24 protein-coding genes (2 of these 24 cut by a window edge) are annotated in these 57,671 nt (G+C 44.5%); 5 read left to right on the forward strand and 19 right to left on the reverse strand.

Features of this window, described 5'->3' with window-relative positions:
• Positions 1-170, forward strand: the 3' portion of a protein-coding gene (dnaA, locus tag V7K53_RS26785; protein WP_335200537.1) for a chromosomal replication initiator protein DnaA. It extends 1,213 nt beyond the left edge of the window; only the last 170 of its 1,383 coding nucleotides appear in the window; its start codon lies beyond the left edge, outside the window; it ends in the stop codon at positions 168-170.
• A 760-nt stretch (positions 171-930) separates the two neighbouring features.
• Here dnaA and V7K53_RS26790 read toward each other — a convergent pair.
• The 15 genes from V7K53_RS26790 to V7K53_RS26860 form a co-directional block, all read right to left on the reverse strand.
• The gene (locus tag V7K53_RS26790; protein ID WP_335200538.1) at positions 931-6,399 is read right to left on the reverse strand and encodes a trifunctional serine/threonine-protein kinase/ATP-binding protein/sensor histidine kinase; all 5,469 of its coding nucleotides are present in this window, start codon (positions 6,397-6,399) and stop codon (positions 931-933) included.
• 332 nt (positions 6,400-6,731) lie between these two features.
• Complete coding sequence (locus V7K53_RS26795; protein WP_335200539.1) at positions 6,732-6,866, reverse strand: hypothetical protein; 135 nt, start codon at positions 6,864-6,866, stop codon at positions 6,732-6,734.
• Positions 6,867-7,105: 239 nt separating this feature from the next.
• Positions 7,106-8,425, reverse strand: coding sequence for an ATP-binding cassette domain-containing protein (locus V7K53_RS26800; protein WP_335200540.1), 1,320 nt, complete (start codon positions 8,423-8,425; stop codon positions 7,106-7,108).
• Positions 8,426-8,457: 32 nt separating this feature from the next.
• The gene (gene devC / locus V7K53_RS26805; RefSeq protein ID WP_335200541.1) at positions 8,458-9,651 is read right to left on the reverse strand and encodes an ABC transporter permease DevC; all 1,194 of its coding nucleotides are present in this window, start codon (positions 9,649-9,651) and stop codon (positions 8,458-8,460) included.
• Positions 9,641-10,801, reverse strand: a complete 1,161-nt coding sequence (gene devC, locus V7K53_RS26810) for an ABC transporter permease DevC (protein ID WP_335200542.1) — start codon at positions 10,799-10,801, stop codon at positions 9,641-9,643. The genes devC (V7K53_RS26805) and devC (V7K53_RS26810) overlap by 11 nt, the downstream gene beginning before the upstream one ends.
• 106 nt (positions 10,802-10,907) lie before the next feature.
• Positions 10,908-12,062 (reverse strand): HlyD family efflux transporter periplasmic adaptor subunit, encoded by a 1,155-nt coding sequence (locus V7K53_RS26815; protein ID WP_335200543.1) that lies wholly within the window; start codon positions 12,060-12,062, stop codon positions 10,908-10,910.
• Positions 12,063-12,184: 122 nt separating this feature from the next.
• On the reverse strand, positions 12,185-13,603 hold the full coding sequence (locus V7K53_RS26820) for a lipase family protein (protein ID WP_335200544.1): 1,419 nt from the start codon (positions 13,601-13,603) through the stop codon (positions 12,185-12,187).
• 302 nt (positions 13,604-13,905) lie between these two features.
• Positions 13,906-16,827, reverse strand: coding sequence for an AMP-binding protein (locus V7K53_RS26825; protein WP_335200545.1), 2,922 nt, complete (start codon positions 16,825-16,827; stop codon positions 13,906-13,908).
• Positions 16,828-16,889: 62 nt separating this feature from the next.
• Positions 16,890-19,169, reverse strand: coding sequence for a type I polyketide synthase (locus V7K53_RS26830; RefSeq protein ID WP_335200546.1), 2,280 nt, complete (start codon positions 19,167-19,169; stop codon positions 16,890-16,892).
• Between the two features lie 155 nt (positions 19,170-19,324).
• The gene (locus V7K53_RS26835) at positions 19,325-19,606 is read right to left on the reverse strand and encodes a phosphopantetheine-binding protein (protein WP_335200547.1); all 282 of its coding nucleotides are present in this window, start codon (positions 19,604-19,606) and stop codon (positions 19,325-19,327) included.
• A gap of 39 nt (positions 19,607-19,645) precedes the next feature.
• Positions 19,646-20,389, reverse strand: a complete 744-nt coding sequence (locus V7K53_RS26840; RefSeq protein WP_335200548.1) for a polyketide synthase — start codon at positions 20,387-20,389, stop codon at positions 19,646-19,648.
• Positions 20,382-21,182: an enoyl-CoA hydratase/isomerase family protein gene (locus V7K53_RS26845; protein WP_335200549.1), complete on the reverse strand. Its 801-nt coding sequence runs from the start codon at positions 21,180-21,182 to the stop codon at positions 20,382-20,384. The genes V7K53_RS26840 and V7K53_RS26845 overlap by 8 nt, the downstream gene beginning before the upstream one ends.
• The gene (locus V7K53_RS26850) at positions 21,173-22,393 is read right to left on the reverse strand and encodes a hydroxymethylglutaryl-CoA synthase family protein (RefSeq protein ID WP_335200550.1); all 1,221 of its coding nucleotides are present in this window, start codon (positions 22,391-22,393) and stop codon (positions 21,173-21,175) included. The genes V7K53_RS26845 and V7K53_RS26850 overlap by 10 nt, the downstream gene beginning before the upstream one ends.
• A gap of 57 nt (positions 22,394-22,450) precedes the next feature.
• Positions 22,451-25,267: a type I polyketide synthase gene (locus V7K53_RS26855; RefSeq protein WP_335200551.1), complete on the reverse strand. Its 2,817-nt coding sequence runs from the start codon at positions 25,265-25,267 to the stop codon at positions 22,451-22,453.
• Positions 25,264-31,773 (reverse strand): beta-ketoacyl synthase N-terminal-like domain-containing protein, encoded by a 6,510-nt coding sequence (locus V7K53_RS26860; protein ID WP_335200552.1) that lies wholly within the window; start codon positions 31,771-31,773, stop codon positions 25,264-25,266. Before V7K53_RS26860 ends, V7K53_RS26855 begins: the two co-directional genes overlap by 4 nt.
• Before the next feature lie 403 nt (positions 31,774-32,176).
• On the opposite strand from V7K53_RS26860, the gene V7K53_RS26865 reads away from it, so the two are divergent.
• The 4 genes from V7K53_RS26865 (at position 32,177) to V7K53_RS26880 (ending at position 49,225) form a co-directional block, all read left to right on the forward strand.
• A complete protein-coding gene (locus tag V7K53_RS26865; protein WP_335200553.1) occupies positions 32,177-33,634 on the forward strand; it encodes a GAF domain-containing SpoIIE family protein phosphatase in 1,458 nt (485 codons plus the stop codon).
• A gap of 36 nt (positions 33,635-33,670) precedes the next feature.
• On the forward strand, positions 33,671-34,102 hold the full coding sequence (locus tag V7K53_RS26870) for an ATP-binding protein (RefSeq protein WP_335200554.1): 432 nt from the start codon (positions 33,671-33,673) through the stop codon (positions 34,100-34,102).
• Positions 34,103-34,622: 520 nt separating this feature from the next.
• Positions 34,623-44,402 carry an SDR family NAD(P)-dependent oxidoreductase gene (locus V7K53_RS26875; protein WP_335200555.1) on the forward strand — a complete coding sequence of 3,260 codons (9,780 nt, stop codon included), beginning with the start codon at positions 34,623-34,625 and terminating at the stop codon, positions 44,400-44,402.
• Positions 44,399-49,225, forward strand: a complete 4,827-nt coding sequence (locus V7K53_RS26880) for a thioester reductase domain-containing protein (RefSeq protein WP_335200556.1) — start codon at positions 44,399-44,401, stop codon at positions 49,223-49,225. Before V7K53_RS26875 ends, V7K53_RS26880 begins: the two co-directional genes overlap by 4 nt.
• Positions 49,226-49,419: 194 nt before the next feature.
• Here V7K53_RS26880 and V7K53_RS26885 read toward each other — a convergent pair whose 3' ends face one another.
• The 4 genes from V7K53_RS26885 to V7K53_RS26900 all read right to left on the reverse strand — a co-directional run.
• A complete protein-coding gene (locus V7K53_RS26885; RefSeq protein WP_335200557.1) occupies positions 49,420-49,929 on the reverse strand; it encodes a HEAT repeat domain-containing protein in 510 nt (169 codons plus the stop codon).
• 165 nt (positions 49,930-50,094) lie between these two features.
• Entirely contained in the window at positions 50,095-52,323 is a 2,229-nt protein-coding gene (locus tag V7K53_RS26890; RefSeq protein ID WP_335200558.1) for a CHASE2 domain-containing protein, read from the reverse strand.
• 77 nt (positions 52,324-52,400) lie between these two features.
• On the reverse strand, positions 52,401-53,138 hold the full coding sequence (locus tag V7K53_RS26895) for a DUF928 domain-containing protein (RefSeq protein ID WP_335200559.1): 738 nt from the start codon (positions 53,136-53,138) through the stop codon (positions 52,401-52,403).
• A gap of 244 nt (positions 53,139-53,382) precedes the next feature.
• Positions 53,383-57,671, reverse strand: partial view of a CHAT domain-containing protein gene (locus V7K53_RS26900; protein ID WP_335200560.1) — the 3' portion only. It continues 670 nt past the right edge of the window; only the last 4,289 of its 4,959 coding nucleotides appear in the window; its start codon lies off the right edge, out of view; it ends in the stop codon at positions 53,383-53,385.

The raw sequence follows: 57,671 nt of genomic DNA on the forward strand, positions 1-57,671 counted from the left end.
TAAGTTTGCCGAGAATAGGCGAGGAGTTTGGTGGTAAAGACCATACAACGGTAATCTATAGTTGCGATAAAATTAATCAACTCCAGGAGAGCGATCGCACTTTAGCACAAACAATCCGCCAACTGAGCGATCGCATCAATATGACTAGCCGTTCTCAAAAACCATCCTGAAAATATATTTTAAGTTTTCCACAAGCAGCAGTCTGAATTATGAGCTTTGATGGCTGAAGAATTAGTCAAGAATATTAAGTAACGTCTAAAAATTGATTAAATTTAACTGAGATTGTGCAAAAAACTGGGGAAAACTTGATATTCTACAGTGAAAATTTAATTGAGTATAATTACCTTGTGGAAAATTAGCTAGGTTTTTCCACAAGTTTTCCACAAGGTAAACTTGCCTAACTATGATTGCAATAGAAATTGTGGAGTTTTCTAGTAATCCGTTAAGTTTGCTGAGTTTGTAGTGAGTGCCGAGAATCTGGGAATTCCTGCAATTGTTCGATGAGATTCATACCCTTTATCTATCCATTTTTCTCCATCCTCCATAAATCATTATTATTTTTCTCTCGTTGTATGAAACCACCCTGCCTCTCACGGATGGGAGAGGGGCTGGGGGTGAGGGCAAAACGTTGTCACTAAGTGGGTTTAGCGTTCAGTTGACACCAATAGACCTCTTGCAAAAATATGTTTTTGCACTCTTAGGGAAAAGGGTAAAGGTTAAAGGGAAAGGATTTTGAGTTTCTTTATCCTTTTCCCCCGCCCCTTATCCCCAGAGGGGGCCCCACCTTCCCCTTTACCCCGACAAATGCCAAGAAGTCTAATGAGCAATACTGTGCCCCTACCGCCCGATCTATTTACCTGAAAATAGCTGTAGTGGTAAATATGTAGTGAAAACTGATATTTACCACTACCTAGCAATGTTCTTGCTAACTTACTGGCAAACTGGAATACAGATTTGAAACTCCGCTCCCTCGCCGGGTTCTGAAGTGCAAGAGAGTGAACCACCATGTTTTTCGGTAACGATTTGGTAGCTAATCGACAAGCCCATACCTGTTCCTTTACCCACAGGTTTTGTGGTGAAGAAAGGATCGAACAGGCGACGGCGAACAGGCTCTGGTATACTCATCCCATTGTCTGCAATCCGAATTTCGACTTGATGAGCATCAATTTGTGCAGTGTGAATAGTAATGGTTGGAGTTGTAATTTGTCCTTGATTGTCCGTTAATGACTCTTCCAAAGCATCGATCGCATTACTTAACACATTCATAAATACTTGATTTAGCTGCCCTGCATAGCATTCCACTTGGGGCAAATTACCGTAGTGTTTAATAAGCTCAATACCGGGACGATCTGACTTGGCTTTGAGGCGATGTTGAAGAATCATTATAGTACTATCAATGCCCTCATGAATATTAACAGCTTTAATTTCGGCTTCGTCCATACGTGAGAAAGTTCGCAGAGAAGCGACAATTTGCCGAATTCGGTCTGCCCCAACCCACATAGAAGATAGTAACTTCGGCAGGTCTTCTAGTACGAATTCTAGATCGATCGCCTCTGCTTCTTCCTGAATCTCTGGATGGGGAGATGGGTAATGTTTCTGGTAGAGTTCCAGCAGTCTTAGTACATCTTGGGTGTAACTGTTGGCATGGGTCAGATTGCCAAAGATAAAATTGACTGGATTGTTGATTTCGTGGGCAACGCCAGCTACCAGTTGCCCCAAGCTCGACATTTTCTCGGTCTGCACAAGTTGAGCCTGGGTTTGTTGTAGTTTATACAGAGATTTTTCGATTTGTTCGGCTTTTTCTCGCTCTCGCGTTTCGGATGCTTGCAAAGCTTCATTTTTAGTTTCGAGTTCTTGTGATTTAGCTTCCAGTTGTTCCGAGTAAGCTTGCAGGTTGGTGTAAAGACGGGCGTTGTCGATCGCAATCGAAATTTGTGCTATCAACAAACTCAGCACATTTACCCGTTCTGGGGTAAAAGCACCAGAAATGAGATTATTTTCCAGGTAAATAATACCAGTAAACTTGCCAGAGTGAATCAGCGGCAAACACAAAATTGACTTGGATTGGTAAGTGGTGATATGAGCATCAGCCGCAAAACGCGAGTCTTTAACAGCATTGTCTAAAACCAGATTGTTTCTGGTTCTTTCGACATAATTTAATAAGGCAACCGGGAGTAAGGGTGAATTAGTTTTATCCTCTGTGTTAACAACAACGCTAACCTCCTTACCTATAACTATTCCCGTCGCTTCTAACATCCATTGATTCTCGTGCTTGGTAATAAAGTAACCTTGTTGAGCGCCAGCATTCTCAATGACAATCTTCATCAATTTTTCGAGCAGCTGAGTTAGCACCATTTCTTCTGACAGCACTTGTGCAGCTTTCATCACTGTCATGAAGTCGAGAATATGAGCGCCTCCAGTGGTCGTAGAGCTTGTTTGAAGAGTGTGCAGGTAATTCGTTTCTATTTTTTCTGAATTTGATCGCAAAATTAATTGCGGATAGCGTGCTTCTAAATCTTTGACTTTAGCAACAGCACCCCAATGACTATAGGCGTAGTAAGCATTGGTCATATATGTTTGGGCGATCGCTTCTTTACCCCATGACAAAAAGAATTTGGCAGCGAGTTCGTGGGCGAGTGCTTCTTCATTGATATACTCGTTTTCTTTAGCGAGTGCGATCGCTTTTTCATACATCTCGATCGCTTCGATTTTTTCGCCTAAAACCCGATGCCGTTCTGCCTCTAACAAATAGAATTTGTGTAAATGATTCATTGGGGCATAATCCGCCCATTTTTGCATTTTTTCTTGATTAACTTGGACGCGATCGAGGATGGCTTTTTGCTCTGACTCTAAGCGATCGCGATAGACCGCTAGCCGTACTAAAGAATCATAAAAATTGAATAGAGGAACAAGGGGCATTCCTACCATTACATCTAAATACTTCTGGGCTATAGCGAGATTCTCAATCGCTTCCGAGTAATTTTCAAACCAATAACAAAGCAAAAATTTGTTCAAATATATGTAGCCAAGTCCCCCATTGTCGTTTGCTTGCTGGTGCAGTGGCAACCTTATATGTTCATCGCAGGCTTCACCCTTGAGCAGGCAGGGATTTTCATTTTTTCCCAGCAGATTTAAGGTAGCCTGCCAATAGATTTCTATATAATAAAGCGCTGTTTCTTGCTTGGTTTTATGAATAGCATCTCTGCTTCTTGCTATCTCTTTTTCAAGGACAGTTAGTTCTTTACCGCTAAAGTAAGCTAAACAGGAGTACTGGAATAGACTATATCCTGCATATTCTAAATCTCCTGTCTCCATTCCGCTAGAGTGACCTGACAACAAAGGCTCTAAGGTTTCTCTCAGATGCTCTTTCCAATGTCGGATAAATAGATTTACGATAAAAACTGTCTTGGCTTTGATTTCTTGAGCATTTAACTTTGACACTAGATTTAAAGCCAACTGACCAAATTTATAACCTGAATCAATATCTCCCACAATGGCACAAAGAAGAAAACCATAATTGGCATAAGCAAAAGGAGAAACGGCAGCATTACCATATTCGACGGATAATTGTACTTGTTTGCACACCGTCAAGGGCAAAAGTGCAGGAGCAACAATATATGCAGGAGCAAAGATACTTGACAAAAGTCTAATGGCTGCTAATTTATAGCGATCGCTCATTTGAGGTAGTTCAATTAAATCCTCAATTCGCGTTCCACTCAAAATTGCCGCAGTATCCGCCAATCCTTGCCCAATATCTGACGCGTTCGGTTCTTCAGGAAACTCCACCCCTAACAGCTTTAAAACTTGCAGTGCTGTGTTAACCGCTTCTAGTAGTCTGTTCTGCGCCATATAAGCTTGCATCTGGACTTCATACACTTTAATTTTGTCCAGTAGCGTCACAGCACAGTTTTGGACGATCTCAAACAATCTCTGCATTTCTGCAAAATCACCGCTCAAAAAAGCTGCCTCTGCCGCTTCTGAGTGTAGTGCTAATGTTAGGTCATATTCACACTTCCAGCTTTCTTCTGCTAACAGTCCCAAACCAACTTGCAAATATTTGATGGCGGAATCGTGAGCTGTGGCTGCTTTTGCTCTTTTACCTGCGATGAGGTTTAGTTCTGCAAGTTGATATTTTTCTGTTTCAGAGATCAGTAAATCAGTACCATAATTGAGTTGATTAACTAAAGCAAATATATTTTCTTTGCGTTCTTCTGGCGTCGTATTTTGCAGCAGTAATTGACCAATTTTCAGATGCGTTGCTTTCTTGCGATCGTCGGGAATCAGAGAATACGCCGCTTGCTGTACTCTGTCATGTAAAAACTTGTAATCAACCTTGACATCAGTTAAATTAATTCCGTCAGATTCTTCTTGACTAAACACTAAGGGAATTTTGTAATCCTGATTTAATGGCAGAATTAACCCAGCTTGTAGGGCTGACCACAATTGCGCCGCAGTGGTAAAAGAAGATACTTCGTTGACGATCGCTAATACATCTAAGTTAAAAGTATTACCAACACAAGCAGCCAGTTTAAGAACTTGTTGCGTTTCTAATGATAGTTTGCGAATATTTCTCGCTGTCAGTTCAACAACATTCAGGTCGGTAATGCCGATCGCTTGAATATGTTGGATATTCCATTGCCATACTCCTGAATGGAAGTCGTATGTTAGTAAGTCTTCTTGGTGTAGGGTTTTCAGCAGTTGTGTTAAGAAGAAAGGGTTCCCCCCGGTTTTGTGGAATAGTAATTCTGCTAGTGGCTGACTGTGTTCTATGTGATTCAATGTATCGCCAATTAACGCTTCCACATCCGTTAACTGCAATGATGACAAAACGATGTTATTCACCACCGCACCAGAAGATTGAATTTTGGATAAACTCATCATCAATGGATGGGTGGGCGACACTTCATTATCACGGTATGCCCCGATTAGCAACAAATATTTGCGCTCAGTATCCGTCATCAATAGCTCAATTAAGTTCAGTGATGCCGAATCTGCCCACTGCAAGTCATCCAGAAAGACAACTAAGGGATGGTCTTGGTTCGTGAATACCCCAATGAATTGCCCAAAAACGCGATTGAAACGGTTTTGAGATTCTGTCGCTCCCAATTGTGTTACAGGTGGCTGAGTACCAATAATGAGTTCGACTTCGGGGATCACATCAATAATGACTTGCCCATTTTCTCCCAACGCAGTTAACAATTTCTCTTTCCACCCTTGGATTTGGGCAACGCTTTCGGTGAGTAATTGCTGACTCAAAGATTGGAACGCCTGAATCAACGACGTGTATGGAATATTGCGCTTGAATTGATCGAATTTGCCTGCAATGAAATAACCCCTTGCCCCCACAATCGGTTTATGAACTTCATTGACGACACTCGTCTTGCCAATACCCGAATAACCAGAGACGAGCATGAGTTCGCTGCTACCACCTGCCACACGCTCAAATGCAGTCATTAATGTTGTTACTTCTGCTTCGCGTCCGTAGAGTTGTTGTCCAATCAAAAAATGCCCAGATTTGTCCTGTCTCCCTGGTACGAAGTTTTCAATCTTGCCAATCACTTGAAGTTGAAACAAGCATTCCTCTAAATCCGCTTTCAGTCCCCAAGCGCTTTGATACCGATCCTCTGCTGTTTTCGCTAACAGTTTCAAAATAATTGCACTAATCGCCTCTGGCACATCTTCCAGAACACGGCACACGGTTTCGCTACAGGGTGCGACTGGCATTTTGGCGATGTGACAGTGGATCAGCTCCATCGGGTCAGCAGCATAAAATGGCAGCGTGCCAGTTAGCATTTCATACAAGGTGACACCCAACGAATAAAAGTCGGTGCGATAGTCGCACACCCGATTCATTCTGCCTGTTTGCTCAGGCGACATATAGGCAAGTGTACCTTCAAGCAAATTAGGATTGCTCAAGGTGTGATTTTCTCGATCGAGGCGGGAGGAGATACTGAAGTCAATCAGTTTGATTTCCCCTGATTCGGGATTAATTAAAATATTGTGCGGCTTAATATCTTTATGTATAATTTTTTGGGCGTGTAGCTCTCCTAAAGTCTGTGCCAAATTAATCGCCACCTTGAGAAAAGTAATCAAGGTAGTTTTTTGTGTTGCAATCATTTCTTTGAGCAAGCACCCTGGAATATCTTCTAATACCAAAGCCAAACCATGCTGATAATTTTTTAACTCGTATGCTTTAACAATGCCAGGAATTCGCAGGGACTCAATGATTTGATATTCGTGGCGCAGTCGAGCAATATCTTCCAGGGGTGGATGTTCGCACTGAAGAGTCTTGATCGCCACAGAGACATTATCGGTTTCTCGCCGTCCACGATAAATGACGGTTTTACTACCGGAGTGAAGGGTTTCGAGGAGTTGATAACCAGATAAAGTAGCTGTCATTGTTTTCTCTTGCAATATAAGCATTCTTAATATGCCCATGCAAGTTTAGCTTTGTAACATCTGAGACAAAAAGAAGCATATTTTTACGATATTTTACATAAATATTTTGGAGCAAAAGTGTATATTATTACTTGATTTTCACGGTATTTTGCATGTTTTTGACCTGTAATGAAGTAATGCTTATCTTATCGCAGCCGCAAGTAAAGATATGACATCACGAATCAAAGCCAACGCCTATTCTCTCTTCAAATTGGATAATTTAGCATCGCTGCCATTTTTTGCAACTTTCTGCCTATCTCTTCTATTGTGTAAAAGAATGTGAAAAACCGCAGTCATTCATCCATTGAATAATCTGCTTGCTGAACTTCTTTTAGCTGGTTCAATTCTTCCGTTGCATTAGCGATGCCTTCTCTTCGAGACGCTTCGCGAGAATGATTGCTGCTATGACTGCATAAAACGTTTGGCACTCTGTACAACTTCGATCGTTGCTTCTACTAATCTGGCTCAAGCTGTTATACCAATTCAATTAATGATTGCAACACATCCTTGGGTAAAGACGCGATGAATCGCGTCTCTACAAATGGTCTATTTGTCGCATCCTTTTTTCAAATTGGTATTATCTCCAATGCCGTCTGATTGCACTAGCAATCTTGTTAGCATCACTGACTAGACTAGTGATGTAAAATCCTTTTATTTCCCGATAACTCTATTGTTGTAACACCGAGAGAGTACCTTCTAGAATCACACTGAGCGGTGCAGTTAGTTCGCGAAGTAGACGTTCATCATTGGCATCAAAGGGGCTACCTCCTAATTTATTAGTCAACACAACCACTGCAAACACTTGGTTTTTGCTATTGAACATAGGTAAGCAAAGGACATTACAAGTATGATATCCAGTTGCTCGATCGATTTCTCTATAGAACTGAGGATTTTGCTGAACATCAGTTATATTTACACTCTCACCAGTTGTGGCAACATAACCACTAATACTAGCATTCATCGGCAGGAAAATTTCCACAGCTTCTTCATTTTCACTCCGGGAAACCTTAGACCAAAGCTGATTTTTTTCCCGATCGACTACAAAGATAGTTGCTCGATCCGCACCCATAATTTGAGCAATTTTCCAGGCTAAAGCCCTAATAACTTCCTCAATATTTGCTTTTAGCATTTGCTCGCTGAGAATATTCATTGCTTGCAAAACTTGTTCAAATTCTTCTTTGAGCTTCTGAAGCAAACTCAAAAACTGAGGGATTGTTAATTCTTCGAGCGTGCGGCTCAATTCCTCTTTCTTCGCTTTCACTAACGAGGTTGTTGTACTCTCAATGTCTAGAATTGCTTGCTCTGTAGGCGAGGCTAAACGACCATCTTCTAAATGAACGATGCGATCGGCAATATCTAAAATTCGGTTGTCATGGGTTACGAGCAAAATCGTACAATTCTGCTGCTTTGCCAGTTTTTGCATTAGTTCCACCACATCTCGACCACTGGCTTTGTCTAGCGCTGCTGTTGGTTCATCTGCCAAAATGAGTTGGGGTCGGTTTACCAAAGCCCGTGCGATCGCCACTCGTTGTTTTTGTCCGCCCGATAACTGGTGTGGATAAGAATGAATGCGGTTTTGCAATCCCACTTGCTCTAATATTGCTTGCGATCGCTCTTGTGCTTCTTCCATTGCGATCGCATCATTCAGCACCAAAGACATTTGGACATTTTGGTTTGCGGTTAGGGAGCCTAACAAATTATGAGCTTGGAAAATAAACCCGATCTGCTTGCGGACATTTTCCAGTAACCGATTACTCACCCCGCTTAACTCGTGTCCTAGTACTTGAAGGCTACCTTCCTGAACAGAACGCAATCCCCCAATTAAAGTCAGTAGTGTTGTTTTCCCAGACCCAGAGGGGCCGGACATAATCACAATTTCTCCAGGATAAATCTTCAGGGAAATATCAAATAATATTTGTTTGCGTAATTGACCCTTTCCATAATAATGATTGATGTTTTTGATTTGAATAATTGGTTGGGTAGACATCAGTTTAAATCAACATCTATTCAAAATTTTTATTAATAAATATCAGCAGGATCTATTTTTTGCAGCTTTCTGGTTGCTAATAGTCCGGAAATAACACACATTAAAACCGTTAAACATAGCACAAAGCTGATAACGTTAAAATTCATTTCTAATTGCAGCCCTGTAGCCGTAGTAATTAACTGATAAAAAATAAAGCTTAAGCAAAAACCTGGAAAAAAACCAAAAAAGGAAAGAATGATAGATTGGAGAAAAACAATACTGACAAGATAAAAATTAGAATGGCCAATGGCTTTCAAAGTGCCATATTGAGGTAGATTCTCTGCAACATTACTATAGATAATGTTGTAAACTACGACAATACCAACCACAAAACCGATGATTGTTCCTAGTCCAAAAATAGCACCAATTCCAGATGATTGCGTCCAATAATCTAGTTCTTTGGCAATAAAATGTTGTTTTGTGTAAACAACTATATCAGATGGTAAAGATTGATTCAAAAACTTTTCTAGGCGATCGCTATTCGTTCCTGGAGTCACTTTGATTAGACCAATATCAACGTCGTTGAGCGATGAACGAAGCTTGGAATCAATGCCAGAAGGTCTAGTTGCAAAAATTCTCAGAAAATTAAGATCGCTCATAATTAAATTACCATCAGTTACAAAGTCAGCACCCAGTTCAAAAGTTCCAATTACTTTGACTTGGACACCTGAAAGCTCAGTTGTCAAACCCGCTTGCATAGAACCATAATCTTTGCGAGACTTGCTATCGGCCAATAGAGTGTTGGGCATTTTCAGGGCAAGTTCAGCCGCTTGGATCTCAGGTAAGAGAAAAACAGGATCGTCTAGATTACATGCAAACACTCGGATAGACCTTTCCTCAGCAGTTCCATAACGTCTCCAACTACCGAGAGTCATATAAAGTGGATAAGCTGCTGCAACGCCTTCAAATTGTCTAACTTGATATAATCGACTTCGATTAAAAGTTTCGTCAATAACGGTAACATAGCGTCGCTGACTGAGCATGATTAAATCAGCATTGAATACCTGAATAAACGCAACGTTACTATTCAACATTGCATTCTGAAATCCGAGTTGGGAAAACATGAGAAAAACCGCAAATGCGATCGCGGCTAATGCTGTGAAAAACTGCGATCGTTGCTGGAGCAGGTTACGCCAGGCAAGGGAAAGCTTAAATAAGGCAACTCGAACCCTTTTTCTAGAAAACATCGGCGGGATCTGCAACTAACACTTTGCGAGCAACAACAAATCCAGATGCTCCACATGTCAAAATCGTCAGAACAAATACCAATAACATCCGACTAATAGTCATAGCGACCGGTAGTCTTGTGGCAAGAAAAATGGCATGGTACATCCCCAAAGCCAGAAGGCAACCAGGAATAAACCCCAGCGTCGCCAGCACGAGCGCTTCTTGGATAACGACCGTCAACAAACGCAAATTAGTATATCCAATGGCTTTTAAGGTTGCATACTCATGCAAGCGTTCATTGACATCAGAACTCAGGACTTGATACACGATCGCAGTCGCAACTAGAAAAGCCATGATCACAGCAACAGCAATGATATAACCGAGCGAAGTAGACTTAACCCAATATTCCCGATCTCTGGACATCGCTTCTTGACGACTGAATACTTTAATCGTTGCTGGCATGATTTGGCGTAAGTTTTGCACCACTTCATCAACCTTTACACCAGGCTCAACTTTCAGCAAACCCAGACTTATATCATCTAGCGATCGCCCCGGATTGAGACGAATAAAATTTTGATCGCTAACAATCGCAGTGCCATCAGCACGAATGCTGTTATTTAACCTAAACAGCCCCACAATCTCAACTTGTCGCCTGCTCAGTTCACTTTTGAGACCCACTTCTCTCGGGCCAAATTCAGAACGTGAGAGGCTATTCATTAACAAGGTATCTTGGCGTTGCAGGGCTGGTAAAGACTGATAAACTTCTGGCACGCGAAACACAGCATCTCGATAATTAAACCCCAAAACCAAAAGCGCTCGTATTCGCTTTGTTTCTACATTGCGCCACGAGCCAAATGCCAGATAAAGTGGTCTGGCAGCAGTAACGCCATTCATCCCTCCCGCCTGATACAAATAACGTCGGGAAAAGGGTGGAACATAGGTCGACTCCGGCGACTTGGATGAAATCAATACAATGTCAAAATCGAGGCTTTCGTAGAGGAGCGTCGCTGCCTTCATCACTCCGCTAAAGGTTCCAAGTTGCATAAATACTAAGGAAACCGCAAAACTGATGGCTGAAACTCCCACGCCTAAGCGAGCTTTACTCTGCATTAAGTTACGCCATGCCAACGGGGGCCCTTTCCAGTGTTTGCGGTGCTGACGTTTAGTCACATTCCCTGACTCCTGATAATTTGGATATCTGCAAAAATTGTTAAAGTCTAAGTTCCCTATTCCCTATTCCCTATTCCCTATTCCCTTTTGAAAAACCTTTAACGAATTAATTTAAATTAATCTCGGCATCTACTTGCAGATTACTTAGATCGGAGACAAGTTTGCTTCGATCTAAGCGGATTTTCACTTCTACCACTCGGACATCTGATTTTGCTGTCGGATCGTCCCCAATAATGTCGTTTTTGAACACCAGTTGGCCAATTTTTGTAACAGTGCCAGTCATTTTTTCCGAAAAAACCGGACTGGTAATTGTTGCTCGCTGTCCGACCTTAATCAACTTAACGTCTGTTTCAAACACCTCTGCTACTACATACATATTACGTGTGTTGCCCAGAGCCAGAAGCCCGCGATCGGAAATCACTTCCCCAGCCTGGGTATAAATCTTCAGGACTTGGCCGTTTTTGGGCGCACGGATAATAGTTTGCTCTAACTGTGCCTGAGCCAGTTTTAAATTTTGGATGGCTGAAATCAACCCACTATGGCTAGCGACTCGCTTTAAATTCATCTCTGAGCGTTTGAGGTTCTCTTGAGCTACTTTGATATCTGCTTGACGGGTGTTGGTTAATTGCTGTAACTTGGCTCTGACTTGACTTAAATTCTCCTGGGTTTGTACAACCAGTAACTTCCTAATCTCATAATCCTCTTTAGGAACTGCACCTTCAGCAGAAAGTTTTGCATAGCGATCGCGTATGATAATTGCCTGTTGTAATTCTGCTTGCGATCGGCGAACAGCAGCCTCTTGAGAGCTAATTTCTTGCAGACGAGGAGTAGAAATCTGACTAATCTGTGCTTGTGCCTGATTAATCTCAATTTTATTGAGGGAACTATCTGTTTGTATCTGTTTTTGCACCTCCTCTAACTGGCTAGCAACCAAATTTCGTTTAGCCAGCATTTCTTGGTGACTTTTTAGATAAGCCAAAACTTGCCCTGTTTTTACCCAATCACCCTCAGAAACTTTTAATTCATCAATCTGTGCCCCCACTGGAACTGCAACCTTGGTAATCTCCCCCTCTGGTTCCAACCGCCCCAGTGCCAGGACTTTTGTTTTTTCAGGCGGCAACGATAACGAAGATGACGAGGCGTTCTTGGCGGGTGACTGGCTAGATACTTTAAACAAGAAAACGTATCCAGCCCCGATACTTAATGCCAGTAGACCGGCAAAGATACTAAGATTGCGAGCAGTAACAGTAGGGGTCATCATAAGTAGCAAAAGTTACTAGTACAACACGGTGGAAATAAACCAATCATTCCAAATCAACAAAACCCTTATGCTGTATTCATTTTTAATTTTTAATTTTTAATTCCGCCTTGCGGTACTAGTTCTTATTCGTTCTTCAAGTTCAGCCCCGATCGCTGAATTTCGCTTTTAAGTTCGTCTATAGATTGCTTGAGATTCCGAATTTCTTCAGATGTCTGTTCTTGAACTCCCCGCATTTGTTCTTCGGTGGTCATCACAATCCCAGCTTCCTGTTCCTGAAGCATTTCTTGTAAAAAGATGCTGAGAATTCCTCTAATCGGTTGCCACAACTGATGCCACCTTTTTTTGTCTTCTTCTAGCAGTTGAATGTAGGTATCGAAGCTGTGAGGGAAAGGAACACCTCCCATAAATTCTGCCGCTCCTCCAAAATTCAGAGAGACACCGTGATTTCCCAGTCCAATTACGTTATGAACTTCTCCCGCATGTTCGTAATTGCCTAAGTAAAGTTCTCCCAATCTCAAGCCATTACCAGCAACCATACTTAAAGGGAAAGGAAGGCTAAAGGGTACCAGGGTAAACAGATCCAGTTGATTTTCGATCCGGTAACTAAATCCTTCTCCTAATTGTTCGTTGTAGTAATTGGCAAAATGCCGATTGCCAACTTTCACAGATCCAAAGGTGTATACTTTGACTCGTAAAGCTAACTCTCCTAAAGAACTAAAACGGCGTTTTAAGAACAGAGCGCCGAGTTGAGCTAAGCCACCGCCCAAACTATGGCCCCCTACGTAAACCTCAAGGCGGCTGGCGTTTTTAGGCATCTTAGATATAGAATTCAAGCTAGCACCAGCCCTGCGACTATTCGAGAATTCACTCACTTCTCTAGAGATATCTTCAAAGTTCAAGAGTTCATCGCGGGCAAAACTCCAGGCTCGATTCAGATTGCCGATCGCATCATAAGAGAAGACTTCCGAAATTAGTTTTTTTAATCGGCGCTCAAAGGCCAGTCCAAATCGGATTCCTCCAGCCGCAGCAATGGCATGGGCAATAGCAATTTGTTTGCCAGAATTCAAGGTTTGAAATATCTCAAAATCTTGAGCATTAATTTGACCTAAAAGAACCTGAAAAAAGGCAGCCAGTTCATCTTTGACGGCTTCAAATCCTTCAAAAAATCCCCGTGCGACTTTGACTCGCGTATCTGGTAAAGAACCATAGTTAATTAATGACCAATTGAGATCGGTCAAAATATCCGTTAATTCAATTTGACCGCGATCGGTAACAATAGTGCCTCGAAAAATCACTGCAAATTGATTACTTCCTTCTCGTTTAAAAATGAAACCTCGGATATTATTTTCATTATTCTGCAAGCTATGAACTAATTTCCAGCCCTCATTCTTATACAGAGAGTTATAGATATCTTGGACTTCGGCATCCTCAACAGAGCCTCCTCCGACTTGAAATATTTCATAACTTCGTTTAGAGAACTTAGCCATTAAAATCGCTTCATCAAAACTAAAACCACTGCGAAGCTTTAAAGGTATACTCATAATAAGTAGGTCGGTGTGAATATTTATTATTGGGATCGGACAGAAGCCAGCTACGCTGGAGGCAGAAGCAAAAAGGGTTTAAGATATTTCATTTTTCTTTACATAGTTTGGTCTTTTGAAGTCGTTCTACTTATGTTTGACTTTTATCCTCTGAATATAGATGGAGACTTGATAGGATAATATCAGTTAGTGCTGTTTTATAACTATCAGTAATAAAATTGGAAACTTTGGTTATTATTTATTTTTATAAATCTCCTGATAGTATTATCAAGCTAATAGAAGACTGCTAGGAAAGGCAAAATCTACAACACCTCCATCTTTTGAACCTGCACGCGATCGAGACAAGCTCTTAGCTTTTCGGCAAGTACCTCTACATGGGGTGGGAGAACTAAATTCAGATGGTTTCCCGGAATTTGATGAATCTCAACTCCGCCGATCGCTAGATCGCCCCAGCCAAGGGTTGCATCTTGGGGATTTTTTCCAGTTTGTTTGCTCGTCCGAAAGAGGGTAACTTTACCTGGATAAGGCTGCGGCTTGTATTTGAGGAGGGCTGAGTTGTTAGCTTGCATGACTTGAAATAGCCGTCGCGCAGCTGGTTGGAAAAGCTTACTCAGCCTGGACTGGTGGGCGACAACCTTAGCTATACTTCCTGGCTCAACTAAAAAATGCAATGGCTTCGAGGTCTTAGTTCCAATCTGTTGGGTGAGTTGTCGTTCTTCGACAGCAGTGAGAAAATGGTCTACTGTCTCATCCAGATAAGGGCCAAGATTGCGAAGCACGGAATTCACCAGAAATTTAGCCATTTGGAAGAAATTCTGAGTGCGATTGTCGCAAAAAGCGGGAGTATCAATCAGTGCCAGTAAGACAATGGTCTGTCCTGCTTGCTGTAGCTGTTGGGCCATTTCAAATGCCACCAGCGCCCCAAAAGACCAACCTCCTAGACAATAGGGGCCTTCTGGCTGCACCTGTTGGATACCGTGGATGTACTCAGCAGCAATGTCTTCTATACAATCTTTTGATTTGCCTTCGCCAGTAATCCCCGCAGATTGTAGCCCATAGAAAGGTTGTTCTTGACCCAATAACTCTGCCAGGTCAGAATAAACGGAAGCGACACCCATCACCGGATGAATGCAGAAAAAGGGTAGCTTTTCGCCTTGCTGCTGAGAATTTACTCCAGCCAATTGTCTGAGAATTTGAGCAGCGAGATTTGCGATGGTCACACCTTCTAGAAACTTGACCACAGGAACATTGACTTCTAAATCGACTTCAATTTGATGTTTAATCTCGATCGCAGTCAAGGAATCGAGGCCTAGCTGATGCAAGGGTTGTTGGGGATGCAGTTTCGCCAGGTCAACTTTCAGTCCCCTTGCGAGTTTTGCTTGAATGTAAGACTCTAAGTGCTGCTGTCTTTCTGGGAGAGCGATCGCTAACAGTTCTGCTGCTGTGAGTTTATATTCGCTATCTCCGCCATCCCATTGGGGCAAGATGTCAGCAGCAATGATGTCCAAACTCTCTGTTTGAAATCCATTGCGGCAAGCAGTACGGGAAATCTTACCACTTGAAGTTTTGGGAATGCTGGCAGTCTTGAGCAGCAACACTGCATAAACTGATAACTCATGAACCTGTGACACCGCTTGGCGAATAGCCGCGATCGCTTCATCTGCATTGAGCTTTCTTAAGTAGGTTCGCTCGATTTCTTGAGCAACGACGATTCTTTCTTCCCCTTCTACCTCAATGGCAAACACTGCTCCACAGCCGTGCCGGAGAGCTGAATGACTTTCCTGCACCGTCAGTTCAATGTCTTGAGGATAGTAATTGCGACCTCGAATCACAATTAAATCCTTGAGTCGCCCGGTAACAAATAATTCACCATTATGCAGAAATCCCAGGTCGCCCGTCCGCAGAAACGAACTCCCGCCATCGTCTAAACAGGCATAGAATGTTTCTTGCGTCTCTTGGGGTTTCTGCCAGTACCCTTGAGCAATACTCGCTCCTGTAACCCAAATTTCGCCAACTGTACCATCTGGACATCTCTTGAAAGATTGCGGATTGGCGATCGCAATTGTTTGACCTAACCCCGTCCTACCCTGCCCAACAATCTTTATACCATGCTGCTGTTGCTCTGCACAGAACACAACTTGGTTTTGTTCGAGAGCAGCACTTTCTACATTACACACCGTTGGGTAGCACTCTTTTATCCCCCCGGAAATCAACAATGTGCCTTCAGCCATCCCATAGCAAGGATAAAAAGCTTCAGGGCGAAAGCCGTAAGGCTCAAACTTGGTAACAAATCGCTCTAGGGTCTGGGCACGAACTGGTTCGGCACCATTGAAAGCAACTTTCCAACTGCTCAGATCGAGACCTACTAATTGTTCTGGCTGAATCTTCTGCACGCACAAGTTATATGCAAAATTCGGCCCGCCGCTAATCGTCGCTTGATAGCGGGAAATTGCTTCTAACCAACGATAGGGCTTCTGCAAAAACGCAACGGGCGACATCAAAATTATTGAGGAGCCGACGTAGAGGGGTTGGAGGATGCCGCCGATTAAGCCCATGTCATGATAAGGGGGCAGCCAGGATACGTTTAATTGGTTGGGAGCAGTTTGGAAAAACTGATGAATCAGTTTTAAATTGTGTAGTAAGTTGCCATGACTGACCATAACCCCCTTGGGTGTCCCGGTTGAGCCAGAGGTGTATTGCAGAAATGCGATCGCGTTTGGATCGATAACGGGTTCGTGCCATAACTCTGCTTGCTGATTAGCGATGGTATCTGTAGTTAAAATCTGTTTTGTGGTCAGGTCTGGATGGTGGTTAAATTGAGTAGCGATCGTGGTGAGTAAGGAGGTTGTAGTTAGGGCAACCCTAGCCTGGGCATCTGCCATAATTGCCATCAGCCTAGAGATGGACTGATTTTGTCGAGGTGGATAAGCAGGAACGGCGATCGCACCAGCATATAAGCAGCCAAAGAAGGCGGTAATGAAATCAAGACCAGGTGGGTAGAGAAGCAGGACACGCTCATGCTTGGCACTGACAGTTTGCAGTTGCACTGCGATCGCTCGTGCCGATAAATCTAGTTCTCGATATGTGAGATTAATTACTTCCTTTTCTCCATCCAGCAAAAAACTATAGGCGAGGCGATCGGGTTGTTGTTCGGCGCGATAACGCGTCAACTCTACTAAATTTTTGACTGACAAACTGGATGTTAACAATTCATTGAATGCCATATTCAGCCCTCTCCAAAACCCGATCTGCTTTTGCTTGTACTCGTCTCAATACCGAAGTGAGGCTAAAGTGTTAACTCCTCTATTTCCTCAACAACATTAGCAATCTGAATAGTTGGTATCAAATTTTTCAAAATTAATTGTTCGTGGCAAGCTTGAGCTAATTCCGTAATGCTAGGACTAGCAATAAACTGTTCGATTGGCAGTTCAATCTTTAAATTGGTGACAATGCGATTTCTGAGACTCACAGCCATCAGAGAATCGATGCCCATACTATTAAGTGGCTTTTGGACATCAAGTTGAACAGGCTCACACTCTAAGGCTTGGACAATTTGTGCTTGAATGTAAGTGCTTAATAAATCGGTGCCTTGGCTATTTGCCGCTACTGACCATTGCTCTACAATATCAATCTGTTCCGCAATCTTAGAGCCAACGACATTAGAGGTTTTAACATTATTAGATTCTCCTAATCTATCTTGCCGTGAGGCTTCTGATTCCTGCCAGTAACGCTGTCGTTGCCACGGATAGGATGGCAAACGCACAAAACAACCACCATTAGGATAAAGAGCGTTCCAATCAATGGAATCTTCTAAGGTATAGCACTCTGCGAGGGAATTCAATATTTGAGCGCGTTCAGTAGCAAAATTTAGAATTTTGAATTGAGGACTTCTCTCCTGCCCCTCTGCTCCCTGGTCACTGAGCGTAGCCGTTGGCGCAGCCTCTCGTAGAGAAGTGCTGCCCCTCTGCTCCCCCTGTTGCTCTACATAGCCTGAAAACATCGAGGGACGGCTTTCTTGTGTAAGAAAAGCCATTAAATGCTCGGCGAGTTGTTTTTTGGAATCAACCACCATTGCCAAACGGTGGGAGTGATGGCTACGGCGCAAACTAGTTGTGTAGCAAATGTCCGCCAAGGAAATTTCGGCACTAGAATCCTGAGTTAGAAACTCAATATAAGCTTTAGCAAAGGCTTTCAAAGCCTCTGGGCTACGAGCTGACATTAAAAAAATTTGTGGTTGGTTAGCGATCGCCGCGTCAATTGGCAAGGATTCTACACCTTGCAGAATCACATGAACATTCGTGCCCCCCAAGCCAAAACCATTCACACTCACGATCGGTGGTTGATTATCTTTATTTGTTAGTGGTTCTAAGGATTGTGGCACGCGCAACCGTAGTTCTTGCCAAGGAATTTTGGGATTGGGGGTTTGAAAATGCAGATTGGGTGGAATCTGACGATTGCTAACTGCTAGCGCTGCTTTAATGAGTCCGCCAATGCCGGCAGCCGCTTCCATGTGTCCAATATTTGTTTTTACAGATCCGATGGCGCATTCATTGCCCAAAGAGCGATCGCTGCCGATGACAGCCCCGATCGCTTTAGCTTCAATCTCATCCCCCATCGGTGAACCGGAGCCTTGAGTTTCTACATACTGCACCTGCTGAGGGAGAATTCCTGCCCGCTGATAGGCTTTTTGCATGACTGTCTGCTGCGCCAAAGCTTCGGGGGCTGTAAAACTGCTGCCGCGACCATTCTGGCTGACAGCACTGCTGCGGATCGTTGCATAAATAGCATCACCGTCAGCCAGGGCATGGGATAGCGGCTTCAGAACAACAACCCCCACCCCTTCAGCCCGAACAAAACCATCTGCTGCGGCATCAAAACTCTTGCAACGACCATCCGCAGACAGCAAAAATGCCTTACTCATGGCGATGCTGATTTCTGGTTTGAAGATGACATTGACCCCACCTGCTAGAGCTAGACTGCATTCACCATTCCAGAGACTAGAGCAAGCAAAGTGAACGGCGACTAATGACGAGGCACAGCCAGCGTCAATCGGCAGACTGGGGCCTGTGAAGTCAAAGCAGTAGGAAATGCGATTTGGTACAAAGTTGAAGTTTGAGCTAACTATGGTATGGGCATTAATCGCATCACGATTGCGCTCCTCCATTTGAATGTAACTGTAATCTCGATTAAGTACCCCAATAAAAACCCCGGTATCGCTGCCAGCCAGATGTTCCGGCACTTGCCCAGCATCCTCTAGCGCCTCCCACGCCGTTTCTAACAAGAGTCGTTGTTGAGGGTCAATCCGAGCCGCTTCCGCGCCGGAAATCCCAAAGAATTTGGCATCAAACTGATCTATTTGGTCGAGAAACCCACCCCAACGGCTGTACATTTTACCTGGTTCTACCGGATCGGGATGATAAAATTTGTTGACGTTCCAGCGATCGCTAGGGATTTCTGTAATTGCATCTCTGCCATTTTGCAACAGGTTCCAGAAGCTAGCTGGACTACGCACACCTCCGGGAAAGCGACAACCAATACCAACGATCGCAATGGGTTCTGGAATCATAAGCTGTTCACTCTTCTGTGAATCTCATACTAATTCTGTATAAAGATGCGCCAAATTATATAAGGAACGAACCGCAAAGGGGAGGCAGCGCGGTCTTGGGGGTAGCGACTGCCGTCGCAAAGTACACAAAGTAAGAAAGAAAATTTGGCGCAGCCTCACAAAGAAATGGTATCAGGTAAAACTTCTTGAGAAGCTTCGTCTTTAAACTTGGCGAACAATTCCACCAATTCATTGATTGTCTTAAAGCTAGAAACTTCTGTTCTGGGAATTTTTATTTTGAGTTCTCGCATACAAGCAGAAACAATTTCTACGCCGTCAAGACTACTGCCTCCATATTCTCCGATGGTTTTATACGGATCTATTTCAACATTTTCTACCCCATCTACGTTGAGCTTGATATGTTTAATTACGACATTTAATACTTGCTCTCGATCCATGATGTCTTGTCTCCTATATTGAAAATTTATAAACAAAATCTAGGCTAAATAGGCCGCTTCGATGTGTGCTAATGTACCCGGAACGCCAAAACAGATTTTGTGCATTAGGTGTTCGCGGGACAATGCTGCTTGGAGAGCTTGACGCCGAGGTAATGACAAGGTGTCTTTTACCATCTCCAAAACATGTCTGGGTTTTTCAGCGATTCTTCTTGCCATATCCAAGGCTAAAGTCATAACTTCCTCAGTTGGAACTATGTAGTTAAATAAACCTCGTCCCTTAAGTTCTTTGCCTTTGTAGAGCTTGGCGGTGAGGAGCATCTCGCTAGCAAAGTGATGTCCAACCATTGCTGGTAAGACAGATAAGATACCCATTCCCGGAGTAAATCCCAAATCTGTAAAATTAACTCCGTACCGACTGTTTTCGGATGCGATCGCCATATCGCAGTAGAGTGCTAACGCTATGCCACCTCCCACAGCATGACCTTGCAAAGCTGCAATAATTGGTACGGGAAAGCTAAGTAGTTGGTTGGGCAGTGATAAATCTTTGACATCTGCATTACCACTCACAACTTGTTTGATGGTGTCCAAGCTTGCTCCGGCACAGAAGACATCCGATCGCCCACTTAAAATCAAAACTTTCAGGCTCGGTTCTGCCGCTAGATGAGTCAGGGTTGTCATTAATTCATCACACAGTTCTTCGCTCAAACGATTTTCGTTTTCAGGGTCATCGATTTGCAGTTGGAAGATGCCGTCTTCTAGGTTGGCGAGCAGAATTTTAGACATGGGCTTTTCCCCTGTACTTTTGAAACCAAGGTGGCGAGAATCCCTCAGTGAAACTTTGAATTCCTTCTAAGGCCCCCGGTTGTGCTAACCATGAAACAAGTTGATTAAGGGCAATATTGGTTTGTCGCTGTAAATCTGACCCATAAAGTTGTTCAAAATATTGTTTACTGGCAGCGATCGCTTCTGGAGAAGAACGAAACAGCCGTTGTAATTGTCGGTTCAAGGTGATAGCCATGCCTTCAGTTGCAACTTCATCCACTAACCCAAATGCCTTAGCTTCTAGGCTGTCAATTCCCCGACTGCTGAGGGTTAAATACTTAAGCTGTGCTATGGTCAGACGACGCAGTAAGAAGGGTGCAATCAGAGCTGGAATCATGCCAATGATGACTTCTGGCAACATAAATATTACGTTTTCGTTGGCAATGACGAGATCGCAAGCCGCAACTAAACCTAGTCCTCCACCTGTAACATTACCTTCAACGCAGGCGATTACAGGCAAGCGGGAATGACAAATTAATTGCAGACAATCTACAAATGATTGAAACAGTTCTATTTGAGGTCTTCCTCCCTGCTGTAATATCCATTCCAAGTCAAGTCCTTTGCAGAAGTCAGTTCCTTCAGCCCGAAGCACGATCGCCCGACAAGATGAATCGGCGATCGCAGCTTGTAATGCTTGACTAAGTTGATTAATTAAAGATGGATTAAGTGCATTACCTGTTTGGGGTTGCACCAAGGCAATCTGGGCAACTCCTGAATCGATTTTATAGCGGACGGCCTCTACTATTAACTCCATTTATATTGCCTATAGTAATTTTCAACATTGCTTAACACAAGTAAACCTTGGCCTCGATAGCGTTTTTCATAGCGTTCATCTAAATAGTTTTCTAAGTTAAAATCTCGGCGATCGCTATATTTTTCACGGGTCAATTCACTCGCTTCATAATCTGCAACAGATAAACGAAGTCGCTGATTAAGGTGTTCGTCAATGTTGAGCGATCGGACAATTTCAGTTGCAGCCTTTCCAATGGTGGCGCTGTAGAATTCTGCTTGACAGCCACCACCATAAGCAAACAGGGAAATGCGATCGCCCGAATTAAGATCCTTGGCATAATTTAAAAGACTTAACAAACAAATAAAATTGGAACCCCCATACGAACTACCAATTTGTTGAGCAAAATGTATACTCTCTGCAACTTTTGATTGAAAACTTAACTTAGCAGCCGCTTTCCCTACCGCCTCAAATCGGTTGAGTATGGTGCGATGTGCCTGAAACGTCATTGCTGGAAAGGGCGCATGATAAATGTGTTTTTTGAAATCAGCATCATAGTCTACAGAACCCACGATTTGCTCGTAGTGACTGAATGCTCCCTCCAAAGCATCTAAATAAGAGTAAAGACTCGTTTCACTTTTGATCCTTTCGGTGTTGAAAGTGGGGCGCAGATAGTCAGAAATCTCCTTTGTCCAGTAACCCGCCTTATCTAGTTCAATTTCGAGAATTTCTGGATTGGCGCTAACGAGCATCGCTACTGCACCACCTCCGCAGATAAACTCCTGGTCAGTATTGAGCGTGACGCTGCTGAAGTCCGTGTTAATTACCAATGCTTTTTTGCCAGGTCTAGCCCCTGAAGCAACCCACGAAGCGGCCATTTTGAATGCCGCAGTGCCACCGTAACAAGCATGTTTCACCTCGAAGTTACGGCAATTAGGAGACAAATTACAAAACCGATGTACCCAGGTGGACAGGGATTTGCCACAATCAACCGCAGATTCTGTACCAACAATTAGTAGTTCAATGTCTTCTAGGTCTTGAGGTGATAAGAGTTGTTTGGCTGCATTCACCGCCAGAGTAATAGCATCTTCATAGACCGGATAAACCGATCGCGTTTTACACATTAAACTATCGGCAATCTGCTGGAAGTTTTTACCACGCGCTTCGGAAAGGTCGGCAATGTCTAGGTAAAACTGCCCTGAGTATAGATTGAGTTTCTCGATTCCTATATGCATAGAATGTTAACTAATTGCTGACAGGGAACAGTGAGATATTTTTTATTTGGGAGTCCCTCAAAGGGAGTCAATCCAACAGCGTTGGCGCTGGAAAGGATAAGTGGGCAGAGCAACTCGTTGTCTGGGAGAATCTCTATGAAATTCTGACCAATTAATGTTTATACCCTTCTTGTATAAGGTAGCTAGGCTGTCGAGGAGCGATCGCCAGTCATCATGCCCTTGTCTTAAAGAAGACAACCAAGTAGCAGTATTTTTAGCTAGACAGCGCTTACCCATACTTGCCAGAGTATCTGTTGGCCCAATTTCCAGAAAAATCTTATACCCCGCCTCTGCTAAGGTCTGGATACCTCCATCGAAACGCACGGGCGATCGCAGTTGGGATCGCCAGTAGTTAGCATCTAATATCCCTGCCTCGAATTCTCCCGAAAGATGAGAGATAAACGGCAGACTTGGGCGATGAAACTGCATTTTCCTCAAAGTCTGTTCAAAGGCATTTTGGATGGGGTCTACTAAGGGTGAGTGAAACGCGTGGGCAACATTTAACTCGCGAGTCATAATGAAATCGGATTCTAGACGGGCGATCGCTGCTGAAACCGCTTGTCTATCGCCCGCAATCACAGTTTGGCTAGGGCCGTTATAGGCAGCAATAGCAACAGCATCCTGGTACGATGCGATCGCCTCTTCTACAATCTCCTTAGTTGCAAACACCGCCACCATTTGCCCTTCTCTGGGCTGCGTTGCCATCAGTCGTCCCGGTTCGGCACTCAAGTACAGTCCTTCCTCCAAGCTGAATACACCTGTCACGCAAGCAGCTACATACTCTCCGACGCTATGACCCATCACCGCATCAGGTTCAATGCCCCATGACTGCCACAATTTCACTAAGGCATACTCTACGGCAAATAGAGCAGGTTGGGCATAGGCAGTTTCATCTAAAAGATGAGGCACTAAGTTTCTTTCCCTTTCCCCTTTCCCCTTTCCCCTTTCCCCTAATGGATACAGTACTTCCAGCAGTGGCCGATCCAAATAAGAGCGTAAGATGCGATCGCAATCGTCTAAGGCTGCACGGAAAATAGGTTGGCTGTTGTAAAGTTCCCATCCCATACCAACGTATTGCGAACCCTGTCCAGCAAACAAAAATGCAATCTTCGGGTGATTATCCGGCTGTAGTCGTCCTGTTGTCTGTTTGCTAGTGGCGAATGTCCTCAGTTGGTCGATTAAATGGGGTAAATCGCCTGATGAAATGATGGCATGGCGATGGTTAAAATGTGACCGACCGATATTAGTTGTGAAACAGATATCAGGAATCAATTGAGCAGCGTAGTTTTCTAAACTATCTGCATAGCAACTTGCTAGTTCCCGTAACGCTGTCTCAGTTTTTGCCGAAAGCGTCAACAGCGATTTGAGGTGGAAATTTCCACCCCTACTCCCCTGCTCCTCTGCCCCTCTGCTCCTCTGCCCCTCTGCCCCCCTGCCCCTCTGCCCGCCTGCCCCTCCGCCCTCCTCTGCTGCTTCCAGTACTACATGAGCATTGGTACCGCCAAAGCCAAAGGAATTAACGCCAGCAAACCGAGGCTTGATATCTATCGGACGATCGATTGTAGGAATCAAGAATGGTGTTGACTTGATGTCAATATGGGGATTGATGGTTTTGAAATGGGGATGAGGGGGAATTTCTCCTTGTTGCAAACAGAGGACAGTTTTGATGAATGCGGCAATTCCACCAGCTGCTTCTAGGTTGCCAATATTAGTTTTCACAGAACCGAGTCCGCAGGGTTGGTCAAGGGTTCGCCCCTGTCCTAGTACCCCCAAGATTGCTTGTAGCTCGATGGCATCCCCCATTGGAGTACCCGTACCATGTGCCTCAACATAATCAATTTCATGGGATGCTACCCTGGCATTTGCCAAGCATTGCCGAATCACTGCTTGTTGAGCCAATCCATTTGGTGCAGTTAGGCCAACACTGCGGCCGTTGTGATTCACCGCAGTTCCCCGCAGTAACGCTAGAATGCGATCGCCATCTTTGACTGCATCTGAAAGACGCTTCAGGATAACTACCCCACATCCTTCTCCTCGGACGTAGCCATCGGCTGTAGCATCAAAGCTTTTGCAACGTCCATCAGATGACATCATACCAGCCTGGGAAAAGGTAATATTCACCTCCGGTAACAACATAATATTCACGCCGCCCACCAATGCGAGATTTGACTCTCGATGCCGCAGACTTTGGCAAGCGCTATGTATGGCAACCAGGGACGACGAACAAGCAGTATCGATTGTGACGCTAGGGCCTCGCACATCCAAAAAGTAGGACAGGCGATTTGCCGCCATACTATTGGCAATACCGGTGCCGGCTCTCGTGGGAATTGCGGTCATAGCTTTGTAATAATCACAAGTGGCAATTCCCATAAACACACCAGTCTGAGAACCAGCCAATTGTAAGGGGTCGTATCCAGCGTTTTCTAATGCCTCCCAACTTACTTCCAATAACAACCGTTGCTGGGGGTCAATAGTCGCTGCTTCGCTCGTGGAAATTCCGAAAAAGCCGGGATCGAATTGATTGATATTTGCTAAAAAGCCACCCCAACGGGTGTTAGTTTTGTCATAACTACTTAGATCGGGATCGTAGTAAGCATCTACATCCCAGCGATCGCTAGGAACTTCGGCGATCGCATCACCACCATTTTTGCATAACAGCCATAACTTCTCTGGAGAGTGAACTCCTCCAGGAAAGCGGCAACCAATACCGATGACTGCAATGGGTTCAGTTGCAGCATGTTCGAGGGTATTGAGCTTTGCTTGGAGGGCTGATAGCTCCAGTAATGCGTTCTGCATCAATTGTCCATAATCTCTGGTTTCTGAAGGACGACTCATAGCAGTTTTCCCTCTCTGATTGATGCTAGTTTTGCAGCCAGCAAATCTGCAATTTCGTCAAGCGATTGATCGGGCGATGACAATCTCGCTCTTTTTTCTAATGATGATTCTTCCAGTAAGGCTTGTTCCTGGAAACTCTCTGAGTTAGAGTTAGCCTCCTGGGCTGATGCTTGTGGATCTAAGAGCGACAACACTTGCGTTTCCAGATAATTCGCCAATGCTGCTACCGTCGGATAATCAAATAGTGTGGTTGGGGAAAGCGAACAGCCTAAACTATTTTGCAATTGCTCTTTCAACTCCGTAGCAGTTAATGAATCCATCCCTAATTCAAAGAAACCTTGCTGCAAACCGATGGACTGGGGTTGCTTTAAGCCTAAAACTTTGGCTACTAGTGAGCGGACATGAGCGACTAATTCTTCCTGTCGCACTCGTGGAGGCTTGGCTATTAGCGATTGAAGAAATGTTGATTGTGCCCTGTTGATGGTGGCAGCAATGGGCGACGGAAGATGATTGTGGTTAACTGGGTTATTGGTGCTGATACTCTGAGCCAGGATGACAACCTGTTGGAACGAATCGCCGATCGCTTGAGAATCAGGTGCAAGATGCACAGCCTCTTGAAACCCACAATCAGACAACAATTCCAGCCAGTCAGTCACTGCTAACAAAGGGTAGAATGGTCGCAGCTCGTAGTCTGAGAATTTCCACCACCCTGGCGTTAATCCAAAAACCAAATCTAACCAGCGTCGGGGACTTGTTCCCTCCAGCAACACTAACAATCCTCCTGGCGCTAACAGGCTGTGAACGTGACGTAAGGTTTGCTGTAAATCCTCGGTTGCGTGCAGGACATTGGCTGCCACAATGATGTCGTATTGATGGTTATTAAATCCCTGAGATTGGGGGTCTTGTTCAATGTCTAAAGACTGATAGCGAACAAATGGGTAATCTCGGAATTTCTCTTGAGCCTTGGAAGTAAACCACGTTCCTAAGTCTGTGAACACATATTCAGTTCGATCTGCTGGGAGATGAGGTAGGAGGTAAGCAGTTGTTCCGCCAGTTCCGGCTCCAATTTCCAAAATGCTGACTGTAGCAGTGGAAATCGCGGTTGAGATTGCCTTTTGGACTAGCGCGTTCATCATCTTTGCGCCGGGAGAGTCCTGGTAAAGCTGGGTTAATGCTGTCAAATCGCCTTGGGGAAATAGCAACTCCAGTGGGCGAGTTTCACCTTGGAGTACTTGAGCCAGGTACGAACCGCAACGCTCTAGCAGTGTCAGTTCTGCATTTGCTTGGGGATATTGCGATCGCAAATTATGCAGTTGCGCTTCTGGTGTAGGTAACTCTAGTATTCGAGTGACTTCCCACTGATTACCAATTCGCTGAAGAATTCCTTCTTCAACCAGCATTTCCAACAGGCGCAAAGCGAGTTTCTGATGTTGCTCAATGACTCCTAGTTTGGTAAGTTGGGGGATGGAATAGCGATCGCCTAGCTGCAAATTCCACCCCATCTTCCGGAATGCCGCCACCACATAAAGGATACTTAGTGATTCCAAAGTACTTAGGGCTTCCCCATAGTGTTTGAGACTGAGTTGGGCTGTCAATTCAGCCAACTGGGGTACGAGCAAACGCTTGATTTCTGCTGGCGAACAGAGTGATTCTCTAGCAGTCACGTTACTAGATGCAGTTTCCATCCAGAAACGCGATCGCTCAAAGGGATAATTGGGCAACACTACCCGACGATGTTGAGAGCCATGATGAAAGCCTACCCAATCAACTGATATTCCAGACTCGTACAAAGTTGCCAAACTGCGCAACATCTGCTCTGAATTCGATTCCTTTTTGAGGCTGGGAAGCCAAATATTTTCCCTCTCCGATAAGCACTGGCGACCCATTCCCAATAAAATCGGTTGCGGCCCTACTTCCAAATACGCTAAGGCTCCTAATTCTGCTAGAGTTGCCATCCCATCAGCAAACCGGACTGGCTGCATCACATGTTGTACCCAATATTCAGGCGTGGCGATCTCTGCTTTTGCCAGCTGACCTGTGAGATTAGAAATAAAGCGAATATCGGGGTTTGGCGGACAGTAGTTTATTTGCCGGACAATTTGCTCAAACTCCGCCAGCATGGGTTGCATCAATGGCGAATGAAAAGCATGGGAAACCTCAAGTGGTTTTGTCTTCACTCCCTTTGCTTCTAACCTGGCCACAGCCGATGTAATAGATTGAGATCCACCTGAGACGATCAGATGTGCGCCGTTCATTGCTGCGATCGCCAAATCTGAATACTCATCGATGATGGTCGATACTTCTTGCGACTGGGCAAATACCGCTACCATTGCTCCTACAGACGGTAATGCTTGCATCAGTCTTCCCCGTGCGGCAATCAACTTCAGTCCATCTTCCAGACTGAACACTCCTGCTACACAGGCGGCAACATACTCGCCGATACTGTGTCCCATCACCACACTCGGTTTGATTCCCCAGGACTGCCATAGCTCAGACAATGCATATTCCAATGCAAATAAAGCAGGTTGAGTATAAGCGGTTTCATTAATAGAGGCTTGAGTTGGGTTGTCTAACTCACTCGTTGGATACAGAACCTCTAACAGAGGCTGGTTTAAATAGGGCTGTAAGATTTCAGCACAGCGTTCTATGGCTTGCCGGAAAACGGGTTGCGTGTTGTAAAGTTCCCGCCCCATATCGATATATTGCGAACCTTGACCGGTGAACAAGAAAGCAACTCCCTGACAACGATCGCCTATTCTAGAAGGTGAGTTATAAATGAATGCTGCTAGTTGCTCGCAAAAGTCCTCTGAGGATTCTGCAACCAGAGCTAGCCGATGGTCAAAATGCGATCGCCCGACATTGCTCGTATAACAAATATCCCCTAGAGATACTTCTGAATGAAACTCCAAAAATGCCACATACCGCCGAGCTAATTCCCGTAACGCTATTTCACTTTTTGCCGAAAGCGTCAACAGCGATGTGACGTGTGAAGCTACTCCCCTGCTCCCCTGCCCCTCGGTCACTGAGCGTAGCCGTTGGCGCAGCCTCTCGTAGAGAAGTGCTGCCCCTCGGCCCTCTTCTGGTGCTTCCTCCAGAACAACATGGGCATTCGTACCGCCGAAGCCAAAGGAACTTACTCCTGCAAAACGTTGCTCCCCAAAACCAGACCACTTTTGAGTCTCGCTGGGAATAGAAAAAGGCGTGTCTTGGATGTTAATTTTCGGGTTTAGCTCTTTGAGATGAAGCGTACCGGGAATCTCTTGGTGTTGCAAAGCCAGTACAACTTTAATTAACCCTGCAATTCCCGCTGCTGATTCTAAATGACCGATATTAGTCTTCACCGAACCGATCGCACAAGGTTGTTTTGGAGAACGACCTGACATCAACACTGATTGCAACGAATTGACCTCAATTGGGTCGCCCAAAGCTGTACCTGTCCCGTGAGCCTCAACATAGCTAATGGCTGCAGGTGCGACTCCAGCATTAACAAGCGCCTGATGGATAACGGCTTGTTGGGCAATTCCTCTAGGAGCAGTCAGCCCATTGCTGTGACCATCCTGATTCACTGCCGAGCCGCGAATCAGCGCCAGTATATTATCCCCATCTTTGATGGCATCAGTAAAACGCTTCAGCACTACGATTCCACAACCTTCTCCCCGGACATAACCATCTGCATCCGCATCAAAGGTTTTACAGCGACCATCCCCCGACATGAATCTTGCTTGGGAGAGGGCAATTGTCATTTGGGGGGTGAGAATTAAATTAACACCACCTGCCAAAGCCAAGTCACATTCCCCTAACCGTAAACTCTGACAAGCCTGGTGAACTGCAACCAGAGATGAAGAACAGGCAGTATCGACTGCCCAACTGGGCCCGTGCCAATCGAACTGATAGGATAGGCGGTTAGCGGCAATGCTCAAAGCGTTGCCTGTGCTGGCATAGACATCAATATCAGATAAACGATCGAACTGGAATCGAGCATAGTCATTGGTACTGATGCCGATAAATACACCACTGTTGCTGCCTGTCAAGCGATCGCTTGCTAATCCGGCATTTTCTAATGCCTGCCAACTCACTTCTAATAACAGCCTTTGCTGCGGGTCCATCCGCTCGGCTTCACGAGGAGAAATGCGGAAAAATTGAGGATCGAATTGGTCAACTTGCTGAATAAATCCACCCCAACGAGTACTCATTTTGCCCGGTTGGGCAGGGATAGGGTTATAGAAAAGATGAGAATCCCAACGATTGGCGGGAATTTGGTCGATGGCACTTTTACCATTTCGTAGTAATTGCCAAAAGGCTTCTGGGTTATTAGCTCCGGGAAAGCGGCAGTCAAGACCAATAATCGCGATCGCCTCGACAGATTTGAGGTTTTGTCTGGGTTCTGGAGATTCTCGCTGTTGGGATAATGCTTCTGTGAGATAGGCTGATAGAGTTGCGATCGTCGGGTAATCGTAAGCCAAAGTAGGCAACAACTGACAACCTAACCAATCCTCTAAATCTGCCGACAGGCTGACTGCGGCAATAGAATCTAACCCGTAGTAAGCAAACGATTCACGCGGATCTATTGATTGGGGTGCAATGTTTTGTCGCTGAGAAATCTTATTTACCAACCAGTCTTGAATTTCGGCCGCCCCCTTTTCTCCTGACTTGCGACTTCTCAATTCTCCCTGCTCCCCTGCTCCTCGGTCACTGAGCGACTTGCCCTGAGCGGAGCCGAAGGGAGCCGTTGGCGAAGCCTCTCGTAGAGAAGTGCTGCTCCCCTGCTCCCCTGCCTTCCTCCACTGTCCCACCACTTCCAAAGTCCCCGCCAAAAATCCTGCGCGGGTGGCATAGCGCTGAATCTTCCCACTAGAAGTTTTGGGGATACTGACTGGCTTCAACAGCAAGACGGCATAAACTTCTAACTCGTGCTGTGTTGTGACTGCTTGTCGGATGGAGCCAATTACCTCACTTGCATCAAGCTTCCGCATAGCAGTTCGCTCGACTTCACACGCCACAACGAGTTGTTCTTCACCGTCTACTTCAATAGTAAATGCGGCTACTCCCTGCGTTCCCAAAGCCGAATGACTATTTGTAACTGTGAGTTCAATGTCTTGAGGATAATGATTATGTCCTCGAATAATAATTAAATCCTTGAGTCGTCCGGTGATAAATAGCTCGCCGTCTTGTAAAAAGCCTAAGTCTCCTGTGCGCAGAAACGGGCCTTCCCCTGTATCTGCTAAATAAGCTGCAAAAGTGGATTTTGTGTTCTCAGGTTGCTGCCAATAGCCTTGGGTGATACTCGCTCCCGCTACCCAAATCTCGCCCACTTCATCTGGTAAACATCGCGTCAACAATTCAGGATGAGCGATCGCAATTCGGGTATCGCCCTGCTCGCTATTACCACATCCAACTAAAAGCCGCGCCTTGGAATTCTCTGCTGTTGCCAGCACTACCCGATTTTGTGCCAGTGCGGTTGCCTCTACCTTGATAATTATTGGCTGAGTTTGTGCCTCTACGGTAGTCACTTTCAGCGTCGCCTCAGCTAGCCCGTATGCTGGACAAAAAGCTGTTTCTTGAAACCCGCAGGAGGCAAACGCTTTGGCAAACCGTTGGAGTGTTTCTGCTTTGACTGGCTCCGCACCATTGGAAGCAACCTGCCAAGAACTGAGATTTAGGCTAGCACGTTGTTCTGCGGTAATCTTTCGGACGCATAATTCATAGGCAAAGTTGGGTGCGCTGCTATGGGTTGCCTGATAGCGGGAAATAGCTTGCAGCCAGCGAATCGGACGCCCAATAAATGACACGGGTGCCATGATATAGCTAGGAAAGCCGTAGTACAAAGGTTGGAGAACTCCATAAATTAATCCCATATCGTGAAAGAACGGAATCCACGTCACCATCACGCTATTAGCTGTGTGATTCCAACCTTGGTCAATGTAGGCTAAATTGTGCAGTAGATTGCTGTGGCTGACCATCACTCCTTTAGGCATTCCCGTAGAACCGGAGGTGTATTGCAGGAACGCTAAAGTATTTCCATCAATATTAGGTGCTTGCCATTCCTGTGCAATCGCATCAGAAATCGCATCGCTAGCCAACAGTTTTAGAGATGCTAGTTCTGGATTGTCTGCAAAGTAGTTCTTAACGATTGGCAATAGTGCTGTTGTTGTCAGGATGGCAGTTGCTTGGGCGTCGGAAACGATCGCACCCAACCTAGCAATCGACTGATTTTGCCGAGGCGGATAAACAGGAATCGCGATCGTACCAGCATATAAGCAGCCGAAAAAGGCAGTAATAAATTCTAAACCAGGTGGGTAGAGCAGGAGTACGCGATCGCCTGGCTTTGCAAATGTTTGCAAGTAGGTAGCGATCGCTCTTGCCAGTTTATCCAATGCTCCATACGTGAGTCTACTTCCCTCAGATTCACCATCTACTAAAAAGGTATAGCCTAGCGTCTGAGGTTGCTGAATAGCTCTGTAGCGCAATACGTCTACTAGCGTCTCACTAGTATGTTGTTTTTCCATGCATGGCTACTCCTAAAACCTGGAAATTGTTCAGATCGCTAATCTCTAGCACATTGACAAGCAAAGCCAACATCTGCGAGTAAATGAAGGTATTAAAGATTTATTCAGACTGATGAAGCCATCAGTTTGATAAATTTTGGTGTTCTCCGAAAAATTTTGGTGTTCTCCGAAAAATCTTGGTGTTCTCCGAGAAAATGTTGGTATTGCTTAGAATACCAACATTTCACTCTTCATGCACAAACTTTATAAATTCTCAACTATTTAAGGGATGACTTTTATATCAAAATAACTTAATAGTTAGCGCAAGAGACTTGTAATATTTCTACTTATTAGCAGATACATTGAATCAGTTAAGGATTGCCATGCTAAATCTTAACCCCATAATAAATCGACAGGTCTATTTATGATCCAACAATCTTATGAAGAGAATGGCATAGCAGAGAATCAACAGCTAATTGAGGAACTGAAGTCCCTGCGGCGAGAGGTAGCTGAATTAAAAACAGAAAAAGCTGCTTTCCAAGCTCAAAAAAAGCTGCTGGAGCATTCAGTAGCAACAATCATCCGCGCTTCACCCGAAGAAGAGATGTTGAAAGCTACTTTACAAGACACGTTAGATGTTTGTAGTCATCTTACTGGTGCCCAAAAAGGCAGTCTGTTTTTACTCGATCGCCAGGGTGCTGTCACCGATAGTATTCTCACGCAAAGGGAGACAGCACTGAAGGAGCGCGATCGCCTAATTGGTTGTGTTTTAGCACAGGGGCTTGCTGGTTGGGTATACAGACAGCGCCAGATAGGATTGATCGTAGACACTGAGACAGACAATCGTTGGTTGCAGTTGCCCAATCAGCCTTACACTGTACGTTCAGCATTAGCTGTTCCCATTCTCAGGAATGAAGAGGTTTTAGGTATTCTTACCTTGCTACACCAAGAACCGGGGCACTTTAGCCCAGAAATTGCCCATCTGATGCAGCTCACTGCTGACCAAATCGCTATAGTTTTAGAAAATGCCCAGCTCTATGGGAAAATTGAAACCTATTCCAAAGCGCTCAACTACGAATTAGAAAAAGGGCGGCAAATCCAGAGAGATTTTCTACCCAACAAAATCCCACAGCTACCTAATTTAGAGATTGCCACGTTTTTCTCTCCTGCGCGTCAAGTTGCTGGCGACTTCTACGACGTTTTTATGCTGCCTGGCGATTACTTGGGGCTAGTTATTGCTGATGTCGCCGACAAAGGTGTAGGTGCTGCGTTATTTATGGCTTTGTTTCGGAGCTTAATCCGTATTTTTTCTGGACAAATTAGTTTGGGCGGACTCTCTATTATTGCCAATGAGGCGGAATTATCGATTTTGCTTGAGTCAGAGATGGCAACTAATTTATACCAAATTAACCCCCTGAAAGCAGTAGCGCTCACGAATAACTACATCGCCCAGCAGCACGCCCAGATGAGTATGTTTGCCACGCTGTTTTTTGGCGTGCTAGATCCGGCAACTGGCATTCTCACCTACATCAATGGTGGACACGAAACTCTGTTTGTTGTCGGTGACACTGGTATCAAAGCCAGTCTCAACTCAACCGGGCCAGCGGTAGGGATGATGCCTAATATGAAATTTAAAATTCAACAAGTACAGTTGGAACCAGGCGATATCTTAATTGGCTATACCGATGGGGTAACTGAGGCACGCAGCCCCAGCGGTAAGTTTTTTACTGAAAAGCGACTGCGATCGCTCCTAGATCGATCTGCGCTTTTGCCATCTCCCCTACTAGAGCGTATTACAACTGATTTGTTTGCTCACATCAGCAACGCACCTCAGTATGATGACATCACAATGCTGATTGTGCAGAGAAAGGCATCAGACTAAAATTTCATCCTTTCACTCACCCCCAATCCGTAAAATATGGAACCTTTAACTGTGCCTGGAACACTGGACTCTTTAAAGGCGATCGCAGAATATGTGATGGCAGCAGCAATGCTAGCAGGTTTGAATAAAAAAACCTCCTATAGACTGCGTTTAGCGGTCGATGAAATCGCTACAAACATCATTAATTACGGCTATAAGGCAGCAAATCGCGAAGGCATATTGACTTTAAAAGCCGATCTTGACGATCGCTCCTTGACGATTGCGATTAAAGATACTGGTGTTCCCTTCAACCCTACCCAGAAGTTAACTCCAGATGATTTGAACAAGTCGCTACAGCAACGACAGATTGGCGGTTTGGGAGTTTATCTAGCTCTTAACAGCGTAGATCGGTTTATTTACAAACAAGACGGAAACCAAAATTGTAATATTTTAATTGTAAATCGTGACGATAGATTGAGAACCAGTTAAGAAAGTTCGCAGGAATATTAGTTATTAAAAACAAATAATAATGAATTTAACAGGATACAACAACAAGAGTTACAAGTTAATTTATGTTTATTTACATAGTTTTGTTTTTCGACACCGTTGCACTTAAAACTGAGTGAATTTTGTCCAAAAATCTTCCTAAAACTTGCTAGCAAATATTTACAAAGCTTTAAGTTCAATCCTTCCAGATTCTCTTTTAACGTCACTTGTTACAAAAGGTCACGAAGTTAATGACTACGAAAAAATTTCATGTATTCTCAATATTCACAAGGTAGCGACCTTGAACAGCAAATATCTCAAAAACAGCCAAAAAACGTATATATAGCAGTTACCAGATAGGTTAGGACATCAACCGATTGTCAAACCCCGACACCAAGTACTTTTAAGCCTGTTGCCTATTAACTGTTGCCTGTTATATAAAATCACCAACTAATAGGGTTGCTTGTAGAAGTAAAGACATCCCGCAACAGCAAACGTGTCTAAGTTAGTTTGGAGCTTATAGATGTTGGAGAAAATTAATACCCTCAATGGTTTTCAGGCAAACTTAGCAAACCAAGCAGCGTTGCAAGAAGTACTGGAAACTGCGCTCCTGACCCATCCAGAAATTGAAGAGTGTCGGGTATTAATCCGAGAAACAGAAACCGCAGATATGTGGTTAGTTGCCTATATCGTTGCATCAGGAAAATGTTCGTTGGCACAACTAAATGCATATTTGCAGGTTCATTCGCCAAACACTATCCTGCCTCAATCTTACGTTTGGTTATCCAGATTGCCGCTCACCTGCGAGGGACTGATTGACGATCGCCGACTAACTGATTTGGTGGCGATCGATATGGATTTGGTTAATCGGTGGGAGTCGTCTTTGCGATCGCTTCCCTCCATCAACCAAGTCTCAGTTATCGTACAAGACCAGACGAAACAACTACCACCATTACACGTTTGGGATTTGCTAGGGAATCCTCAAGCAACAAAACTCAATTTTAAATTAGAGGATTCTGGAGAAAAACTAAAATCAGATGGCGTAAATCAACAATTTGAGCCTTCACAATCTCAGATTTCTCAGTCAAAAGCCAAAGCAATTAGTCATGGCGAACCTTTACAACTTGCAACAGACGCAACCACTAACTTAGTAAAACTACTCCAAAGGGCAGCGTTACAAAGCTCAAAAGGAGTTAGTTACATCCAACCCGATGATACTTGCCAAAACCAATCCTACGAAAATTTATTAGACGCAGCTCAACGGATTTTGGCGGGTTTAAGAAAGTTGGGGCTTGTGCCTCAAGATAGAATTCTCTTTCAATTTGACCAACCTCAAGATTTCATTCCTGCCTTCTGGGGTTGTATTTTGGGTGGATTCATCCCAATTCCTTTATCCGTTCCTCAGAGTTATGATCGCTCTCATGATTTCGTTAATAAATTAGCTCAAATCTGGCAAAGACTAGAACCAAGCTTGGTACTGACTAGCGATCGATTAGCATCTGAACTCAAACTTTCCTTGGCAGATTTACTACTTGACAATTTGGCGATCGCTACCCTCAATCAGTTGCAATCTCACCATCCCGATCCTAACTGGTATGTTGCTGCTTTAGATGATTTGGCAGTACTGTTTCTCACTTCTGGCAGTACAGGTACGCCGAAAGCAGTTATGCAAAGCCATCGCAGTCTCATCTGTCGGTCGGCTGCGAGTGTCCAGATGAATGGGTTTACCCAAGAAGATGTTTCCTTGAACTGGATGCCACTCGATCACGTTGCCGGATTAGTATATTTCCATATTCGGGATGTGTATGTGGGTTGCCAACAAATTCATGCCGTCACCGATTGGGTGTTGCAACAACCCCTGAAATGGCTTGATTGGATGTCTGATTATCGCGTGAGCGTTACCTTTGCACCGAATTTTGCGTATGGGCTAATCAACGCCGCTGAAGCAGAACTTTCTCAGGGGCATTGGGATTTATCATCAGTGCGATACATCTTTAACGGAGCAGAAGCCATTGTTGGCAAAACTGCGAGAAGATTTCTAGAATTGCTGACAGCGCACGGACTCCCGACTACGGCAATACATCCGGCTTGGGGAATGGCTGAAACTTGTTCGGGAGTGACTTACTCTCACAATTTTTCTGGAGAATCAACCACGGATGAAGATGCATTCGTAGAAGTTGGAGCGCCAATTCCCGGATTTTCTCTACGGATAGTTGATGCTCAAGACCAGCTCGTTGAAGAAGAAGCCATCGGACGGCTGCAAGTCAAAGGCCTGACAGTCACATCAGGTTATTTTGGTCAACCGGAACTGAATTCAGAGGTTTTTACAGAAGATGGCTGGTTGAAGACGGGAGATTTAGCTTTCTTACGGCAAGGACGTTTAACAATTACAGGCAGAGAGAAAGACGTTATTATCGTCAATGGACTGAATTACTATAGTCATGAAATTGAAGCAGTCGTGGAAGAAATCGCAGGCGTAGTTGTTTCCTACACTGCCGCAGTGGCTGTACATGATGGAGAAACTTCAGAACAGCTAGCTATCTTCTTCCATACAGGTGGCGCGAATGAAATGCAAATTTCAACGTTGATCCAAACCATTCGCCAAAAAATTGTCCAACGTTGTGGGATCAACCCCAGCTATGTGATTCCAGTTGAGAAAGCTGTGATTCCGAAAACGGCCATTGGCAAGATCCAGCGATCGCAACTGGTTAAACGCTTTGAATCAGGTGAATTTAAACCTATCCTCCGTCAGTTTGATATCCTCAGTGGCAATGCCAACACAATACCTGACTGGTTTTATCGCCGAATTTGGTGTGTTAAGCAGTTAAGTCACAAACATCGGGAGCCAGTTAAACTTCCGACTCAGAAATTCCTTGTGTTTCTCGATGGTTTAGGTTTAGGAAATTACCTGTGTACAGAACTCGAACGCCATAACCAATCTTATATCTGCGTTGCAGCAGGTACGAATTTTATCAAATCTGAGAGGGGCGATCGCTTTACCATCAATCCCGAAAATCCCGATCACTATCGGCGGTTGCTAGAGTCTTTGGCATCGGATATTCCCACTCAGATTTTGCATTTGTGGACATATAACGAGTCTGTGGGTCAAGTTTCTAGTCTAGAGGAACTAGAAGATGCCCAATATTTAGGGTTATATAGCATTCTATTTTTAGTACAAGCCTTAGCAAATGCCAAGGAAAAACACCAACTACTAGATATAGACATTCAGTTACAAGTCATTTCTAACAACGTCCAGTTAGCTAGCAGCGATGATGCGATCGCTTATGAAAAATCCACACTTCTAGGATTGCTAAAAACAATTCCTTTAGAATTATCTTGGTTGCACTGTTGCCATATTGACTTAGAAATTGGATCGCTGGAAACAAATGCCAACTATGTTTTCAAAGAACTAAATATTACTAAAGGTGATAGTGAAATTGCTTATCGTCAAGGTCAACGGCTAGTCTCGTCACTCGCCAAAGTCGATATGCTTGCTAGTCCAACCCAGGAAATACCAATTAAACCAGGTCAGACCTATTTGGTAACAGGCGGATTGGGTGGAATTGGGACTTCAGTTTGCCAATATTTACTTAAGCAATTTGGTGTGCGATTGCTTATTGTTGGCAGAACAAACTTGCCACCAGAAACAGAATGGTCGCAGCATCTCGAACAGAATACAGCGATCGCCAAGCGATTGAAAAATTATCGATCGCTCATGGCAATAGGTGGTGATTTATTATACAAGCCTGTTGATATCTGCGATCTAACTTGCTTGCAGCAGGCTGTCACTGAAGCAGAGTTGAGATGGAATCAACCCTTGGCAGGAATTATTCATCTCGCAGGTGAAGGCGATCTCAAACACCACTGGACGGTGATGGAAAATTACTGGATAGCTGTGGCTACACTAGAAAGCTTTCGTACCATGCTGCGCCCAAAAGTTCAGGGCACTTGGACGCTTTTTCAACTGATTCAGAATCGACCAGATGCCGTTTTCATTGGCTTTTCTTCTGTAAATAGTGTGTTTGGGGGAGCAACTTTTAGTGCCTATGCTGCTGCCAACAGTTTTTTAGATGGTTGTTGTCAGTATCAGCAATACCATTACCATCCTGATACTTACTGCTTTAACTGGAGCCAGTGGGATGATGTCGGTATGAGCGAAGGAAACCCCATCCACAGCCGGGAAGCAGCTCATCGCTTGGGCTATCAGAGTATTACTCAAGAACAGGGTTGGCGTTCCTTACTAGCAGGTTTATCGCGTCATCAACCGCAGATGATTGTTGGTTTAGATGGCAGTAATCCCCATATTCGCCGATATCTGAAGACAGAAGCCGATAACGTCGAGAAATTAACCGCTTATGTCACCACTGTGGATGGTGCAGGGTTGCATGGTTGGGAGCAAACTTTGAGAGTTGGCGATCGCTTTGGGACTCCTAGCCATTGTGAAATTGTACAGCTTGCGGAAATGCCCTTAACGCAAACGGGTACGATAGACATTGCCAAAATTATTGGCAGCAATCAGAAGCACAACCAACCTTGGCAAGTCGTTTTGCCCCAAACTGACATTCAGCGCCAGATAGCTCAAATATGGCAAGACATACTGGGCATTGCTTCAGTGAGTATCGATCGCAACTTTTTTGAACTAGGTGGCAGTTCGCTCACCTTGGTTCGGGTTCACGATCGGTTACAAAAACAATTTGGGCAACATCTGTCACTGATTGACTTGTTCCAATATCCAACTATTCAGACGCTAGCAGAGTTCCTGAATCAAGCTCAAATGCCATTGCCGGAGCGATCGCAATTATCGCCATCCCATCGTTTGGGTGAAATGAAAAGTACCCAGCAATTAGAAATTGCCATCATCGGCATGTCCGGGCGTTTTCCAGGAGCCAAAACACTCGATGAATTCTGGCAAAACTGCTGTAATGGCGTGGAATCGATTTCATTTTTCAGTGATGAAGAACTGGAGTTAGCTGGAATCGATCCCTCTTCCTTTAATGACACCAATTATGTGAAAGCTAGTGGTATCTTATCTGACATTGATTTATTTGATGCGGCATTTTTCGATATCTCTCCCAAAGAAGCCCAAATCATGGACCCACAGCATCGTCTATTCTTAGAGTGTGCTTGGGAAACACTCGAAAATGCTGGTTACGACCCTGCAACTTATACAGGACTAATCGGGGTTTATGCAGGTATGGGGATGAATCTTTATGCAGGTCGAACCTACTGGAATCAGAATCTTTACCCAAATCGGGAGCGACTAGAATACGTTGATGACTCGCAACTAGCGATCGCTAATGGTGCGGATTTTCTCCCTACGCGGGTTTCATACAAATTCAACTTGCAAGGACCCAGCGTCAACGTGCAAACCGCCTGCTCAACTTCCTTAGTTGCAGTCCATCAAGCGTGTCGGAGTTTGATTCAGGGAGAATGCGATATGGCTCTGGCTGGTGCTGCGGCGATCGCAGTACCCCAAAAATCTGGTTATCGCTATCAGCCAGGAATGATTCTTTCACCCGACGGTCACTGCCGAGCATTTGACGCTAACTCCCAAGGAACCGTTGGCGGCAATGGCGTTGGCATTGTGATGTTGAAACGATTGGCAGATGCGATCGCCGATGGAGATAATATTTACGCCGTTATTAAGGGTTCTGCGATTAATAACGATGGCTCCCAAAAAATCAGCTATACGGCTCCCAGCGTTCAGAGACAGGCAGCAATGATTGCCCAAGCCCAAGCGATCGCAGATATTAATCCAGAAACCATTACTTACATCGAAACCCACGGAACCGGAACGACTCTCGGCGATCCGATTGAAATTGCAGCATTAACCCAAACATTTCGTGCCAAAACACAGAAGCAACAATTTTGCGCCATTGGTTCTGTAAAGACTAACATCGGACATTTAGATACAGCTTCAGGCATAGCAGGATTGATTAAAACAGTTTTGGCACTCAAACACCGATTGCTACCGCCTAGCCTAAATTTTAAACATCCCAATCCCAAGATTAATTTTGCTAACAGTCCATTTTATGTAAATACAACTCTATCAAACTGGCAAACAGACCAAACGCCTCGGCGGGCTGGCGTAACTTCTTTGGGTGTTGGTGGTACGAATGTCCATGTCATTTTGGAGGAAGCGCCGAAAGAGAGTAGGGGGGCAGGGGAAGCAGAGGAGCAGGGGAGCAGGGGAGTAGCTTCACACGTCTTGACGCTTTCGGCAAAAACTGAGATAGCGTTACGGGAATTAGCTGGGCGGTATGTGGGGTTTCTGGAGTCTCATTCAGAAGTTTCTTTGAGGGATATTTGTTATACGAGTAATGTGGGGCGATCGCATTTTGATTATCGGCTGGCCTTGGTTGCCGATTCACCCGCACAACTAAGACATCAACTCACAACATTTATTGCCGAAAATCAGCGCACTCGCTCTCAGGCTTCAGGGGTAGCTTTCCTGTTCACCGGACAAGGTTCACAGTATATCGGCATGGGACGAGAACTTTACGAAACCCAACCTGTTTTTCGGCAAGCCATAGAACGCTGTGCTGAAATCCTGGACTCATTATTAGAGCAACCATTGCTAGAAGTGCTGTATCCATTAGGGGAAAGGGAAAAGGGGAAAGGGGAAAGGGAAAAAAATTTAGCGCGTCATATTCTGGATGAGACTGGCTATACCCAACCTGTCTTATTTGCCTTGGAATATGCATTGTCTGAGCTATGGCAATCTTGGGGTATCAAGCCTAGTGTTGTTATGGGTCATAGTGTGGGCGAATATGTTGCTGCAACTGTTGCAGGTGTATTCAGTCTGGAAGATGGATTGAAACTCATCGCTGCACGGGGTAAATTGATGCAAGCACTACCGCAGACAGGGACGATGGTAGCGGTATTTACTGATTTGGCGCAAGTGTGTGCGGCAATCGATTCATTGCCGGAGGTGGCGATCGCTGCAATCAACGCACCAAGGCAAATCGTTATCTCTGGTGCAACTGCGGCGATCGCATCGGCTGTGGCTATCTTAGAAGCCAGAGGAGTGCAAACAAAGTCACTGAAAGTTTCCCATGCTTTTCATTCGCCGTTAATGCAACCAATGGTGGCAGAGTTTGGGCAGATTGCCCAGCAAGCGAGCTACCGTACACCAAACCCGAATATTCGCTTCATTTCCAATATCACAGGGCAATTGGCAGGAGTGGAGATTAGCACGCCTGAATATTGGGTGCAGCATATTTTGCAGCCAGTGCAATTTGCCAACAGTATTGTCAGCCTGTCAGCGTTAGGAAATTTGGCTTGTTTGGAAGTGGGGCCGCACCCAATTTTGGTAAGCATGGGTCGTCAGTGTATCCCAGAATCGGGACATCTGTGGCTAGGGAGCCTCAAATCCCAAGAATCGGATTGGCAGCAGATGTTGAGCAGTTTAGCGGCGTTGTATGAGCAGGGAATATCGGTGAACTGGTCGGAGTTTCATCGGGGATCTGAGCATCGGCGCGTGGTGTTGCCGAATTATCCCTTTGAGCGATCGCGTTTTTGGGTTGAACCAAATAAAGACAGCAGCCAAGAGAATGTTCAACTCTCCTCTGCAAATCTCAAATCTTCTCATCCTCTGCTTGGTTCTAGATTGCACCTAGCAGACTCGAAAGAGATTCGTTTCCAGACGCAAATCAATTCTCATTTCCCTGCTTTTTTAGCTGACCATTGCATTTACGGTAAAGTAATCATGCCGGGAACTGCCTATCTAGAGATGGTTTTAGGGACAGCAGCTAAGGTTTTGAAATCCAAAAATTTAATTTTAGAAAATGTCTTATATAAACGGGCATTAGTTCTATCAGAAAATGAAGTTAAAACACTCCAGTTAATTCTTCAGCCAACAGAACAACAAGGATATTCCTTTGAAATTTTTAGTTGTGAATTAGATGAGGAAGACTCTTCACCCTCTTGGATGCTGCATGTTTCTGGAAATGTCACCACATCCAATCTCAAACCATCGATGGAACTCTCTGCAACGCACTGGCTTCCCAAGAATGTAGCTTCTCACAACCAAGCCGAACATTACCAACAGTTTCTTCAACGGGGAGTTGATTATGGTGCTAGTTTTCGTGGGGTTAAACAGTTATGGCTGGATTCAGAAGTAGTGACAGGGGAGATTGAGTTACCCCAAACATGCGTTTTAGAAACAGATACCTATCAGTTTCATCCAGCATTATTGGATGCCTGTTTTCAGGTTTTGCAAGCTAAATTCCCACAAGATAGTAGCAAAGAGTCTTATGTGCCGATCGCCATCAAGCGATTGCAAGTTTGCGATCGCCCCAGCAACCGACTATGGAGCATCGGCAGAGTACATCCTAGCGAGAACAGTGGCAAAACACTCATTAGCGATTTGCAATTAGTTGCAGATGATGGTGAGATTCTCGCGGTTGTTGAAGGTCTGCAAATTCAAAGGGTCGCTTCGGCAACATTGACAGTCTCTCCTCAAGTTCCCCCAGATTGGTTGTATCAAATCGAGTGGCGACCTCAAGCCCGAAGGGAGCGATCGCCCGCTACACAACAAAACTGGCTGATTCTAGCGGATAGTCAAGGTATAAGTCAGCAACTTGCTCGACGGTTTCTAGAACGAGGAGATACCTGTACCCTAGTTTTTCCCGGACAAAAATACGAAATGTTGAGCGAGTTCAAGTTTACGCTCGATACTCAAAACCCAGAACATTTTCAGCAGTTGCTTTCGGAAATAGTTAGCAAGCGATCGCGTCTATCAGGAGTGGTACAGTTGTCGAGCCTAGAGACTGGAGAAACTGCACCAACCTTAACCGTTGAAGATTTGGCAGCAGCAACCCGTATTAGCTGTGGCAGTACTTTGTACTTGGTGCAAGCCTTAGTGAAAACGATGGGTACAAAACCGCCCCAGTTATGGGTAGTCACTAAAGGAGCAGTTTCCGGTGGTGCTGGATTAGTTCAATCGCCTCTATGGGGAATGGGAAAAGCGATCGTCAGAGAACACCCAGAACTCCAGCTGCGCTTGGTGGATTTAGACACCCAAGAAAATGATCGGCTAAGTCAAAACCCCCTTGATGAACTGTTTGCAGAGTTGACATCACCAGATGAAGAGAATCAAATTGCATTCCGTAATGGGATGCGTCAGGTGGCAAGGCTGGTTCCTTACCGTAATCCCAATCAAGCAGATATCCCCATCCACGCAGATAGTACCTACTTAATTACTGGTGGATTAGGGGGACTGGGACTGCTAATTGCCCATTGGTTAGTAGAACGTGGGGCAAAGCACTTAGTTCTCATGGGACGCAGGGGGACAAACGAACAGAGCGATCGCCAGATTCAGCAACTTCAGGCGCAAGGTGTATCGGCGATCGCGATGCAAGCTGACGTATCTGTACAGTCACAAGTAGCAGAAGTATTGGCAGAAATCAGCCGCAGCCACCCGCCTCTACGGGGCATTATCCATGCCGCCGGAGTTTGGGATGACGGGGTTTTACTCCAGCAAACTTGGGAGCGCTTTCATCGAGTCATGGCACCGAAAGTCCAAGGTGCTTGGAATCTCCACACATTAACCCAAGACTTGCCGCTCGATTTCTTCATCTTGTTTTCTTCTGCCACTTCTGTTTTAGGTTCCGCCGGTCAAGCTAACTACTGCGCTGCCAATGCTTTTTTAGACGCTTTAGCACATTATCGTCATCAATTGGGGTTATCGGGATTGAGTATTAACTGGGGAGCTTGGGCTGAGATTGGTATAGCAGCAAAGCGTCAACTTGGCAAGCAACTGCAACATCAGGGAATAGAAATGATGTCGCCATCCCAAGGTTTACAGGCTTTAGAGCAGAGCTTTTCTTGGGAGGTTGCTCAAGTAGCTGTGATGCCGCTCAACTGGCTGACATTTATGCAGCAATTCTCACCGGGGACTTGTCCGGCATATTTGGCATTTTCTCAGGTGGGGATTGCTCAATCGACATCACCACCGCCGATGGAAATTCAGCAGCAATTGCAAACTCATGACTTCGGCGATCGCTTGCAGATTTTAACCATTTATCTGAAAGAAAAGATTGCCAAAGTGTTGGGTTGTTCTGTGGATCGAGTGGATGCCAATCAGGCACTGAGCAAAGCCGGACTAGATTCTTTGATGGCGATCGAAATCCGCAATCGCATCATCACAGAACTGGGAATTGACCTTTCTTTAGAAAAGTTTGTTGAAGGTTCCAGCATCAACCAACTAGCAGACCTGTTATTGAAACAGCTAGCTTTACAGGGACTCAACGAAAATTCGGCGATGGAAATCACTGAGGATGTGGAAGAAATAATACTATGAACCTAAATGCCCTTTTAGCCGAGCTTTCAGACCGGGGAGTGAAATTATTAGTTGATGGGGAACAACTCCGCATTCAAGCACCTAAAGGAGTTATCACTCCCGATCTACGGAATGCTTTAGCTAACAATAAAGTAGAGCTAATCCGGTTACTACACCAGAACAAAATCGGTGCTGCTTCCATCCCTTTAGTTCCGGTTTCACAAACGCAAAATGTGCCGGTATCTTTCCAGCAGGAACGCCTGTGGATTTTGGCCCAGTTAGCTGCTGTAGAATCTGCTCATAATATTGCTCAAGCCTTGCGGTTGAATGGCGATTTAGATTTAAATTGTCTGGAAAAAAGTATTAATGAAATTTTCCGTCGCCACGATGTCTTTCGGACAACATTTGGGATATGGGAAGGTAATCCCGTGCAAAATATCGCTGCACCAGAACCGTTTAAATTATCTGTTTTAAATCTTGAGCATTTAGATGCAACCGAACAATTAAAAACTTTCTGGCAAATTGCAGATGAAGCAGCCGAAGCTCCCTTTGATTTGGCGATCGCTCCTTTATGGCGGATTAAACTCATTCGCTTAAATGCACGCGAGCATATTCTCTTGCTCGTTATTCACCACATTGTCAGTGATATGATCTCGATGAGTTTATGGATTCGAGAACTGGCAACAGTCTACAGTCATTTCTACAAGGGACAGCCTTCTCCACTGCCAGAACCTGCAATCCAATATCGAGACTTTGCCGTATGGCAACGCCAGTGGCTCAACAATGATGCACTCAAAAGCGAACTAGCTTACTGGAAACAGCAACTAGAGGGGGCATCATTTGAATTAAAATTACCCATCGACCATCCCCGACCGCCACTCCAGAATTTCCAGGGTCGGCGAAAGTTTTTTAAACTCGATCCTGTTCTGTGGGCAGCAATCAAACAACGAAGTCACGAACAAATGGGAATTACTTCCTTTATGACTTTCGTAGCGGCGTTTAAGGCTTTGATTTATTTGTGTTCTCAGCAGGAAGACATTTTAATTGGGTTTACCGCTTCAGGTCGAGTTCATCCGCAAGTGGAGTCGCTGATTGGTTTTTTTGGCTACCCTTTGTTGCTGCGTACAGATTTGTCTGGCAATCCCACTTTTGCGGAAGTACTCAGCCGAGTGCGATCGGTGTTGTTATCTGCCTATGCTCACCAAAATGTCCCCTTTGGTAAAGTCGTTGAAGTCATGGGGTCGAGTCGGGTTGCACAAGATACTCCCTTTTTTCAAACATTCCGCACCGGATTAAGCTATGTCAACAGCCAACTACCGAGCGACCTGACAAATTTACCCAATCTGACGTTTTCATTAATTGATGAAGGAATTTGGGGACCTACTGATTTAGATTTATATACCTATATTTACGAAGTCGGAGCAGATTTGCAAATAGGAATTGCATATAACACCGACATATTTGAAAGTGAAACAATTGACGCTTTTGGTAACGCTTTATTCCAAATTCTAGAACAATGGGTTGAGTCAAAAGATATTCGCCTCAATGAATTGAGACTGCCAACAGACCTTGATAGAAAAGCAAAATTAGCCAGGAGTCGATACCAAAAACAAAAGCTGGCGATCGCAGCTACTTTTACTGCCGATTTAGTTGCAGATTCTCTAAAATTCTGGATGCAGCAACTCAATTTACCCTCAGAAATAACCTTTGCTCCCTATAACCAGGTTTTCCAACAACTGCTGACTCCTGATAGTCTGTTATCGCAAAATGAAACGGGAGTCAATATTGTTTTAGTGCGGTTAGAAGATTGGGTTAGGTCTGAGGATTCACAAGAGTTATCTCGTAACGAACAAAAGAATTCCATTGAGCGCAATGCTAAGGATTTAGTTATAACATTACGTCAATCCTGCGAACGTACTAAAATTCCCCATTTGCTTTGTTTATTGCCAAGTAATGCAGAAATAGCAACTTTTTTGCAATCAGTGGAAGTAAATTTATTAACAGAACTTGCCGATATTAGTGGAGTACATATTATTAATTATCAGGAGTTAGCAACAAGCTACCCAGTAACTAACTTCTATGATTCTTATAGCGATGAAATCGGGCATATTCCATTTACGCCAGCATTCTTCACAGCGTTAGGAACAATGTTGGCGAGAAAAATTCACTGCCTGCATAGACCACCTTATAAAGTAATTGTCTTAGATTGCGATCAAACCTTATGGCAAGGTGTTTGTGGCGAGGATGGAGTTGAGGGCATCGTCATAGATTCATCCTATCAAGCATTGCAAGAATGTATGATTCAGCAGTGCGATCGCGGGATATTGCTATGTCTGTGCAGCAAAAATAATCAAGCAGATGTCTTTGCTGTATTAGACCAACGCTCCGATATGCGGCTGAAGCGTCACCATTTGGCAGCTTGGCAAATTAATTGGCAGACTAAATCAGAAAACTTGAAATTGCTGTCTCAAGAACTAGGGCTGAGTTTAGATAGCTTCATATTTATTGATGACAACCCCATCGAATGCGCTGAAGTCCGCTATCACTGTCCAGAAGTTTTAACCCTGCAATTGCCAACAAATGCTACTGAAATTCCCCAATTCCTGGCTCATATCTGGGCATTTGATCGTCTAAAGATCACTGTGGAGGATCGACAGCGAACGATTGTTTACCAGCAAAATCGCCAACGTCAGCAAGCGGCAAACGAATCTCTCACGTTGCGAGATTTCCTCAATAGCCTCAATCTGCAAGTGGATATTATGGAAATGCAGCCCTCCCAGGTAGATCGTGTTGCTCAACTAACGCAGCGAACAAATCAATTTAATACCACCACCTTACGCAGAACGTCGGCTGAAATCAAAACCTTTTGCTTGTTAGATACTCATACTTGCTATGTTGTGGATGTGAAAGACCGCTTTGGTAATTATGGTTTGGTGGGCATGATGATGGTACAAGCCACAGCGTCAGCCCTGGTGGTAGATACCCTATTACTCAGTTGTCGAGTGTTGGGCAGAGGAGTTGAGTATCAAATGCTCAACTTCCTGGGTAAAATTGCCCTGGCACGCGGACTGAAGCAGATCGATATTATTTACAAACCCAGTTCTAAAAACCAGCCTGTTGGGGATTTTCTAGAACAGTTGGTAGCAATTGACAAGGAACGTTTAGCAGAAAGCTACTGCTATAAGTTATCAGCAGATGATTGTCGAGCGATCGCTATTGCTTCTGAACGATTAGACAAACAACCAAAACATTCGGTATCTGAAGGGAATTTAACCCAAAGCGATCGCGCAATACCCCAACAATCCGCCAATTACAGCGCCTTATTCCAAAAAATTGCTTCAGATTGGCATACACCAGAGCAGATTCTCCAGCACATTCAGGAGTCTCAAGTTCAATACCAACAGCATCAGACATTTGTTGCACCCCGTACCGAAACCGAGAAACACTTAGCTGACCTGTGGCAAAACTTACTTCACAGATCCCCACTCAGTATCTACGATAACTTCTTCGATTTGGGAGGCAATTCTTTGTTGGCAGTGCAACTGCTGTCTCGATTGCGAGAAACCTTCCAAGTGACTATACCCATTCATCAATTATTGGAAGTTCCAACAATTGCGGGAGTGGCTCAAGTAATTGAAGCGATCGCTCAGACAGGAGTAGCTGCCAATTTAGCGATCGATTTGGCAGCAGAGGCTATCTTAGATCCGGCAATTTGTCCAACGACAGCATTCAAGTTTATCGCTCAACCCCAGACAATTTTCTTAACTGGAGCAACCGGTTTTCTCGGCGCCTATTTAGTAGACGAACTCCTGCAACAGACCACAGCTAATATTTATTGCTTAGTGCGAGCGCAGGATGTAGAACAGGGCATCCAACGTATCCAAAGCCATTTGCAAGCACATGGACTTTGGCAAGAACAGTTTCGCTCTCGGATCATTCCGGTCATTGGTGATTTGGCGTTGCCGAACTTAGGTTTGAACGAGTCACAATTCCATCAACTTAGCCATCAAATTGATGTCATCTATCACAATGGTGCTGTCGTCAATTTTCTTTATCCCTACACAAAACTCAAAGCAGCCAATGTCCTGGGAACTCAGGCGATTTTGAGGCTAGCAGTTCAAACGAAAGTCAAACCCGTGCATTTTGTTTCGACGCTGGGCATCTTTTCTGCTCCTGCCTATGCAAATGCTAACTACATTCAAGAATCCGATGAATTGGCAGAATTTCAAGGGTTGCAAGGGGGTTATTTACAGAGTAAATGGGTGGCAGAAAAGCTAGTTATGCAGGCACGCGATCGCGGGCTTCCTGTATGCATTTACAGACCAGGTGCAATTTCCGGGCACAGCCAAACGGGAATCGCCAATGTGGATGACTTCTTTTGCAGCCTGACTAAAGGCTGTATCGAACTAGGTATGGTGCCGGATTTGGAATTTCCCCTCGATCTGACTCCCGTTGATTATGGTAGCAGGGCGATCGTCCACCTCTCTCAAAACCCTGACTCCTTCGGCAAGGCATTTCACCTTGTTTCTCCTGATTGTCTGTCTTGGCGTAATTGGTCTGACTTGGTTCGGTCTTTGGGCTATTCGCTAGAGCAAGTTTCTTACCATGAGTGGTATGCTAAATTGCTACACAATGCGGAACACAATATTCCAAATGCTTTACATGCTTTCCTGCCATTGTTAGACGAACAATTATTAAAGAACGTACAGCTACCTGCATTTGATTGCCAAAATACATTGACTGGACTTGCTGACACCAATATTATTTATCCAACAATAAACACCGAATTACTCAATATCTACTTTGCCTACTTCAATAAAAGTGGCTTTTTCATCGGAGTTTAGCTTTCTTTTGCCACCTTATAAGTAGCTGGTTGTAATTAAATATAAGATAAATAGAGGACTTTCAGATTCAAGGTGTAACTGAATGCCTGTTGGAAAGCAAGTCGCTAAAAATAGTTATTGGATAGTTATTTTTAGTTTCATGGCTGTTTGTATGGAGGTATTGTTTGCATTTTATGCTTGGTGGATTAATCAATTTACCAATTGTCTAATATCAGATTTGCATCTTCACTGATTAGCTCTTGGGGGGATTGAGCAGCCGACTCTATAATCATCTTCGCTTCAGGAGTTCCGATTTCTGCTAATGCCAGGAGAGACTTTCTTGGCACATTGAGCCATGTATCATAAGACCATCGGTATGTCAATGCCTTGGATAATGCAGGAATTGCTCTTTCATCGCGCAATACATCCAAAAGTTCAATAACTGATTCATGAAGACCATTATTGCTCTCATCATTGAGGATTTGACAAAGTATAGGTATGTAATCCTTTGATAGGTTACGCCATGCTGCCATCATGACAAACGAAGCCCCAGGATAATCTTCTGGATTTGAAGCATATTTTTCCAACTCCTGAATCACTTCGCTAACTGAAGGAGGTGATGCCTCAAATTCCTTGTTCATCTCCTCTAAAAGTCTTGATGATTCAGTGGGTCTTGGAGAATCCTTGAATAATTTCAGGTATTTTTCAATCGTGTTACTTATCATCTTATAGCCTGTTAATATTAGTGATATTTTGGTTAAAAAAATCAACTCCATTAGAGCTGCTACCCAAAAGAATACTCACAACTCCATAAAGATGCTCTGTAGCTTTGCCAACGAAAAACTTTGCCTCTTGTTTTATCCCAACGACAAATATTTACACCTACCTACTTAAATCTTACTAAGAATTACTTTTATCTCAGAACTTTTAGTAGTAAAGCAGATATAAAATACCCCATCTTCTATTGGTTTTTCTAAAACTTTCGCATAAATATCAACGCTCAATTCTTTTGTAGAATTTGGTGATAAAACTAATTTAATATTACTGAAGAAAGAAGGAATGATATCCTTTTCTATATCCTTGGGACGTACCTCAGCCCCCTTAGTGGAAAGTTTAACTAGACTACCTTGAAAAATGGTTTTTTCAATGTGCTTTTCATCTAGAATCGTATATTCTATTGGTATTGCTTCAGCTAAAGGTAGTAATCTTTCTTCTTCTTGAGTTAGAAAGAGATTATATTCTCCAATAATCCCCCTAACTTCATAAATATTTATCGGTAGTTTAATTCCTTTTACTTGTACTTGCTTTTGTCCACAGACTTTAACAATTGACTCTACTTCTTTAAATGTCGATTCTGAAATAACAATCTGTCCTCCAATTGTATAGGATTCAATACGATAGGTGAGATTCACCTGGCTACCGACTACACCATATTTGGTTCGGATATAAGAACCAATATTTCCAACAACAACTTCGCCTGTGTTGGCAGCTATTCCCATTTCTAATGGCGGCAGATTCCACTGCTGCATCTTTTCATTTATACTCGTCATTGCTAACTGCATAGCGATCGCACAAGCAATAGCCCTTGTAGTGTCGTCTTCTTTGGCAGTAGGCGCACCAAACAGCACTAAAATACCATCACCTGTAAATTCATCAATGGTTCCTTGATACTGAGTAATGATATCTGCCATTGATGATAAATAAAAGTTGAGAACTTGAACAACCTTTTCCGGGGGTAATTGCTCAGAAATACTGGTAAATCCTCTTAAATCGGAGACGAGTATGGTGATTTTGCGCCGTTCGCCCCCAAGCTGTAAACCTTTTGGGCTTTCTAATAAGGTAGTGACTACTTCTTTGCTTAAGTAACGCCCAAATGTATAACGAATTTCTCCAGCAGTACGGGCGATGTAGACTGTAATAGCGATCGCAGATCCCAACAGAGCTAATAATGGTGGTACTATAGGTATCCACCAACTGGCGATAAAGGCTGCATAAGTACTAGCCAATAGCACACCTGCGGCCAAAATTGGGCTAGTTATTTTCTGGAGGGATAAAAATTTTATCCCGCCTGCATATCGCCATTGCCAAGTTAGACTTGCACCCACAAAAGACCACAGAAAAATCCATCCTATTTCCACTGGCTGCGACCAACTCTTAATTAGTGGACGACCTGCTGTAGCTGCACTGATAATTTGGCTAGCCATATTTGCATGAATTTCTACCCCAGGCATAGGTTCTGGGGAAGTCAACAAATCACTACTATAGGGAGTGAAGAATAAATCCTCAAAACTCTCGCTGACGTTACCAATCAAAATAATGCGATCGCGTCCCCATTCTGGTGGGATCTTGTCTTCCAAAATATCTGTCATCGTAACTGTAGAAAAGCGCCTGGCTGGCCCCCTGTAATTAATTAAAATTTGGTAGCCACGGTCATCAGCTCGCACATAGCCACCATCATTAGCGGCAAAGGGGATAAATCTTGTCTTTCCTAACTGCCAATTTTTTGTCTGTCCAGAAGTTTCCGGTGCAATACCTTCGGTATCAAGATAAAGTAAAGCTAAATATAAGGCAAAACTGTAAATAGTCTCTCCATTTTTATCTGTTAAGTAGAGCAAACCCCGTCTTACCTTTTTATCTGCATCCAAAACCAAATCATTTGCACCTACTTGCCCTTTATCTTTGAGTGCTGATGGCGGGTCAATTGGCTCGCGTTGGTTATCTCCTACCACTCTCTGAATCCCGACTAAATTGGGGGTAGATGCAAATACTTTGGTTAATTCTTGATGTCCTGGTTCTACAGGTAAATCGCGGTAGATATCTAAACCAATAGCTCGCGGTTTCCTGGCTTTTAATTTTTGCAACAATTGAGCATACAGACCATCTGGAACGATTGGCTGACGAATTTTTTTCATGTCTGCAAGATTTACTCCGACAATGACAATCCGATCATCGGGTATTTCTTGGGGTCGCAGACGCATATATTGATCAAAAATCGCCAACTCCCAAGGCTGCATTAAACCAGCAAAGCGTAATAAGATGACTACACCAGCGACACTAGGAGTAGTAATCAAAACACCGCGCCATTGCCACAGTAGCTTTTTCCACTTTCTCCACATCATCTTTTTTGCACCAAAATTAATTTTTCAGGTTAGCAAAGTAGCCGTTTTAACTTTGCCGATATCTAGCTGTACTGAGGTTAGCGATCGCTCGTGCAGCAGTCAAGGAAAGGTTCTTTGGCGATCGCCCCTAGACCAACTGATTGTAAAAGTTCTTCCCATTCAGTTGGCTTCTCGCGGCGCAATTGAGCAACGGTATTCAGTGCTTCCTGCCAAATTTGAGACTCTGCATAAATTTTTGCCTGTTCTAGAAGTCCTGCCCCAGCTAGCTGACTCTTCAGGGATGAGCTTACTTCGGTACGCTGGAGTAATCCCTTGACAAATTGATCCTGAGCGCGGTCTTGAAAATCGCAAATCATCGTGAAGTACCATCGATAATACTTGCCAATTTGGAGAGGAACATTTGCTGGTAAGTCCAGTTTAATAATGCCAGGAGTACTAGGTAGTTTAAAGGTTGTCAGATAAACCTGATTTCCGGCTTCATCTGTCAAAGCCAATTCTCCAGATTGGGCAGTATTTTGAGGAATGTACCAATATAGTGTTGGATTGGCTGCAACCGTTTTCCCAAAATTATTTTTTGACGGCATCAAAGGCGTTATCGGTATTCCGCTGCTATCGATACAAGAAGAGCCACGCGTTCCTCCACCCAATGTTTGAGAGGGCGCTCCTCGGTCATCTACAGGTGGGAATTTGAGACTAACTTTCCACTCCAAGTTGGATGGCGATCGCTGTGATGGCAAGCTAGCAAAAGTGACAATGGTGGGCGAAAGTGCGCTAACAAAGATCGCTAAAAACAGAAAAGATTTTGGTAAATTCATGATCCGCGTAAAGACTTCTGTTGAACGTAAATATTTGAAGCAGCAAATCATATCATGTCCGGTTGAAGACCGATCATTCTTGCAGAAGTGGGGAAAAGGGTAAGGGGTAAAGGGGAAAGCGGCTCAGAAAAAACCCTTTCCAATACTTGTTGGGTTTTGGAGGAAAGGGAAAAGGTTAAAAGACAAAAAACCTTATATATCATGTCTTACACTCTTTTACCTTTAGCCGAACCGTATTGCTCCCTTACCAGGGATTGCCGACGAGCGTGAAACCGCTCCAATAGTAGGGATGAGCAAATTCTTTGTCTCCTATCTGTCCTAACTCCGGCGGTAAAAGAAAGCTCTTACTCGCTGTTACCAACCGACCCTTCTCTAGTCGCACCTGACCCTTGAGCATTGCTACCTGTGCTTGCCGGAGAGCCTCGGCTTTAATCGGAGTTTCTTTCAATTTCTCGTAGAAACTTGTCATTAGTGCCATTGTGCTTTCATCGTTGACAGACCATAGACTGCCCATCGCTGATTTCACTCCTGCTAACACTGCCAAGCCTGCAAATCCCAACTCCGCTTCTGGGTTCCCTAATGCTGTACGACAGGCACTCAAAACCAATAGTTCCACTGGTGGCTGACTTAACTTCAACTGCCGCAATTGGCTAATTAGTAATTTGCTATACCAAAACTCAATATAGGATTTATTGATATTACCAGGCTGAAAGTTGGCATGGGTAGAGAAATGGACAATACCAAACGTCTGTAAGGCGCGGGCTTGTTTGAGCTTTTCCACGGTGAAGTTTTCGTTGAGGAAAGACTTGCCAGACCACAATTGACTAACGATTAAAGACAACTCTACTGAAGCTGCTGGTAAGGGCTTTTGATCGGGGAAGCGATCGGCTCCCATTGCTAAGACTTGCTGATTTCTCACATCCGCATAGCGAGTATCAGTAAGTGATAGGCTGGGCATAAGACCAACGCTGTATCTTTCTACAATAAACCCTTGCCCGTCATGCAGGGCGGCGATCGGCAGGGAGCGTAAACCTGCGTCCATCAAAAAGCTGAGATTCGTAATTTTTTGAGCTTGTAAATCCTTTTCCAAAGGTTCAAGCAGCCACTTATAGAGCTTTTGAGCCAAAGGCAGGTAAGGGGGAGAGCGTTGAATGTTAGTGATAGCTGCTTGGAATTCTTGAGCGTTTTTGAGGACTTGCTCTCGTGTCGCTCCCTTAATCTGCCGTCTGATTGGTGTTCCAGAGGAAGTGACCATCACTAGTTCGAGCTGGTAGTTATCTTGAGCTTGTTGCGTAGTGGGTTGTACTTGCTGTCGGCGCTGCTCCAAACTTTGAGAATGGAATTCCCAGATAGCTTCCCGTTGCTTGGCAGTCTCGTCTTGTTGAGATTTGAAGTCTTGCTCGGTTTGGGGTTGAAACAAGACATAAATCAGGGCAGGTTTAACGCCAGTGGCTTGTTCAATTCGGCGCAATATAGCCTGGGCTTCTTTTAAGGTTTTGATGCGGACATTGCTGATACCCAAATGGTTCTCAAAAGTCTTGGTGAAGACTTCCTCCAGTTCTGGCATGTTAGTGTCAGTTGCTTGTGTGGAGGCGAAGGTTACTTCTGGTTGCTGGATAAGAGGAAAGGGATTGGTGAGATCGACAGGATTAAATTTAACAAGTGGAGTCTCAGTTGGAAGTGGAGGGGGGATGATAGAGATTTTCCCGCCAACGATCGCACCAGCTGTACCATTTACGGAGGCATTGCCAATCTGAAACGGATTTAAGCTGCCTCCTCCATGCCGGATTGTGATGTCTCCCCCACCGTTACTGCCAAGGCTAGAAATGCTAGCCAGACCGCTGTTGCTGTCGGTAAAGGTGTCTGTTACTCGGAAAAATTGTCTAGCGGTGATATCTATGTCACCACCTCTACCGTTTTTCCCACCTTGGGCGTTAATCTGGGTAGCTTGAATGTCACGGCTGGAGTCAAGGGTGACATTGCCAGCGTTGCCGAAACTACTGCTGGAATCAATTGCGCCAGTGGTAATATTGGTGGCAGTTTTGGCGATGATGGCACCACCGTTAACTCCTGAACTGTTAAGGTTGCCCGTGGAAATGGCATCGCCGCTTTCTAGAGCGATCGCTCCCCCATTCCCAGTTGTAGAACTAGTGTTGAGAGTTCCCGCACTGGTATTGATATTGCCACTGGTACTGGTTATTCTAATCTCTCGACCTTGATTTACCACATCGTCAGTGGTAATGTTTTGGTTGGCTTGCAGGTTAAGGGTGGCATTGTCGGCTCCAGTGAGTTGAAATCCACTGGTGTTGATGGAACCTGAGCCAAAGGGCGATCGCAAAGTAACCGGGTCATTGAAAGTCACATCACCAGTCAACGTAATTGCACCGCTGCTATTATCTCGCCCGATAAATATTTGAGAAAAGCCATTTTGCCAGGTGTTTAATTTACTGGCATTTAGATTTAAACGGACATCGTTAATGTTGCCACCCAAGGTAATGTCTAAGCTAGGAGTACGAGGCTGCAACTGAAGGATACCAGTACCTTTGATTTGGGTGGAGCCAAGGAAGTTCATTTCATCAGCAGTCAGGGCGATCGTACCACTACCTGTTCCAGTGGGGTTAATGGAACTGTTCTTAATGCTAATTCCTTCTGTACTGTTTCTACTGGCGCCTTCTAAGGTTATATTTCCTGTCCCCGTTGATTCCACCTCTGCGCCGTCTTCCAGTAAAATGCCGAAGTTACGATTTCCCTCTCCGTTCCCGCCAGTACCCATGAGGCTGATATTTCCATTGGCTGAACGGACTCTGGAATTGGCACTGATATATATCCCCTCACTAATATCAGTCCCGACTCCGGCAATCCCCTCTAGATTAATTGTCCCCGTCTTAGTCGCGGTGATGATGCTACTGTTTACTTCAATGCCGTCGTTGTCCCTACCTCCCCTAGCGTTACTAGTACCTTGAAGTGTAATCCTCCCAGTGCCAGTGGAACTCACCAGGCTATTGTTAAGCTGAATCCCGTTGTTGTTGTTTCCATTCCCGTAGCCTATGCCAGTTAAGCTGATATCTCCATTTCCAGTCATGATGCTGCTATTATTCAGCAAAATGCCCTTCTGCTCGCTAGCATCAGCGTTGTTTCCCTGACCTTTAATCGAAATATTGCCAGTTCCAGAATTGAGAGTAGCTCTATCAAGGCTGATTCCAATGGGATTTGCTGCTGTTCCTTGTGCCGGCTCGTTTAAGGGGTTACTACTACCGCCCAGAACTATATTGCCTCCATTAGAATCGATCGCAGCACCGCTTTTGAGGGCGATCGCTCCTCCATTGATACCGTCTCGATCTGCATTGAGGGTGACATCCAACTTCCCTGCGCCACTGGCTGTTAGCTTGGCACTTGAGTTGATAAAAATATTGTTATTAGCTTCTAACGTTAGATTTGCATTGGCAGTACCCGTTGTACTGATGTTGGCATTGATGTTGATATTGCGATCGGCAGCTAATTTCAAGGAAGAACCACTGCTCCATGAGATCGGATTGCTGACTGTAATATCCCCTTTACCAGCCAAACCCGATGTTGTCGAAACAGTAACATTACTCAAAGCTAGTTGATTTTGTAGCGTAGTCGAGTTGAGATTAGAAGAGGTTGTGGTGGTGTCAGCAAATATCCCACTACCGAAGGTCATACTGGCGGTATCCATCGCGCTGCTGATGGTGATATCAGTCGGATCTAGCAGGAGCGTGCCGACTTCACCCGCAGGACTCTCGCCTGCGGACACGCTACGCGATCGCAAATCAACCAAGCCTTGAAATAAGAGCAATCCTTTGCTAGATACTTCTACTAACCCGCCATTCCCAGTGTTAAGCCCCCCGATGGCGTCGATCTTACCAAAGAACTGGGTGTTATTATCTGACCAAACGATCGCCCGACCGCCATCACCGTTTAGCAGTGCGTTAGCATTAATTACCGAATCACTGCTAACAAACGTCTGTAAGGCATTGGGCAAGATCCCTTGACCTTTGTAGTCTCCTCCAATCCTGACGATGCCGCCACCATTTGTCCCAGAGGCATTAATGTTAGCGCCAATCAATCCGACGCGATCGCCCAAGACGTTTACTGCACCACCTGTCTGCATAACTCCTGTATTGGAAACATCTAGGGTTCCAGAAGCGATCGTAGTTCCTGCGGTAGTTGGGATAGTTGTACCAGATGGTGTTAACTGTACTGTGCCAGCATCTAAACTAGGTCTTACACCAAGATTTAGTCCCTTAGCCCCTTGGGTTAACAGCGTTGGCAAATCCAGAGGGTTAATTGCTAGGTGTTGCTCTGTTGTATTTCTTGGCAGTTCTAATTCTAGACTCAGCAGGTTTCCCGCTTGAGAGATCCGAATCAGGTTTGTCCCCGGTACTGCTGCAATAGTGATATTTCCGCCGGGTGCGCTCAATGTAGCCGTATTGACGATATTCCCACCGATTAAAGTCAGATTGTGTTTTTCTAAAACTGACAAACTACCAGCATTGATAATAGTCCCAGGAT

Origin of the sequence: Nostoc sp., assembly GCF_036917355.1 — a bacterium.
Classification (GTDB): Bacteria; Cyanobacteriota; Cyanobacteriia; order Cyanobacteriales; family Nostocaceae; genus Nostoc.

Coding starts and splice junctions, on each gene's coding strand:
- V7K53_RS26865 (WP_335200553.1), top strand. CDS start 32,177: ATGATCCAACAATCTTATGAAGAGAATGGCATAGCAGAGAATCAACAG.
- devC (WP_335200541.1), bottom strand. CDS start 9,651: ATGTTTTCTAGAAAAAGGGTTCGAGTTGCCTTATTTAAGCTTTCCCTT.
- V7K53_RS26870 (WP_335200554.1), top strand. CDS start 33,671: ATGGAACCTTTAACTGTGCCTGGAACACTGGACTCTTTAAAGGCGATC.
- V7K53_RS26815 (WP_335200543.1), bottom strand. CDS start 12,062: ATGATGACCCCTACTGTTACTGCTCGCAATCTTAGTATCTTTGCCGGT.
- V7K53_RS26790 (WP_335200538.1), bottom strand. CDS start 6,399: ATGACAGCTACTTTATCTGGTTATCAACTCCTCGAAACCCTTCACTCC.
- V7K53_RS26800 (WP_335200540.1), bottom strand. CDS start 8,425: ATGTCTACCCAACCAATTATTCAAATCAAAAACATCAATCATTATTAT.
- V7K53_RS26850 (WP_335200550.1), bottom strand. CDS start 22,393: ATGCATATAGGAATCGAGAAACTCAATCTATACTCAGGGCAGTTTTAC.
- V7K53_RS26845 (WP_335200549.1), bottom strand. CDS start 21,182: ATGGAGTTAATAGTAGAGGCCGTCCGCTATAAAATCGATTCAGGAGTT.
- V7K53_RS26830 (WP_335200546.1), bottom strand. CDS start 19,169: ATGATTCCAGAACCCATTGCGATCGTTGGTATTGGTTGTCGCTTTCCC.
- V7K53_RS26855 (WP_335200551.1), bottom strand. CDS start 25,267: ATGAGTCGTCCTTCAGAAACCAGAGATTATGGACAATTGATGCAGAAC.
- V7K53_RS26840 (WP_335200548.1), bottom strand. CDS start 20,389: ATGTCTAAAATTCTGCTCGCCAACCTAGAAGACGGCATCTTCCAACTG.
- V7K53_RS26860 (WP_335200552.1), bottom strand. CDS start 31,773: ATGGAAAAACAACATACTAGTGAGACGCTAGTAGACGTATTGCGCTAC.
- V7K53_RS26895 (WP_335200559.1), bottom strand. CDS start 53,138: ATGAATTTACCAAAATCTTTTCTGTTTTTAGCGATCTTTGTTAGCGCA.
- V7K53_RS26880 (WP_335200556.1), top strand. CDS start 44,399: ATGAACCTAAATGCCCTTTTAGCCGAGCTTTCAGACCGGGGAGTGAAA.
- V7K53_RS26885 (WP_335200557.1), bottom strand. CDS start 49,929: ATGATAAGTAACACGATTGAAAAATACCTGAAATTATTCAAGGATTCT.
- V7K53_RS26890 (WP_335200558.1), bottom strand. CDS start 52,323: ATGATGTGGAGAAAGTGGAAAAAGCTACTGTGGCAATGGCGCGGTGTT.
- V7K53_RS26875 (WP_335200555.1), top strand. CDS start 34,623: ATGTTGGAGAAAATTAATACCCTCAATGGTTTTCAGGCAAACTTAGCA.
- V7K53_RS26835 (WP_335200547.1), bottom strand. CDS start 19,606: ATGGATCGAGAGCAAGTATTAAATGTCGTAATTAAACATATCAAGCTC.
- V7K53_RS26825 (WP_335200545.1), bottom strand. CDS start 16,827: ATGGCATTCAATGAATTGTTAACATCCAGTTTGTCAGTCAAAAATTTA.
- V7K53_RS26820 (WP_335200544.1), bottom strand. CDS start 13,603: ATGAGTATACCTTTAAAGCTTCGCAGTGGTTTTAGTTTTGATGAAGCG.